The organism is Corynebacterium yonathiae, assembly GCF_027570195.1.
GTDB lineage: Bacteria > Actinomycetota > Actinomycetes > Mycobacteriales > Mycobacteriaceae > Corynebacterium > Corynebacterium yonathiae.
This window is the reverse complement of sequence record NZ_JAKMUZ010000019.1, coordinates 1-51,311: the sequence shown is the minus strand read 5'-3', so window position 1 is coordinate 51,311 and position 51,311 is coordinate 1. Positions and strand designations below refer to the sequence as shown.

At 59.5% G+C, this 51,311-nt stretch carries 53 protein-coding genes and 1 tRNA gene; 26 read left to right on the top strand and 28 right to left on the bottom strand.

Annotated features, from left to right (window positions below; translation table 11 throughout):
• The first annotated feature begins 68 nt into the window (after positions 1-68).
• The gene (locus tag L8V22_RS09885; RefSeq protein ID WP_269966488.1) at positions 69-845 is read left to right on the top strand and encodes a hypothetical protein; all 777 of its coding nucleotides are present in this window, start codon (positions 69-71) and stop codon (positions 843-845) included.
• On the opposite strand, the gene L8V22_RS09880 is transcribed toward L8V22_RS09885, so the two are convergent.
• The 3 genes from L8V22_RS09880 to L8V22_RS09870 are packed head-to-tail and all read right to left on the bottom strand — an operon-like array spanning position 842 to position 5,099.
• Positions 842-1,465 carry a DUF3239 domain-containing protein gene (locus L8V22_RS09880; protein WP_238801947.1) on the bottom strand — a complete coding sequence of 208 codons (624 nt, stop codon included), beginning with the start codon at positions 1,463-1,465 and terminating at the stop codon, positions 842-844. The two genes, L8V22_RS09885 and L8V22_RS09880, sit on opposite strands and share 4 nt — an antisense overlap.
• Positions 1,462-3,087, bottom strand: a complete 1,626-nt coding sequence (locus L8V22_RS09875) for a DNA repair helicase XPB (RefSeq protein ID WP_238801948.1) — start codon at positions 3,085-3,087, stop codon at positions 1,462-1,464. Before L8V22_RS09875 ends, L8V22_RS09880 begins: the two co-directional genes overlap by 4 nt.
• Positions 3,084-5,099: a helicase-associated domain-containing protein gene (locus tag L8V22_RS09870; RefSeq protein WP_238801949.1), complete on the bottom strand. Its 2,016-nt coding sequence runs from the start codon at positions 5,097-5,099 to the stop codon at positions 3,084-3,086. The genes L8V22_RS09875 and L8V22_RS09870 overlap by 4 nt, the downstream gene beginning before the upstream one ends.
• A 66-nt stretch (positions 5,100-5,165) precedes the next feature.
• On the opposite strand from L8V22_RS09870, the gene L8V22_RS09865 reads away from it, so the two are divergent.
• Positions 5,166-5,351, top strand: coding sequence for a hypothetical protein (locus tag L8V22_RS09865; protein ID WP_023022020.1), 186 nt, complete (start codon positions 5,166-5,168; stop codon positions 5,349-5,351).
• An 85-nt stretch (positions 5,352-5,436) separates the two neighbouring features.
• On the opposite strand, the gene L8V22_RS09860 is transcribed toward L8V22_RS09865, so the two are convergent.
• Complete coding sequence (locus tag L8V22_RS09860; protein WP_269966487.1) at positions 5,437-6,045, bottom strand: resuscitation-promoting factor Rpf1 domain-containing protein; 609 nt, start codon at positions 6,043-6,045, stop codon at positions 5,437-5,439.
• A 321-nt stretch (positions 6,046-6,366) separates the two neighbouring features.
• Here L8V22_RS09860 and L8V22_RS09855 point away from each other — a divergent pair, with 321 nt between their 5' ends.
• A complete protein-coding gene (locus tag L8V22_RS09855) occupies positions 6,367-6,747 on the top strand; it encodes a cold-shock protein (protein WP_005323875.1) in 381 nt (126 codons plus the stop codon).
• Here the strand turns inward: L8V22_RS09855 and L8V22_RS09850 are convergent.
• Positions 6,744-7,322: a DUF2771 domain-containing protein gene (locus L8V22_RS09850; RefSeq protein WP_238801950.1), complete on the bottom strand. Its 579-nt coding sequence runs from the start codon at positions 7,320-7,322 to the stop codon at positions 6,744-6,746. The genes L8V22_RS09855 and L8V22_RS09850 overlap by 4 nt on opposite strands.
• Before the next feature lie 6 nt (positions 7,323-7,328).
• Positions 7,329-8,093, bottom strand: a complete 765-nt coding sequence (locus tag L8V22_RS09845; protein WP_238801951.1) for a glutaminyl-peptide cyclotransferase — start codon at positions 8,091-8,093, stop codon at positions 7,329-7,331.
• Positions 8,094-8,131: 38 nt separating this feature from the next.
• Between L8V22_RS09845 and L8V22_RS09840 the strand changes: the two genes are divergently transcribed.
• From L8V22_RS09840 to L8V22_RS09830, 3 genes are read left to right on the top strand one after another with little or no spacing between them, the layout of a single operon-like run.
• Complete coding sequence (locus L8V22_RS09840) at positions 8,132-8,800, top strand: DUF3027 domain-containing protein (protein WP_238801952.1); 669 nt, start codon at positions 8,132-8,134, stop codon at positions 8,798-8,800.
• Between the two features lie 49 nt (positions 8,801-8,849).
• Positions 8,850-10,253 carry an NCS2 family permease gene (locus L8V22_RS09835; protein ID WP_238801953.1) on the top strand — a complete coding sequence of 468 codons (1,404 nt, stop codon included), beginning with the start codon at positions 8,850-8,852 and terminating at the stop codon, positions 10,251-10,253.
• A 9-nt stretch (positions 10,254-10,262) separates the two neighbouring features.
• Positions 10,263-11,069: a TrmH family RNA methyltransferase gene (locus tag L8V22_RS09830; RefSeq protein WP_238801954.1), complete on the top strand. Its 807-nt coding sequence runs from the start codon at positions 10,263-10,265 to the stop codon at positions 11,067-11,069.
• On the opposite strand, the gene L8V22_RS09825 is transcribed toward L8V22_RS09830, so the two are convergent.
• The 3 genes from L8V22_RS09825 to serC form a co-directional block, all read right to left on the bottom strand.
• Entirely contained in the window at positions 11,030-11,860 is an 831-nt protein-coding gene (locus L8V22_RS09825; protein ID WP_238801955.1) for a DUF6928 family protein, read from the bottom strand. The genes L8V22_RS09830 and L8V22_RS09825 overlap by 40 nt on opposite strands.
• A 2-nt stretch (positions 11,861-11,862) precedes the next feature.
• A complete protein-coding gene (sepH, locus tag L8V22_RS09820; RefSeq protein ID WP_238801956.1) occupies positions 11,863-12,738 on the bottom strand; it encodes a septation protein SepH in 876 nt (291 codons plus the stop codon).
• A 112-nt stretch (positions 12,739-12,850) separates the two neighbouring features.
• Positions 12,851-13,969, bottom strand: a complete 1,119-nt coding sequence (gene serC / locus L8V22_RS09815; RefSeq protein ID WP_238801957.1) for a phosphoserine transaminase — start codon at positions 13,967-13,969, stop codon at positions 12,851-12,853.
• A 160-nt stretch (positions 13,970-14,129) separates the two neighbouring features.
• Here serC and L8V22_RS09810 point away from each other — a divergent pair, with 160 nt between their 5' ends.
• The 6 genes from L8V22_RS09810 (at position 14,130) to L8V22_RS09785 (ending at position 20,205) form a co-directional block, all read left to right on the top strand.
• Entirely contained in the window at positions 14,130-15,422 is a 1,293-nt protein-coding gene (locus L8V22_RS09810; RefSeq protein ID WP_238801958.1) for a citrate synthase, read from the top strand.
• A 123-nt stretch (positions 15,423-15,545) separates the two neighbouring features.
• Positions 15,546-15,905, top strand: a complete 360-nt coding sequence (locus L8V22_RS09805) for an FKBP-type peptidyl-prolyl cis-trans isomerase (RefSeq protein ID WP_005323855.1) — start codon at positions 15,546-15,548, stop codon at positions 15,903-15,905.
• Positions 15,906-15,974: 69 nt separating this feature from the next.
• Positions 15,975-16,838 (top strand): aldo/keto reductase, encoded by an 864-nt coding sequence (locus L8V22_RS09800; RefSeq protein WP_238801959.1) that lies wholly within the window; start codon positions 15,975-15,977, stop codon positions 16,836-16,838.
• Between the two features lie 290 nt (positions 16,839-17,128).
• Positions 17,129-17,476, top strand: coding sequence for a DUF485 domain-containing protein (locus L8V22_RS09795; protein ID WP_238801960.1), 348 nt, complete (start codon positions 17,129-17,131; stop codon positions 17,474-17,476).
• Entirely contained in the window at positions 17,476-19,119 is a 1,644-nt protein-coding gene (locus tag L8V22_RS09790; RefSeq protein WP_238801961.1) for a solute symporter family protein, read from the top strand. Before L8V22_RS09795 ends, L8V22_RS09790 begins: the two co-directional genes overlap by 1 nt.
• A gap of 93 nt (positions 19,120-19,212) precedes the next feature.
• On the top strand, positions 19,213-20,205 hold the full coding sequence (locus tag L8V22_RS09785; protein WP_255711893.1) for a hypothetical protein: 993 nt from the start codon (positions 19,213-19,215) through the stop codon (positions 20,203-20,205).
• A 2-nt stretch (positions 20,206-20,207) separates the two neighbouring features.
• On the opposite strand, the gene L8V22_RS09780 is transcribed toward L8V22_RS09785, so the two are convergent.
• Together L8V22_RS09780 and L8V22_RS09775 are read right to left on the bottom strand one after the other, a co-directional pair.
• Positions 20,208-21,200 carry a DUF1906 domain-containing protein gene (locus tag L8V22_RS09780; protein WP_238801963.1) on the bottom strand — a complete coding sequence of 331 codons (993 nt, stop codon included), beginning with the start codon at positions 21,198-21,200 and terminating at the stop codon, positions 20,208-20,210.
• Between the two features lie 113 nt (positions 21,201-21,313).
• Entirely contained in the window at positions 21,314-21,742 is a 429-nt protein-coding gene (locus L8V22_RS09775; RefSeq protein ID WP_238801964.1) for an OsmC family protein, read from the bottom strand.
• A gap of 76 nt (positions 21,743-21,818) precedes the next feature.
• Here L8V22_RS09775 and L8V22_RS09770 point away from each other — a divergent pair, with 76 nt between their 5' ends.
• The 3 genes from L8V22_RS09770 (at position 21,819) to L8V22_RS09760 (ending at position 23,809) form a co-directional block, all read left to right on the top strand.
• Positions 21,819-22,448, top strand: coding sequence for a DJ-1/PfpI family protein (locus L8V22_RS09770; RefSeq protein ID WP_238801965.1), 630 nt, complete (start codon positions 21,819-21,821; stop codon positions 22,446-22,448).
• 253 nt (positions 22,449-22,701) lie between these two features.
• Positions 22,702-23,148, top strand: a complete 447-nt coding sequence (locus tag L8V22_RS09765; RefSeq protein ID WP_238801966.1) for a DUF2871 domain-containing protein — start codon at positions 22,702-22,704, stop codon at positions 23,146-23,148.
• 187 nt (positions 23,149-23,335) lie between these two features.
• Positions 23,336-23,809, top strand: coding sequence for a hypothetical protein (locus L8V22_RS09760; RefSeq protein ID WP_238801967.1), 474 nt, complete (start codon positions 23,336-23,338; stop codon positions 23,807-23,809).
• Positions 23,810-23,854: 45 nt separating this feature from the next.
• Here L8V22_RS09760 and L8V22_RS09755 read toward each other — a convergent pair whose 3' ends face one another.
• From L8V22_RS09755 to L8V22_RS09730, 6 genes are all read right to left on the bottom strand, one after another.
• Positions 23,855-24,448 carry a Type 1 glutamine amidotransferase-like domain-containing protein gene (locus L8V22_RS09755; protein ID WP_238801968.1) on the bottom strand — a complete coding sequence of 198 codons (594 nt, stop codon included), beginning with the start codon at positions 24,446-24,448 and terminating at the stop codon, positions 23,855-23,857.
• A gap of 109 nt (positions 24,449-24,557) precedes the next feature.
• Positions 24,558-24,633 (bottom strand) — tRNA-Arg (locus L8V22_RS09750).
• Positions 24,634-24,703: 70 nt separating this feature from the next.
• Positions 24,704-24,985, bottom strand: a complete 282-nt coding sequence (locus L8V22_RS09745) for a glutaredoxin domain-containing protein (RefSeq protein WP_023021997.1) — start codon at positions 24,983-24,985, stop codon at positions 24,704-24,706.
• Entirely contained in the window at positions 24,985-25,515 is a 531-nt protein-coding gene (locus L8V22_RS09740; protein ID WP_238801969.1) for a dihydrofolate reductase, read from the bottom strand. The genes L8V22_RS09745 and L8V22_RS09740 overlap by 1 nt, the downstream gene beginning before the upstream one ends.
• A complete protein-coding gene (locus L8V22_RS09735) occupies positions 25,515-26,318 on the bottom strand; it encodes a thymidylate synthase (RefSeq protein ID WP_238801970.1) in 804 nt (267 codons plus the stop codon). The genes L8V22_RS09740 and L8V22_RS09735 overlap by 1 nt, the downstream gene beginning before the upstream one ends.
• Positions 26,319-26,322: 4 nt before the next feature.
• The gene (locus L8V22_RS09730; RefSeq protein WP_238801971.1) at positions 26,323-27,081 is read right to left on the bottom strand and encodes a 3'(2'),5'-bisphosphate nucleotidase CysQ; all 759 of its coding nucleotides are present in this window, start codon (positions 27,079-27,081) and stop codon (positions 26,323-26,325) included.
• Between the two features lie 35 nt (positions 27,082-27,116).
• Between L8V22_RS09730 and L8V22_RS09725 the strand changes: the two genes are divergently transcribed.
• Genes L8V22_RS09725 through L8V22_RS09715 form a run of 3 tightly spaced genes read left to right on the top strand, consistent with a single transcriptional unit; the run spans position 27,117 to position 33,191 of the window.
• Entirely contained in the window at positions 27,117-31,916 is a 4,800-nt protein-coding gene (locus L8V22_RS09725) for an ATP-dependent helicase (RefSeq protein ID WP_238801972.1), read from the top strand.
• Positions 31,917-31,934: 18 nt separating this feature from the next.
• Positions 31,935-32,753, top strand: coding sequence for a DNA-formamidopyrimidine glycosylase family protein (locus L8V22_RS09720; protein ID WP_238801973.1), 819 nt, complete (start codon positions 31,935-31,937; stop codon positions 32,751-32,753).
• A gap of 24 nt (positions 32,754-32,777) precedes the next feature.
• Complete coding sequence (locus tag L8V22_RS09715; RefSeq protein WP_023021991.1) at positions 32,778-33,191, top strand: YccF domain-containing protein; 414 nt, start codon at positions 32,778-32,780, stop codon at positions 33,189-33,191.
• A gap of 163 nt (positions 33,192-33,354) precedes the next feature.
• On the opposite strand, the gene pgi is transcribed toward L8V22_RS09715, so the two are convergent.
• The 3 genes from pgi to L8V22_RS09700 all read right to left on the bottom strand — a co-directional run bounded on the left by pgi (position 33,355) and on the right by L8V22_RS09700 (position 36,797).
• Positions 33,355-34,992: a glucose-6-phosphate isomerase gene (pgi, locus tag L8V22_RS09710; protein ID WP_238801974.1), complete on the bottom strand. Its 1,638-nt coding sequence runs from the start codon at positions 34,990-34,992 to the stop codon at positions 33,355-33,357.
• 87 nt (positions 34,993-35,079) lie between these two features.
• The gene (locus L8V22_RS09705) at positions 35,080-36,426 is read right to left on the bottom strand and encodes a Na+/H+ antiporter family protein (RefSeq protein WP_238801975.1); all 1,347 of its coding nucleotides are present in this window, start codon (positions 36,424-36,426) and stop codon (positions 35,080-35,082) included.
• A 47-nt stretch (positions 36,427-36,473) separates the two neighbouring features.
• Positions 36,474-36,797: a chorismate mutase gene (locus L8V22_RS09700; protein WP_086588683.1), complete on the bottom strand. Its 324-nt coding sequence runs from the start codon at positions 36,795-36,797 to the stop codon at positions 36,474-36,476.
• A gap of 97 nt (positions 36,798-36,894) precedes the next feature.
• Here L8V22_RS09700 and pcrA point away from each other — a divergent pair, with 97 nt between their 5' ends.
• Positions 36,895-39,408, top strand: a complete 2,514-nt coding sequence (gene pcrA / locus L8V22_RS09695) for a DNA helicase PcrA (protein ID WP_238801976.1) — start codon at positions 36,895-36,897, stop codon at positions 39,406-39,408.
• On the opposite strand, the gene L8V22_RS09690 is transcribed toward pcrA, so the two are convergent.
• Together L8V22_RS09690 and L8V22_RS09685 are read right to left on the bottom strand one after the other, a co-directional pair.
• A complete protein-coding gene (locus L8V22_RS09690; RefSeq protein WP_238801977.1) occupies positions 39,405-40,163 on the bottom strand; it encodes a M23 family metallopeptidase in 759 nt (252 codons plus the stop codon). The genes pcrA and L8V22_RS09690 overlap by 4 nt on opposite strands.
• Positions 40,164-40,798: 635 nt before the next feature.
• A complete protein-coding gene (locus L8V22_RS09685) occupies positions 40,799-41,548 on the bottom strand; it encodes a M23 family metallopeptidase (protein WP_238801980.1) in 750 nt (249 codons plus the stop codon).
• Positions 41,549-42,046: 498 nt separating this feature from the next.
• Here L8V22_RS09685 and L8V22_RS09680 point away from each other — a divergent pair, with 498 nt between their 5' ends.
• From L8V22_RS09680 to L8V22_RS09660, 5 genes are read left to right on the top strand one after another with little or no spacing between them, the layout of a single operon-like run.
• Entirely contained in the window at positions 42,047-43,651 is a 1,605-nt protein-coding gene (locus L8V22_RS09680) for a cell division protein PerM (RefSeq protein WP_269966486.1), read from the top strand.
• A 22-nt stretch (positions 43,652-43,673) separates the two neighbouring features.
• Entirely contained in the window at positions 43,674-44,282 is a 609-nt protein-coding gene (gene purN / locus L8V22_RS09675) for a phosphoribosylglycinamide formyltransferase (RefSeq protein WP_238802240.1), read from the top strand.
• A gap of 27 nt (positions 44,283-44,309) precedes the next feature.
• Complete coding sequence (purH, locus tag L8V22_RS09670) at positions 44,310-45,842, top strand: bifunctional phosphoribosylaminoimidazolecarboxamide formyltransferase/IMP cyclohydrolase (protein WP_238802234.1); 1,533 nt, start codon at positions 44,310-44,312, stop codon at positions 45,840-45,842.
• Between the two features lie 15 nt (positions 45,843-45,857).
• Complete coding sequence (locus tag L8V22_RS09665) at positions 45,858-46,802, top strand: hypothetical protein (protein ID WP_238802235.1); 945 nt, start codon at positions 45,858-45,860, stop codon at positions 46,800-46,802.
• A gap of 25 nt (positions 46,803-46,827) precedes the next feature.
• Positions 46,828-47,457 (top strand): hypothetical protein, encoded by a 630-nt coding sequence (locus L8V22_RS09660; RefSeq protein ID WP_238802236.1) that lies wholly within the window; start codon positions 46,828-46,830, stop codon positions 47,455-47,457.
• A 7-nt stretch (positions 47,458-47,464) separates the two neighbouring features.
• Here L8V22_RS09660 and L8V22_RS09655 read toward each other — a convergent pair whose 3' ends face one another.
• The 6 genes from L8V22_RS09655 to rpmB all read right to left on the bottom strand — a co-directional run bounded on the left by L8V22_RS09655 (position 47,465) and on the right by rpmB (position 50,287).
• On the bottom strand, positions 47,465-48,181 hold the full coding sequence (locus L8V22_RS09655; protein ID WP_238802237.1) for a TetR/AcrR family transcriptional regulator: 717 nt from the start codon (positions 48,179-48,181) through the stop codon (positions 47,465-47,467).
• Positions 48,182-48,283: 102 nt separating this feature from the next.
• Positions 48,284-49,063: a putative nucleotidyltransferase substrate binding domain-containing protein gene (locus L8V22_RS09650; RefSeq protein WP_238802238.1), complete on the bottom strand. Its 780-nt coding sequence runs from the start codon at positions 49,061-49,063 to the stop codon at positions 48,284-48,286.
• A gap of 241 nt (positions 49,064-49,304) precedes the next feature.
• Entirely contained in the window at positions 49,305-49,559 is a 255-nt protein-coding gene (gene rpsR, locus L8V22_RS09645) for a 30S ribosomal protein S18 (protein WP_005279904.1), read from the bottom strand.
• Between the two features lie 15 nt (positions 49,560-49,574).
• The gene (gene rpsN, locus L8V22_RS09640) at positions 49,575-49,880 is read right to left on the bottom strand and encodes a 30S ribosomal protein S14 (RefSeq protein WP_005279906.1); all 306 of its coding nucleotides are present in this window, start codon (positions 49,878-49,880) and stop codon (positions 49,575-49,577) included.
• Between the two features lie 3 nt (positions 49,881-49,883).
• A complete protein-coding gene (rpmG, locus tag L8V22_RS09635; RefSeq protein WP_005279910.1) occupies positions 49,884-50,048 on the bottom strand; it encodes a 50S ribosomal protein L33 in 165 nt (54 codons plus the stop codon).
• A 2-nt stretch (positions 50,049-50,050) separates the two neighbouring features.
• Positions 50,051-50,287, bottom strand: a complete 237-nt coding sequence (gene rpmB / locus L8V22_RS09630) for a 50S ribosomal protein L28 (protein ID WP_005279911.1) — start codon at positions 50,285-50,287, stop codon at positions 50,051-50,053.
• Positions 50,288-50,762: 475 nt separating this feature from the next.
• On the opposite strand from rpmB, the gene L8V22_RS09625 reads away from it, so the two are divergent.
• Positions 50,763-51,032: a type B 50S ribosomal protein L31 gene (locus L8V22_RS09625; protein WP_005323793.1), complete on the top strand. Its 270-nt coding sequence runs from the start codon at positions 50,763-50,765 to the stop codon at positions 51,030-51,032.
• Positions 51,033-51,047: 15 nt separating this feature from the next.
• On the top strand, positions 51,048-51,221 hold the full coding sequence (gene rpmF / locus L8V22_RS09620) for a 50S ribosomal protein L32 (protein ID WP_238802239.1): 174 nt from the start codon (positions 51,048-51,050) through the stop codon (positions 51,219-51,221).
• Positions 51,222-51,311 lie beyond the last annotated feature (90 nt).

Below are 51,311 nucleotides of genomic sequence, written 5' to 3'. Positions count from 1 at the left end.
AAGAAGAGTGCCGGAGGGCAGAGAGTCTCGTTAAAGTGGACTAATAGCGTAGCGAGGAGGCTGCACACATGAGCTCATTGGCTGATATCGTCTTGCCATCTTTTCGGAGTCGGACCCGATCCTTTCTCGATGAGGATCGGGCAGCTAGGCGCGCGCTGAAGATGCAAGATGGAATTTGCGTGCTCGATTTTGCCGTAGAGGACTCATCGGAGGACTCAGCCGAAGTATTCTCGATTGTGCAAGAGGCGCTGGAGATTGCCGTCGGTGTGATCGCTAACGCGGATGACTCACTTGGCATGCTGAGTGAGGTGGTTGAAGAGCTCATTGAGCTGCACGCTAAGAGCGCACAGCGAGCGAAGCCTGATCCGCTCGTGCTGGCGGAATGGTTTATCGCTTTCCATGAGACCACTGAGGTTGATTATTTCGAGCTCGACCCCGTTGCTTATTCAAAGGTCCTCGGAGAAGATGGACTGGCTCGTGTCCGAGCTTGGGCGGAAAACGCAGATGCTTTCCGACGCAAGTATATGGAGAAGCGTTTTGCGGTTTTAGATCAGAACGTCGAAGTAATCGTCCGTACACACTTGGCTGAGGACGGCTACGTGGTCTTTTTCGAAGGGTTAGCTAGAGCCTTGGAAGAAATCGGTGAGTATGATGCCGCGTGGGAGTACGCGAAGCGTGGAACCGAATCTGGTTCAGACTGGCAAGCGCGGTCCTGCGGACAATACTGGGTGGATTTAGCGAGGAAATGGTATCCCGAGCGCGAGGAGGACGTCGCAAAGCAGGTGCTTAGTACGTGGCCATTCCTTGAAGCAGTGCTGTATCCAGAAAGGCTTATGCAGCTCTAGAGAACCAGCAGGTCGAACTTAGTAGCCTTGACGTCGGAAAGGCGCTTGCGGGCGCGCTCGAGGCGCTGCCATTCCTCTTGGGGGATGGATTTGCGGGCGATAGTGACGGTCTCGGCGTCAGGAGTGCCCCAGGCGATGGGCATCGGGGTGATTTGCTGCCAGTGGTTATTGTCTGCGCGGCCGGACACAGCCGCAACGGGAACCTTGGTGCCTACGGTCCGTTGGGCGCCGGGGATGGCGGTCACAGTGCGCAGGCACGCAGCCCAGCGGGGAGGCAAGGAGGGATCCACGTTGGTATTAACCAATGCGAGCAAGACCATATCGCGCTCATTTACTTCGGCGATGACGGCCGGAGCAAGGGGATAGGAGTCATAGAGTTGCTGGGCGGTGCCAACTTTACGAGCGGCGGCAAAGCCGACGATGGCCACCATGATTCCGAATAGAATCAAGCCCAGGCCGATAGTGATGCCCCAGGAAAATCCCCACCAGATGGCCGCGCCGCCGATAATGAGCAGGATGCCCAGTACGAGGCCGGAGAGGCGAAGGCGGTTGGAATCGCGCAAGAGCTCGTTATTGGCCTTGGCAAAGGGCTCGTCTACGTCGAACTTGAAGATTTTCATTGTTCTAAGTCTAGTGCGTCGATAAGCCGGTAGGCATATCCTTGCTCGGCGAGGAAACGCTGGCGGTGCACGGCGTAGTCCGCATCGAGGCTATCGCGGGTGACCAGCGAGTAAAAGAGAGCCTCCTCTTCCTTGGGGCGGAGTAGTCGGCCGAGGCGCTGGGCCTCTTCTTGGCGGGAACCGAAGGTGCCGGAGACCTGGATGGCGAGGGCGGCCTCGGGAAGATCGATGGAGAAATTGGCGACCTTGGACACTACGAGTACTGAGAGCGAGCCGTCCCGGAATTGTTGAAAGAGACGCTCGCGCTTAGCAGTGGAAGTGGAGCCATCGATGACGGGGGCGTCGAGATGCGCGCCGAGCTCGTTGAGCTGGTTCACGTAGCCGCCGATGATGAGAGCCTGCTGTGGGTGGCGGGCGAGTATCTTGTCCACCGCCCAGAGCTTGGCGGCAGCCTGGGCGGCGATGCGGTAGCGGTCGCGAGGCTGGGCGGTGGCATAGAGCATGCGTTCCTCGGCGTCCATGTCCACGCGGACTTCGATGCACTCGGCGGTGGCGATATATCCGGCCATCTCGAGTTCTTTCCACGGGGCGTCGTAGCGTTTAGGTCCGATGAGAGAGAAGACGTCGCCCTCGCGGCCATCCTCGCGCACGAGGGTGGCGGTGAGCCCTAGCCGACGCCGCGATTGAAGGTCCGAAGTCATGCGAAATACCGGCGCGGGAAGCAGGTGGACTTCGTCGTAGATGATGAGGCCCCAATCGCGGGAATCGAAGAGCTCGAGGGCGCGGTATTCGCCTTTGGTTTTACGCGTGACCACCTGGTAGGTGGCAATGGTAATCGGCTTGATTTCCTTCTTTTCGCCAGAGTATTCGCCGATTTCGTTCTCGGTCAGGGTGGTGCGGCGCAGGAGCTCGTCGCGCCATTGGCGGCCGGCGACGGTATTGGTGACCAAGATGAGCGTGGTGGATTCTGCCTTGGCCATGGCTGCCGCACCGACGATGGTTTTGCCCGCACCACACGGAAGTACTACGACGCCAGAGCCGCCGGACCAAAAGGCCTCGGTGGCGTACTGCTGATAATCGCGCAGCTGCCATCCATCATGATTGAGGGCGATGGGGTGGGACTCGCCATCGACGTAGCCGGCGAGATCCTCTGCCGGCCAGCCTGCTTTGAGGAGGGCCTGCTTGAGGCGGCCGCGCTCGGAGGGCGGGACGGCGATGGAATGCTCGTCGATGCGAGCGCCAAGGAGCTTTCCGGTTGCGCCACGGGAGAGTTCTTCCAGGATAGGCGGCTCTTCGGACTCGAGAATGAGGCCGTGCGCCGGGTGGGCGTGGAGGCGGACGCGGCCGTAGCGGGACATGGTTTCGGCGACGTCGATAAGCAGGGCTTGGGGGACCGGAAAGCGGGAGTAGTTTTCGAGGACGTCGACGACCTGCTCGGCGTCGTGTCCGGCCGCGCGGGCATTCCACAGCGCGAGCGGAGTGATGCGGTAGGTGTGCACGTGCTCGGGGGCGCGCTCCAGCTCCGCAAAGGGAGCGAGCGCGGCGCGGGCCTCGGCAGCCTGGGCGTGATCCACCTCGAGCAGGACGGTCTTATCCGACTGCACAATCAATGGTCCATTCATGGCTCCAGCGTAACGGAGGTGATCCGGTGCAAGGGAAATCGGATAGTGGAGCCGTCGGATGCGCGGGCGTCGATTTGCCCACCCGCGACCGTCAGCGGGGTAACGGTGCGCTTCTTTTCGTTGCCGTTTTTATCCGCATAGCCAATCGTGATCGGCCGGGCAGTGCGCGCAGCGGCGTGGACTATATCGAGGCTGGGAGTGGAAGGCGCGGAGTCATCGCGCAGATTGCGCATAGCCTTCGCGATGTCAGGGGAAGCGGTGGCCCGACGGGCGGTGGGGGTAGGCAAGGTGGCTGGTTCGGGCGCAAGCGTCAGGCTGGCGCCATTGTGGTCCTCGGCCGCGGGAGAAAGACCGTGAGCGCGCAGCTGCTCAAGCAGGTCGTGTACCGGCAATTGAGACACCGCTACGGTCGGGGCAAGCAGGCGCAAAGGCGCAGCCTTGAGCGCAATCTGGAGGAGGGCCGGGTCCTCGCTGCGCAGGTAGGATAGTGCTGGGCCGGAGCGCAGGGTGCCATGGCGCTTGGCGACGTCCCCGATATGAAACTCCAGCGTCTGTGGCACCTCTCCATGGGCTGCGAAAAAGGCGTGGATTTCCTCCCCGGTCATCCCGCGATCAAGGCCGCGGCGCAAAGAAGCGTCCGAGATGCGGTAGACGCTGGCCAAGCCGGGGGACTCGAGGTCCGCGACGGATTCGAGCCGTTGGTGGGTCTCTGGATCAAGCGGGCCGGGAACCAGTACCGTCATATCTGCCTGGATTAAGAAATAGTCAACCGTGTCTGGGGTCAGGCGGGCGGCGGCCTCGGGGCCCTCGATCAGCACGCTGGTGGGGCGATCAAGGGCGATTGCCCCGATCCACTCGGCTTCCGCACGGAGCTCGGCGATAGTCTCGTCCGAAGTGTGCGTGGCAAAGAGCGGAAAGTGGAAGCGTAGGGACTCCCCGAAGGTAGGTTTCGCGCCGCGCAGGTAGACCTGCAGGACCTTATCCCTGAAGCCAGGAAGTCGGTCATTGGTGTGCGCTAGCGTGCGGCCTTCCTTTGTCCATGGGGAGGCAGTCCACGCCTCGAGCAGGACCTGCCATTTTTCTGCGAGGTTTGCATCGAGCCAGTCCTGAGAAAGCTCCGTGGGGGCGAGGAAATTGCCCTCCATGTTTTTCGGTTCGCCGCGGCTGAGCAGACGGGCGCTCATGCCGAGCTCAATGAGGCGACGCAGCTCTCCTTCATCGATGGTGAGGGTTTTGCTCAGGTTGGTGAGCTGACGAACGCCCACGGTCTTGTCCTTGAGCAGTTCTATCGGTCGCGCGCCTAGAGCGTCAATGACGCGCTGCATGCCGCGCACGGCGGAAAGCCCGGCCGCGGTGCCGGCATCATCGGCCTTGGAATCCGGGGCGGGGGATTCGGTGATTCCCTCTACTGGGATTGGGGCGGTGGGCTTACCGTTGAGCGCAAGGTGCACGGCGCGCGGCAGGCGGACGGTGGTGGCGTCAACGCGTTGGAGCAGCTGCTTGGCGATGAGCCGCGGAATCGGCCGGGCCGGATCCGCATCGATGGCTGCATCTCGCGTGGTGCCGAGGCCATTCGAGCGCGATAAGGTCTCGAGGACCTTCCGTTCTTCGTCCGGCAGCTCGGCGATGTCCTCCGGGCTGACCTGGACCTGGTCGAGGAGGGACCAGCCCGTGGGAAGGGCGGGCATGACCTCGGGAGGGATGAGGACGTTGCCGTAGGCTAGGCCGCGTTCCTTGAGCAGGCGGGTGATATCCGGATTAAGGTCTTCTACTTCTTCGAGTTCCCCTCCGCGGCGCGCGATACCTTCGATTTCCGCAAGCTGCCGTGCAGTGCAGTTCATGAGCGCCTGCGCGATAGACGTGCGCAATAGCAGGCGGGTAGCCAGCGCGGCGATGCTCGGGGGTAGCGGATTGAGTACATCCGGCCGGTTGCGGAGGATGGTGGCGAGCTCTTCTTCCTCAAGGGAGGCGAGCCACGTGCGGAAATGCGGGAGGTGGGAAGACTGAGTCATGATGTCACCCCAGTTTAGTTATCGTTTGAGTTACGTTTTTGCGCAAGGTTTGAAATAATAAGAGCTATGTCGAATGAGAAGAAGGGTCACGTTTCCCCGGCTTGGCCGAAGAACGAAAATCGCGAGCACGCAATCACCGAAATCTCTGCGCCTTTTGCTGGTGCATCCAGTCCCTACGGCGATGATCTGATCTTGCCGATGCCGGCAGAGAAGCTGAACTACGTTCACCCTTATACTCGCATCAATCGCTAGAGTATTTCCCCGCCTTGGCGCGGGGATTTTTCTTTCATACAAAAAGGGCCCCTTGCTACTGCAAAGGGCCCTTTATCGCTATGTCTTAGCGGGTGATGTTCTCAATCATCTGCGCAATCGGGTCGATGACGTTGCGAGTGGCAGAGTAGAAGTTGTTGAAGTCGTGGCGGTGAGCCTTGTACAGCTCAGTGAACTGCGGTGGCAGAGCCAGGCCGTAGGAGTTAGCGGCATTCTTGATGGTGTTGTACAGAGCATCAACAGCCAGTTCGTCGGACTTCTGAGCGGCAGCCTGCTTGACCGGAGCCGGTGCTTGAGCCGGAGCGGTGCGCTGGGTCGGAGCGGAGTTCAGGCCGAGGGAAGCCGAGCAAGCCGGCCATGCGCCCCAGCCCTGGGAAGCAAGCACGCGCTCAGCGACGACAATCTGCTGCTCGCGGGTAGCCTGGTCAGCGGTAGCAGCGAACTGGCCGCCACCATTGGCCTGCCAGGTCTGCGGGTTGAACTGCAGTCCGCCGTGGTAGCCGTTGCCGGTGTTGATGTGCCAGTTGCCGCCGGACTCACACTGTGCCAGGCGGTCCCAGTCGGAATCTGGGGCAGCGGATGCGGTCGGTGCCATGATGGCAGCGGCGGCGCCCAAGGCGACGGTGCCGGCGGTGAACTTAGCGGCCATACGGTTCTTAGCGGAGTGGCGTCCCATGTAGTTAGTCCTCTCTGTGTGCCCGCATTAAGTGCAAAGAATATGTACCAAAAAGAAAGGGCGGGCGAGGGCAGCTTTCTTAACGGCTCTTGAATGTCTGGGGGACAGCGTAGCGGTTTATAACGAAAGTGTCACGTTATGGGCACTAAATGGGAAAGAAATGGGGCAAATGTGGTGAGTGGGGAGGTGTTTCTGCAGGTGAGTGACAAACTGTGATCTGTGTCATGTAACGAAGGTGTGTCGCCCTAGTGTGCGTAACTTCTGTTGTTTTGACCAGGCGGCTAAAATAAGGATTTTCCCCTAGAGAAGAGGTGGGTACCTATGCCTATTGGCAAAGTGAAGTGGTATGACGCCGAGAAAGGTTTCGGTTTCGTCAGCAACCCGGGCGATGAAGACGTCTACGTCGGTCGCAACGTGCTGCCCAAAGGAGTAGAGGAACTGTTCCCAGGCCAGCGCATCGATTTCGATTTCGCGGCTGGCCGCCGTGGTCCGCAGGCGCTGCGCGTCAAGGTATTGGATAAGCCGCGTCGCCGCACGCCGGCCCGCAAGCCAGAGGAACTCGGCAGCATGGTCTCTGATGTGATGACTTTGCTGGAGTCGCAGATTCAGCCGGTGCTCAATTCCGGCCGCTACCCGGAGCGCAAGACTGGCCGCCAGGTAGCAGAAATCCTTCGCGCAATCGCGAAGGATTTGGATAGCTAATCAGAAGCCTTCGTGGATTCTTCCGCGGAGGCTTCTCGTTCTTTATCGGTCATCGTGGTAAGCGACCACACGGTGGCCAAGGGGGTTTCGTCACCGTTGTCATCGGTGCCGATCATCATGGAGGAAATCTCTACCACTTTCAGGCGGGGGCGCTTGCCGGTGGAGGCCTTGATGGGCTCTACGGAGCCGGGGATTGATACCTCAGAAGTTTCGTTCGCGCCGTGTGCGGTTTCATCATTGGCGGCGGGGTCATCGTAAATGGAGAGAATCTTCCACTCGTGATCAGAAATCTCTTCGGGGATATCCAACTTGAGAGTGTCGTCTTCTCCCACGGTGAGGTTCGGGACCTCGCCCTCCGGGCAATCGGTGCCGGGTTCGCACGCGATGTACGGGGCGACGTCGATGGAATTATCGCCTACGGCGGCAGTTATTTTGATTTCGCGCGGATCGGGACCCGGGCGTTGGTTCCACCAGTTCTGGAAGATCACTACGGCGGCGACTATGACTGCCACGACCACGATGAGGGCTAAGATCTGCAGCAGCGACTTTTTCCTTGCTTCCTTACGGGTTGCCATGGGCCTTTACCTTACTCGAACGTGGAAGAGTTCCTCCCACCGCTTGCCGGTAAGCCAGAACTCATCGTCTTTGATGTGGGCGATGCCGTTGAGGACATCATCAGGATCGGTATAGCGGGATTTATCTATGGCATCGGTAGAAATCACGGCGGTCACGCGGCCGGAGGAGGGATCGATGCGGTAGATATTGTCATCCATCCACACATTGGCATAGACGGAATCGCCCACGCACTCCAGCTCATTGATGTCCTCTAGGGGCTTTCCTTCTAGGGCGACGTCAGTAGTTGAGCGCTCCGCAAAAGTCTCCGGATCCATGTGCCGCAGGGTAGCGGAGCCATCGGACATGAGAAGATCCTCGCCGTTATTACACAGTCCCCATCCTTCACCGGTGTAGGTGGCGGTATCGACCTGGCGCAGGTCCTGGTCGTATTTCAGGGCCTGGCCGGACTTCCAGGTCAACTGCCAGATGGAATCTCCGGCCTGGGTGATGCCCTCGCCAAAGTAGCGGTTATCCAGGTGCGTTTCGGCCAAGGTTTCGCCGGTTTCGGGGGAGAAGCGCTCCAAGCGGGATTCGCCCCATTGGCCGGTACCAAGCAGCAGGTTGCCGTCCGGATCCGTTTCAAGGCCTTGGGTAAAGGAATCAGTTGGCAGGGAAGCGGTGCCTAAGACCTCGACGGAGAGATGCTCTACTTCGGGTTCTGCAGGGGTAGAGGAACAGGCAACGAGGGTGCAGGGCAAGAGAATGCAGGCGGCGCGGGAAAGAAACGACATGCACCATATGTACCACCGGGTGCGTCCCATAATGAATAATGAGGGGCGTGAGTAAGCGAAAAGCAAATCCGTTGATCGATTCCCGCGCCGTGCGCATTGCGCGCGAGGCGCTGGATGAGGTGGGGGAAGGGGGCGTCGGCAAGCATATCGGCGTCGCCGGGATGGGCCGAAACGTTGCTACCCACCGATTTGAAGCAGAAATGCCTGGCTACCCCGGCTGGGAATGGCAGGCGGTGCTCGCATGTGCGGAGGGCTCGCGCTACGTTACCGTCAATGAGGTAGCGCTGGTGCCGGGCGGGGAGGCTCTGCAGCCGCCGGAATGGGTGCCCTATGAGGATCGCGTACGCCCAGGCGATCTCGGGCCTGGTGATTTGATGCCTCCGGCCGTGGATGATTCCCGGCTAGACGGCGACAAACTTTCCAAGTCCGGCTTGGAAGACGCCAAGAAGCGCTGGCGCACCGAATTTGGCCCCAATACGGATATGGCGGCCAAGGCGCGCCTGCAATGCCGTACCTGCGCGTTCTATGTGGAGCTGATGGAAAACTACGGCGTCTGCGCCAATGAGTACTCGGCGGATGGCCGGGTAGTGCACTCGCGCTATGGCTGCGGAGCGCATTCGCAAACCCGGGTGCGGGAAGAAAAGAGCCCGGAAGTCGCCTTCGATGATGAAAAGCCCATCTTCCAGGATTTTGATTTCGAGGATTAAGGCAGCACACTTATGGCGTAAGACTCGCTGTACGTGAAAGGCGCAGGCGTTGAAAGCCACTCTCGATCGCTACTTCCATATCTCTGAACGTGGTTCCTCCATTGGAACCGAGCTACGGGCGGGAACGGTCTCGTTCTTCGCCATGGCCTATATCATTCTCTTGAACCCACTTATCCTCGGCACCACCGAGGATGCAGAGGGCTACGCGCTGGGCGTGCCGCAGGTTGCCGCCGCCACCGCGCTGGTCGCGGGCGTAATGTCTATCCTCTTCGGCGCGGTTGCCAAATACCCCTTCGCCATGGCCGCCGGCCTGGGCATGAATACCTTCGTGGGCGTGAGCATGGTCGCCACCAGCGGGCTGACCTGGCAGGAATCGATGGGCCTAGTGGTTATCGAGGGCATCATCATCGTTCTGCTGGCCATTTCCGGTTTCCGCACCGCCGTCTTTGACGCCATCCCGCAGTCTATGAAGGCGGCGATGGGCGTAGGCATCGGCATGTTCATCGCCATGATCGGCCTTGTGGACGGTGGTTTTGTCACCCGCGTGCCGGATGCTGCGCATACCACCGTGCCGGTGGGGCTCGGCATTAATGGATCGATTTCCACCTGGCCGGCTCTGGTCTTTGTCATCGGCCTTATTATCTGTTCCTTCATGGTTATCCGGAACGTGCCGGGTGGGCTTTTTCTCGCCATCGTGCTCACCACCATCATCGCTTTTATCGTGCAGGCGTTTACCGGCTCTGAGGACTGGGGCATGGCCGCGCCCGTCAAACCAGAGGCGCTGGGTGGGATTCCGGACCTGTCCATTGTGGGCGATGTGAACCTGGTAGGCGCATTCACGAAAATCGGCGTGGTTTCCACCGTCTTGCTCATTTTCACGCTATTGCTTACCAACTTCTTTGATGCGATGGGCACCATGACCGGCTTGGGCAAGCAAGGCAAGCTTGTCGACGCCGACGGCAACCTCCCTGATATGAAAAAGGCCCTCGTAGTAGAAGGCTTTGGCGCAGTGGCCGGTGGCCTGGGCTCTGCTTCTTCCAATACCGTTTTCGCGGATTCGTCTGCCGGCATTGCCGATGGTGCCCGCACTGGCTTGGCCAACCTTATGACCGGTGTATTATTCCTTGCCGCGATGTTCCTGACGCCGCTCTATGAGATCGTGCCCATTGAGGCCGCCTCCCCGGTGCTAGTCATCGTCGGTGTAATGATGGCCGCGCAGCTGACCGAGATCCGCTGGACCAAGATGGAAATCGCCATTCCGGCCTTCTTGACCATTGTGACCATGCCCTTTACCTATTCCATTGCCAATGGCATCGGCGTAGGCTTCATCTCCTTCGCGCTCATGTCCACCTTCGCCGGTAAGGCCAAGGAGGTGCATTGGATCATGTGGCTCTTGGCCGGGCTTTTCGTGATTTTCTTTGGCATGGATCCGATTTCCAATGCCATCGGCTAGCCTAAAGGCATGCTGATTACTGACCCCGCAGACCCTCGCCTGGACGATATTCGGAACCTCAACAAATCCGATAAATCCGGCGAGGGTCTCGTCATTGCAGAGGGCCCGCTGGTGGTCTCCCGGCTGGCCGAATCCCGGTTCCCTATGCGTTGCTTGGTGGGCTTTCCTAAGAAGCTGGAAGCATACGTTTCCGAGTATGGTGAGCCGGAATGCCCCGTCTACGAGGCCTCCCGCGAGACCCTCGCAGAGGTAGCGGGCTTTGATATGCACCGTGGGCTCGTCGCCGCTGCGGACCGCGCCCCAGAGCCCGCGGTGGGCGAAATCCTAGAGACCGCGAAAACCGTCGCCGTGCTCGAAGGTGTGGGCGATCACGAGAATATTGGTGCGATTTTCCGCCACGCCGCCGGCATGGGTGTGGACGCGGTGCTATTGGGATCAGGGGCGGCGGATCCGCTCTATCGGCGCTCAGTGCGCGTATCCATGGGGCACGTGCTGCGCTTGCCCTTTGCCCATTTGGAAGGCGGGTTTACTACCTGGCAGCGCTCCTTGCAAGCGCTTGCCGACGCCTCCTTTACCCTCATTTCCTTAACCCCCAACCCCCACGCGGTGCATTTGGCAGAGGCCCTGCATGGCCTAGATAAGGTGGCCATGTTGGTCGGTGCGGAGGGCCCCGGTCTTACCGAACACGCAATGAAGGCCACCGATGTGCGCGCACGCATACCGATGGCCCCTGGTACCGATTCTCTCAATGTGGCGACGGCCGCCGCCATTTCCTTTTATGAACGCCAGCGATCCTTGAGCGACTTAAACGTCTGAGCGCTCCAGTTGGCAATCAGCGAGCCCAAGTGCTTGGCGGTGGAGATGATCTCCTCGCCAGTGGATTCCGGCTCGGCGCTGTGGTCCTCGTAATCATCATAATCGTTCAGGCCCAGCTTATTGGCCGACTGCGCGGCTAGCTCGCCTACGGTCCGCTTCGGTTTCGGTGGGTCAATCTTCGGCTCTGGGCGGCCATCAACCGCGTAGCCTACGACGTCCAGATCAGGGCCATCGTGGCCGACCTCGATGCCGAGCCAATATTCCTGGGCGGCCTCCATGATGCCTTGGGGCTCGAAGGGCAGGGAGATGCCGCCGAGCGGCTCGTACTTTTCCCCTGCCCAAAAGGGTGCCTCGAAGGGCTCAGGCAGGCCGGTGTCCTCGTAGAGGTGCTCGCGGGTAGCGCACAGGCAGCGCTTGAGCTGGCCGCCCTCCCACAGCGCGAAGCCGGCATAGCCTTCCTCTTCGTTGCTCACTAGCGCAATGACGCGCTGGGCTGGGACCGCATTAAGCAGGGTTTCCGGCAGCTGGGAAAGAAGAACAGAATCCCCCTCGCATACCGATTGCACGACGGTGATGCCAGGGTAGCCGCCGATGTAGTACTCATTCGGGTCCGCCTGGGCGGATCGGTTGAGCGGGAATTGCCCGATCGGCGTGACCGGGAAGGTTGGGTCTAGCTGGGCGAGGAACTTCCGCCCAAAGCCGCGATCCGCCTTGGGCTCGGTCTTTAACACCTCTTCCGCATTGGGCTTGGAGATGTACCAGAGAGTAAGTATTGCGTGAGAGATATCCACAATTAGTCCCTAGGGCGCTTGGTATTGGAGCGAACGCCGAGCAGCACGTCCTCCCAATGCGGGGTGACGGCCTTGCGGCGACGCTTGGTGGGCTTTTCTTCCGGGGAGGGGTTCTGTAGGAACTCCTCTTCCTCTGGCTCTTCCGGCGGGGTGGTAGGCACAGTGAGATCAGTGACGTTGCTGGGCTGGTCTCCATCGATAGCCTCGTCATAGCGGCCGCTGCCCAGAGAGGTCAGCGAGCGCACCGGCTGCACAAAGTCCGGATCCGTCAGGTCCGCAGCTACTGAGTTGCGAGCCTCCACCGTGGCTGGCGAGGACATGGATTGCTTGAAGTACCACTCTGCTTCGTTCTCGGATAGGCCGGCCTTCCACGACACTCGCACGATCCAGGCCTCGCCCTGGTGGCGGTAGGCATCCCAGGAAGACTCGGACAGTGAATGACCACGGGCAGCAAAAGCGGTGGCCAGAACCTCCCACAGGGTCAGCTTGGCCGGTCCATCCTCGCGGACCGGGTGGGCTTGCTTGGCAATTTCCGCGATGCGGTTGCGCTCCAGCATGACCGGGTAGGCAAAGGGCTCGATGCGAGATTCGGTCACACCCATCTCTTCTGCCAGTTCCGCTGCGGAGGCGCCGGCGCGGATGCGGTTTTGGATCTCCGCTGGGCGAATCTTTGCTTCTTCCTCTGGTTCCGGCTTGGTGGGCTTGGCAAGGCTGATGGCAGGAGCCGCCGGCTCTTCTTCGGGGGTTTCCTCTCGCTCGCCCTGCAGGGCCTCGCGCAGCTCATCGGTGATGGAGAGGAAAAACTCTTCGCCGTCTTCGGTGCGCAGCACCAAAGAGGTTTCGGTCGACTCGCTGTCAACTGGGAACAGCTCGCGCATAATAGGGCGCTCCTTTTGCCTATCGACGGCGGACAAATCTGTGATGCATTCAACTATAACGTGAAAATGCCCCGCGGCCTGCGAGGCGGCGGGGCATGTTGGGGGTGATGCGCTAATTCGCATCCAAGACGTAGTCAATGCACTGGGTGAGCTTAGCGATATCGCCCGGATCGATGGCGGGGAACATACCGATGCGCAACTGGTTGCGGCCCAGCTTGCGGTACGGCTCGACGTCCAGAATACCGTTGGCGCGCAGGGTGGCGGCGAGCGCTGCGGCATCTACGGAGTCTGCAAAGTCGATGGTGCCTACCACCAGCGAACGGGACGCAGGCTCTGCCACAAACGGAGTAGCCTCTGGACGGGACTCGGCCCAGTTATACAGTGTGGTGGCGGACTCTGTGGTGCGCTTTACCATGCCATCCAGGCCCCCGTTCGCATTCATCCACTGGATTTGGTTATCCAGCATGAGCAGGGTGGCAATCGCTGGGGTGTTATAGGTCTGGTTCTTGCGCGAGTTATCCACTGCTGTCTGGAGGCTGAGGAAATTAGGGATATAGCGCTCAGAGGCGTTGATCCTTTCAATCCGCTCCAATGCGGCGGGGGACATGGCGGCTAGCCACAGGCCGCCGTCAGAGGCAAAGCATTTCTGTGGCGAGAAGTAGTAGACGTCCGTGTCGGCGATATTTACGGGTAGGCCGCCTGCGCCAGAGGTGGCGTCTACGACCACAAGCTGCTGATCGTTGCGCGGGTGTGGGCGGGTGATTTCCGCCATCGCACCGGTGGAGGTCTCGTTATGTGCCCAAGCGATGACGTCGGCCTCCGCGGAGAGTTCGCGGGGATCGGGTGCGGTGCCCACCGGAGCCTCCACGATAGAGGGAGCGTCGAGCCAGGGGGCACCCGCGGCGGCCTTGGCAAACTTGGTGGAAAACTCGCCAAAGGTAAGGTGAGCGGAGTGGCGCTCAATGAGCCCGAAGGTGGCCGCATCCCAGAAAGCGGTGGCGCCACCCAGAGACAAGACGATCTCGTAGCCGTCCGGTAGGGAGAAGAGGGAACTTAGGCCTTCTCGCACCGAACCCACGAGGTTCTTTACCGCAGGCTTGCGGTGAGAGGTGCCCATGATCGCAGGGTCGATGGCCGCAAGCTGGGCTGGGCGAACCTTGGAGGGGCCGCAGCCAAAGCGGCCGTCGGCAGGCAGGAGATCGGTAGGCAGCGTAAGTTCTGGAGTGCTCATGCGTGCCAGTGTAGAACAGTTCCGGTCGAACGGCAGTTATTTTAGTCGTCTGGAACTTGTAGGCGGCGTCACAAAGTTTGCTAAAGTGTGAAGAGGTATCTAGCTAGCTTTCCTAAGTTAGTGTTTAATAATGACTCTTCATGTAGAGAAAGGAACTTCTGTGGCTTCTGAAGACAACAAGGTAGTGCTCCAGTACCCAGGCGGCGAGTACGAGATGGACATCAAGCAGTCCACCGAGGGTGACTCCGGCTTTGACATCTCCAAGCTCCGCAACGAGACCGGACTCGTTACCTTTGACCCTGGTTACACCTCCACCGGTTCCACCGAGTCCAAGATCACCTTCATTAATGGTGAAGAGGGCATCCTCCGCCACCGTGGCTACGACATTGCAGACCTTGCAGAAAACGCAACCTTCAACGAGGTTTCTTATCTGCTGATTAAGGGTCATCTGCCTAACGAGGAAGAGCTCAGCCACTTCAACCGCGAAATCCGCCACCACACCCTGTTGGATGAGGACTTCAAGGCCGCCTTCAACATCTTCCCGCGCAACGCACACCCGATGGCAGTGCTGGCCTCCTCCCTTAATATTCTTTCCGCCTACTACCAGGACCAGCTCAACCCGCTGGATCCTGAGCAGCTCGACAAGGCGACTGTTCGTTTGCTGGCCAAGGTGCCAATGCTGGCTGCCTATGCTTACCGCGCTTCCCAGGGCAAGCCTTATATGTACCCGGATAATAGCCTGAACGCTCGCGAGAACTTCCTGCGCATGATGTTCGGCTACCCAACCGAAGAATACGAGGTTGACCCGGTTGTAGCTAAGGCCCTGGATAAGCTGCTTATTTTGCACGCTGATCACGAGCAGAACTGCTCCACTTCCACCGTGCGCATGATTGGTTCTGCCCAGGCCAATATGTTCGTCTCCATTGCCGGTGGCATTAACGCCCTGTCCGGCCCGCTGCACGGCGGTGCTAACCAGGCTGTTTTGGAGATGCTGGAAGACATCCAGAACAACCACGGTGGTGACGCTACTGACTTCATGAACCGCGTGAAGAACAAGGAAAAGGGCGTTCGCCTCATGGGCTTTGGCCACCGCGTGTACAAGAACTACGACCCACGCGCGGCCATCGTCAAGGAAACGGCCCACGAGATCATCGATCACTTGGGTGGCGACCCGATGCTGGATCTCGCCATGAAGCTGGAAGAGATTGCACTGAATGATGACTACTTTGTCTCCCGCAAGCTCTACCCGAACGTGGACTTCTACACCGGCCTGATCTACCGCGCCATGGGCTTCCCGACGGACTTCTTCACCGTCCTCTTCGCTATCGGCCGCCTGCCGGGCTGGATTGCTCAGTACCGCGAGCAGCTGGAGATCAACACCAAGATCAACCGTCCGCGCCAGATTTACACCGGCGAGTCCCTGCGTAAGGTTACCCCACGTAACGAGCGCTAAAGCGCCTCGCGGATCCACTTAATTAAGCCGAATCGGGTGGTAGCACCTATAATAGGTGCAGCTCGGTTCGGTTTTTAATGCGACCGCACGAACAAACTAGATTTCCCAAGGAGAATAATCCCCATGGATAAGCCTGTTATTGAAGCCCAGTCTGGCCCAGCGCCGACGGACCTTGTCGTAGAAGACATCGTCGTCGGCGACGGTGCTGAGGCGCAGCCTGGTGCCGTAGTGGAGGTCCACTACGTCGGCGCTGAATACGAGACCAACCAAGAATTCGATTCCTCGTGGGACCGTGGCCAGTCCATCGAGTTCCCATTGACCGGTCTCATTGCCGGCTGGCAGGAAGGCATTCCGGGAATGAAGGTGGGCGGCCGCCGCAAGCTCATCATTCCGCCGGAAAAGGCCTATGGTCCTGCCGGCGGTGCGCACCCGCTATCGGGCCGCACCTTGGTCTTCATCATTGACCTCATCCGCGCGGACTAAAAGCGCTCCACCCCAGGGTTCGCCCTGGGGTGTCGTCGTTTTCAGCGCGATGGGAAAAACTGCGGCACAATGGAGAACATGACTGTGCCAACCGTAACTTTCAATGATGACCGCGAAATGCCCCAGCTGGGCCTAGGTACGTACAAGCTCTATGACGAGGAATGCATCCGCGTTATCCGTGAAGCCATCGATTTAGGCTACCGCCACTTCGATACCGCTACGCTGTACAAAAACGAAGAGGCGGTAGGCACCGCCCTCAAGCAGGCAATGGATGCTGGCGATGTCACCCGTGATGAGCTCTTTGTCACGTCCAAGGTCTGGCACTCCCACCACGGTGCACACAAGGCAGAAGAGGCATTCCAGCAGTCGCTAAAGGATCTGCAGCTGGACTACCTTGACCTGTATCTCATCCACTGGCCGTGGCCGCAGGGTGGACTGTACAACGAGACCTTTGAGGCTATTGCCCGCCTGCAGGGCATGGGCCAGATTGCGTCTATCGGCGTGGCTAATTTCTATGAGGATGTGCTCAAGGATCTGATTTCCACTACCGGCATCTCTCCGGTGCTCAACCAAGTCGAAATTCACCCTGGCTTTACCCAGTCCAGCCTGCGTGCCTTCCACCACGATAATGACATTATTACCGAGGCATGGGCCCCGCTGGCGCGCGGCGTAGTGCTCAATAATCCCGTGATCGAACAGGCTGCTGCTGATCACGAGGCTACCGAGGGGCAGGTGGTGCTGTCCTATCTCATGTCCAAGGGCATGTCCGTGATTCCGAAGTCCGCGCGCACCGAGCGGCTAAAGGAAAACCTGGCCGCCACCGAGCTGGAGCTTACGGCGGAGGAGGTATCCGCCATCGATGCCCTGGAAGGCCAGGAGGGCTTCGGGCGTATGTTTAATGACCCGCGCGAGTTCCCTGGCGACGAGGAATAGTCTTACCCGCAGTTTAAGCCCCCTTACTGGGGGCTTTTCTTTTGTCAAGCAACTGTTAACAATCTTTACAGGAGGTGATATTTTCCTTCACCGGGGGTAGTTAGCTAATGATGTTATTCCAGTTCAGTCACACCTATAGGGTTGAAAGGGTGGGGGAGTGGAACGTTTTCTTGGCAGAATTTACAACCTTGCAGAAAATGTTCTGTAACTTACAGGGCAACGTGGATAGTGATAAATAGCACACTATCTCGTGTGACCTAAGACCCTCTCATCCAAGGAGACGATGCTCTATGAGTAACGTAGCTGCAACTCCTGTTTCGCGCCGCGAACCTACCGGTAGCGAGTTCATCGCGATGCGTGACTCCGCCAAATTCGGCGAGCTGCGCCGCACCTACCGGAGTTTCACCTTCCCTATGACCGTGGCCTTCTTCGTGTGGTACGTGGTCTACGTCCTGGCTGCCGTGTTCGCCCCTGACTTTATGGCCACCGAGCTCGGCGGCGGCTGGAATATTGGCCTAGTGATCGGCCTGGCCCAGTTCCTTACCACTTTCATCATCACGTGGATCTACGTGAAGTACGCCAATAAAAATATCGAGCCTAAGTCGTCCGCCATCCGTGAAGAGCTGGAGGGTATGTAATGATCACCACCACCCTCGCCGCCGAATCTTCCGCTGGCAATCCCATCTTGAATATCTCCATTTTCGGCATCTTCCTTTTCATCACCATGGCGGTGGTGCTGCGCGCCGGAAAGACCACGAAGAAAGCCTCGGACTTCTACACCGGCGGTGGCACCTTCTCCGGCCGACAAAACGGCCTAGCCATCTCTGGGGACTACCTCTCCGCCGCCTCCTTCCTGGGCATCGTTGGCGCTGTCGCGCTTAACGGTTATGACGGCTTCTTGTACTCGGTGGGCTTCTTCGTCGCCTGGTTGGTAGCACTCATGCTCGTTGCTGAGCCGATGCGTAACGTCGGCCGCTTCACTATGGCCGACGTCCTCTCCTTCCGTTTGAAGCAGAAGCCTGTACGTGTGGCGGCGTCCATCGCCACCCTTTTTGTCACGCTCTTCTATCTCATCGCGCAGATGGCCGGCGCCGGCTCCTTGGTGGCCGTGCTACTGGATATCCACGATTTCAAGTGGCAAGCGCTCGTGGTGGGCGTCGTGGGTGTGCTCATGATTGTCTATGTACTGGTAGGCGGCATGAAAGGCACCACCTACGTGCAGATGATTAAGGCCGTGCTCCTGGTGGCCGGCGTGGTGATCATGTGCATCTTGGTCTTTATCGCCCTGCGCGGCGGATTTAGCACTCTGTTTAATAACGCCATCGACATGCACGCCGCCTCCGAACAGATTAAGGAAAAGGGCTATGAAGCTAAAGACATCATGGCCCCAGGCCTGAAGTACGGTGCCACCACTGCCACCAAGCTGGACTTTATCTCCCTGGGCATTTCCCTCGTGCTGGGCGTGGGTGGCTTGCCGCACGTGCTGATGCGCTTTTATACCGTGCCAACCGCCACCGAGGCTCGCCGCTCCGTTACCTGGGCGATTGTTATCATCGGTGCCTTCTACCTCATGACCCTGGTCCTGGGGTACGGCGCCGCCGCCCTGGTTGGTCCGGATCGCATCCTCGCCGCGCCGGGCGGCGCCAATGCCGCAGCACCGCTGCTCGCGCTGGAGATTGGCGGCTCTATCTTCATGGCGATTATTTCCGCCGTCGCCTTTGCCACCGTGCTCGCCGTCGTTGCTGGCCTGGCCATTACCGCCTCTGCTTCGATTGCACACGATATCTACCATGCGGTTATACGCAATGGTGAGTCCACCGAGGCCGAGCAGGTTCGAGTTTCTCAGGCCACCGTGGTGGTCCTTGGCATCGTCTCCATCGTCCTGGGCATCCTGGCCATGACCCAGAACGTGGCCTTCCTGGTTTCCTTGGCCTTTGCGGTTGCGGCTTCTGCCAACCTGCCGACGATCCTATACTCCCTGTACTGGCGCCGATTTAATACCGCGGGCGCAGTGGCCTCCATGTACACCGGCGTGGTGTCTTGCCTGGTGCTCATCTTCTTCTCCCCAGCAGTCTCCGGTTCTGAGACCTCCATGTTCCCCGGTGCGGACTGGGCTATCTTCCCGCTTTCCTCGCCGGGATTGGTATCCATTCCGCTGTCCTTCTTTGTTGGTTGGTTGGTCTCCATCATGACTAAGCCAGACAACCTTGAGGAACTTTCTGCAGAAATGGAAGTCCGCTCGCTTACCGGCGTGGGCGTGGAGGCACCCGTGCAGCATTAATTGCTTGGATAGTGCACTCAACCGGTAACATGTATCGACGTGTTTAAAACGTCGTTGACTCGCAAGGCGGCATCAGTGAAAGCTGGTGCCGCCTTGGCGGTATGTATGCTCGCCCTGACCACTACTGCGTGCAGCAACGATGAGCGTGAAAGCGACGCGCTTGCCGACGCCCCCTCGGGATCTACAGACACCAACCGCGACGTCCCATCGGACATCAATGAGTTCCTAGAAGGCGATGAAGGGCGCTCGGTTACCTATATTCGCCTGCATGATGGCATGCACATGGGCTCTGCCTCAGAGCACGAGGCTCGCCCGGCGCTTAGCCTCATCAAGCTCTATATCGCCACCTACGTTATAGAAAAGGGCGAGTACGAAGATAAGTATGAGGCGCTGGATATGATTGCTAGCTCCTCCGATAAGTCCGCCGAGGATCTCTTTGAAAAGTACCCGGATTCCATCGACGCCATTGCCGATGAATTCAATCTCGAATCCACCAAAGCCGGCGAGAAGTGGGGCTACTCGCAGACCTCTACGTATGACGTTGCCAGCTTCATTTCGCAGCTCATCGAGCGCGATGAAACCCACCCAGTGCTCGTAGCTATGGCGCATGCCGATCCCATCTCTGAGGATGGCTACCGCCAGGACTATGGCACCGCCAAGCTATCCAATGTGGTGGGCAGTAAGTGGGGCTGGTCCAACGATAAGTCCATTAACTCTTCGGTTTCCTTTGGCGAGAACTTCGTTGCCGCCGCCTCAATCAATGGCTCCTCCGATGAGCTTACTGATTACGTAAAAGATGAGGTCACCGGAAAGAGCCTGGGCAAGGCTACCGAGCGTTTCCTCAAGTACAAAGACGGCGAGGATGTCCCACCGATTGAGACCACTACCTCGGAGACCTCCACGACGTCGTCTAGCAAGAAGGATAAGGGCGAAAAATCCGGCAAGAGCAAGAAGGATAAATCTTCGTCGAAGGAACCTACGAGCGAGTCCACTACTTCCAAAAAGATGGATAAAGGCAGCTCCGATAAGAAGTCCGCAAATAAAAAGAAGGGCTCAGAGAAAACCTCCGAGCCTTCTAAAAAGTAGTACTACCGCGCCTTAGCAACCGTTTCGGCAACGATCTTCGCTAGTTGGCGAATCTGGTCGTTGCTCAACGTTTTGCCATTGAAAGTTACGCCATCCGCAGTTACCTGCGGGAGCTCTGGCAGCTCTGGGTGCTTGCTCTGTAGCTGCGAGCTCAGCTGATTTACCAGGTCGGACGAGCCATTGCTCGGGGCTGTGTTCTGCGGTTGTGGCTTTGGCTGTGGTTTCTTGGTGGTGGGCTTTTTCGCCGGTGCAGGTGCCGCGGATTTGCCTGGTGTCCACTGGCCCCAGTCATCGGCGTAGACCTCGTTAACGTCTACGATGACGCCACCAATGGTCTGCTGCTTGCCGTGCGGCAACTGGTGGATTGTGGTGCGTGGGTGAATCTTGCCGTTAGAACCCCAGTCATGCATCCAGAAGTACTTGCCGATGCCATCTTGGATCGCCCACTCAATGGTGTTGTAGTTGCCGTAGACACCTGTCTGGTAGCCGGCCAGCTCCAGCGTCTTGGAAAACGCCTGCAGGTATGGGCGGATTTGGCGGGTGTACTGCTCGCGGGTGGGGTTATCGTCGATAGCGATGTAGATAGGGCGGTTGGTTGGGCCGCCTGCCTTCTTGTGTAGTGCAATCGCCTTCGGTGCGTGAATTGCAGCACCTGCTGCGCCCTGCTTCCAATCCGCGGTTTCTGCGCGGCCAAATTGGTAAACGGATGCGGTGGGCAGGCCTGCTGCCGCATTGGCCTTGGTCTCTTTCAGGGTTACCGGCTTGCCGGCCATCCACGCTGCATCGGGGCGTTTGTCGGAAACATACCGAATCGCACCCATATGGCCGGCCTTCTTAATCGCCTGTGGGGAAGGGACACCGGCAGAATAATCGATGATGGTGCCGCGCACCGGTCCGAGCGCCGCCGCATGGGGGGCGGCAGCACCGATGGCGCCTGCTGCCAGGGCGAGAGCGCCGACCTTAAAGAGGCCGCGACGGGAGAAAGATGGTGACATGTTGAGCTCCTGCAGTAATCACATTTGTCACAGTAGTTAACAATTGCACCATAGCAGGAGGTCTAGCGCCCCAGCCGGAACGCAACCGCATGTCGCGCTTTTACTTAGTAGCGCTATTTCGAGTCGTTGCTAAACAACACTCGTGTGGGATTCTCAACCGTGCGCGATACCGTGCAGTCCTTCTCATGGGAGATGCGGATCAAGTTGTCCACCAGCTTGCGCGCTTGGTTGCCCTCGGGCGTATCAGGGAAAGAAAGATCAAACCCCACGCGAACCTCCGACAGGCGCGACGCTCCGTCCTCATTTACGCGGTCGCCTTCCACATGCACATCAAAAGACTCCGGCTCAGCGCGCCGGGACGTCACCACGTCCACGTCTACGGCGGAGCACCCCGCGACGGCAGCGAGTAAAAGTTCGACGGGGGAGAGGAGTCCCTCACCACTGCCAAACTCAATGCTCGCTCCCACAGAATTGGTAGCGCGGTATACGGCGGTATCGAGGCGGGTGAGGTCTACGGCGTATTGCTTCGTTTCTTCAGACATGAGGCTAGTTTAAGGCGAAGAAGCAGGTCGTTCGAGTTTCTAATATTTATTGGAAATCCTGCGTACTGTGAGTTCCATGAAGATCATTGCTATTTACGCAACGGAAACTATGTCTGATTGGGAGTATGCCTACCTCACAACGCAGGTAGCTGAAGCTGAGGCCCAAGTGCCGGGCCGCTTTAAGGTTTTGTTTGTTGGCGAATCGCTAGAAGCCGTTCGCTCCAAGGGTGGAATCGAGGTGGTTCCACTCCTGACCTTGCAGGACATCCAGAATCGGACTGATATTGCGGCGTTCGTGGTACCGGGAGCAGATACATACTTTGACGGGCACGAACAGCTATTGGAGACGGTTAATGTCTTGAAAGAGAATGAAGTGCTCTTGGCAGCGATCTGTGGTGGAACTTTGGCCCTTGCTCGTGCTGGGGTGCTTGACCACTGCAAACACACTTCAAACGCGCATGGCTTCCTTGCCTCAGTGAGCTACGCCAACACTCAGGGCTATAAAGAAGACGATGCGGTTTTTGATGGTGGAGTGATTACAGCTTCAGGCTTGGCTCCAGTGCCATTCACCGCGGCGGTATTGCGCGCGGCGGGTGTTTACCCCGACGATGTCGTGGACGCCTGGATTCAATTGCATGAGCAAAGAACAGAAGCGGCCTTCGTTGAACATATGAATAAGGTTCAGGCGTGGGCCTGTTCAAACTAGCTGGAGTTATCCAAAACCACTTCAACGATTTGGATCCTTGCTGAAACAAAAGAGCCCTGGCATTCAGCGCTTTTATTTCTTGGGGCAGGCCTATGAATTTTTAGGTACCGAGCCTAACAGTCAACCGACTGGTTGATTGCAGTTTCAACCAGCCCTGCGATTCAAAGCCGGAACAGATGTAGAAAGATGAGTCCTTGGAGTATTTGATTCATCGCTAGTCCGGCCGTAGCAGCGGTTGGGAAGGAGAATGACCATGAAAGCTTTGTATTGGGCATCCATTTTCTACCTTGTCTTGGGATTGGGAGCCGGGGTCTTCTACCGCGAATTCACGCGTGCCAATGATTTCCCCGAGGGTGAGTTCACTCAGCTGAGCGTGGCGCATACTCACTTGCTGGCGCTCGGTTTCATGATGAGCCTTATCTTCTTGGTATTGGAGAAAGTCTTTGGTCTGTCACGCAGTCGTGGTCAGTTCAATGCGTTCTTTTGGCTGTATAACGTCGGCGTGGTCGTCACCGTCGGCGTCATGATCTGGCACGGATGCCTGACCGTAATGGGGGAGGAGTCCACTGCAATGATCTCTGGTATCGCTGGTCTTGGTCATATCCTCATTACGATTGGCCTGATTGCATTCATTGCAGCACTCGGCAATGCCATCAGCGAGGCTCAAGAGGTTAAGGCCCAACCCGTAGCAGGTGACTAACGATAAGCGAGATGGCTACTGAATAGGCACAGTGCCTCCACGGCGAGACTGAATCTAACTCATGCGCACTGGGATTATAGTTTGTATGCGGTCCTGTAGACAGCGCTGTTATAGGCCAAAGGAATGATTGCCGATAGCTGGGGTCGCAAGCGTTCATTTCTGGCGTGGCTGCGGTTGGATCATTGCTTTGCCATTGACGCTCTACGGCTTGGGCTTTGTGCCTGTGCAGTTGATAGGCACACTGCTCAGCGAGATTTCGGTGAATAGCTTCGGTCAGGCCTCGGCTACCCAGAGTACGGTCCGCCAGGTTGGCTCCGCGCTGGACACCGCGGTTTCTGAGTCGGTATTTTCCATGGCACTTGGGCTAACGCCGCCGAAGACGCTGGAGGCGGCCGGCATCATGGGGCCGGGTGCCGATGGCATAGCAGAAGCAACGCGCCAATCAGCCGGTTCCGCCATTGCAGGACTGCGCGCTCAAGGTGGGCATAGTCCCTTTGGCGAGCAGACCAGTGTTGTGGTGCAGGCGCTTAGCGACGGCAGGACCGACGCCGCCCGCTACTCCCTTCTTGCTGCAACGGCATTCCTGGCGCTGAGCTATATTAGTGCGATGCGGGTTCGCCATGCCGCGAACGAAGACGAGGCCATGGAGCAATCGAACTGATTTATTGCCAGAAAGTCAGTGTAGGGCAGTTGTTTCCTGGGTGGATTAGATGAGCATGGTAGTTTCACCTTCAACTAAGAGGGCTTGCTCATCCCTCAGCAGTAGGAGATTCCAATCTCGTCCGTACTGCGCAACAGTTTCACTGATGACTTTTATAGAATAAGGACCAGTTGTTCCTTGAGCGTGGGGAACAATGACATATGGGGTGAGACTGAGTCCTGTGTGGTCGGTGAGCTGCGGTGCCGTCTGTGGATTGTCCATGATTGATGCCGGTTCGATTGAAGGTCCTGTAACCATTGCGCCGGCAGAACTTCCAGCGTAAAACGTGCCGTTCTGGACCGCTTCAACTAGCAGGTGGTCGGTGCCAGTGAGTCTGAGCGCATCAAGGAGACGGAATACCTCGCCGCTCGCAACATAGATGCAGTCGGCTAAGTTGATTTCATTGCGTATGTCGCTTGGTTGCGCCTGCGCCACGGTTAAGGGGATTAGTTCCTCTGCCGCATCGCGAATGGTTGACAACTCTGTTTGGGCGAACTGGGCTTGGCTCATTCCCGTGGCAGCATCATCGATGTACAGCACTCGACCCGAAATATATTTGCTGATTTCTGGGTGTAGGAATGAGGCGAGGAGTAAGTGCATAGGCTTAGTCTACGTCAGCGCCTTATATGCTTTGGGCAGCAAGATCGGAGTATTGAATAATCGGAAAAATCTCGAGACACCGACCGGAACGATGTCTCGAGACTTCACATGGTGCCCCAGAGTGGATTCGAACCACCGACACCGGCTTTAGGAGAGCCGTGCTCTATCCCCTGAGCTACTGGGGCGGGGTTGCGTGTGCAACTTGGCTAATCATAGCAGTGGGGCAGGGGTGCCCCGAAATGGCTGGGGCTTGGCCTAGCTCTCGGCCAATTCCTTTTGCTTATTGCGCACGGAGGAAGCTGGAGGGTTGGTTTCGTGGGTGCCATCGGAGTAGAGGACGGTGGGGATGATGCGGTTGCCGTCGTTGACGGATTCGATCCAGGCGTTGATGTCTTCGGTGTTGTCGGCCTCGACGTCGACAAGCTCGTACGGGGTTTCGGTGCGGTCAAGGTTTTTAATCAGCTTGGCGCAGAAGGGGCACCAGTCGGCGTAGAAGATGGTGACGTCAGAGTTGGTTTCTGGGGTAGTAACAGACATTAGGCTGCATCCTTTCGGTCGTAGGTTAAAAAGCGGTATTTCATGGGGAGATCGCTGGCCTCTTGGTCCGGGAGCTCCAGGTGGCCCTTGGCGGAGGTGAGCCAGTCGGTGCTGTGGGCGAGGCCGAATTCCTCTGGGATTTCGGGGGCATAGATGGATTTATCGCCGTAGGTGCTTCCGATATTGACGCCCATGAGGGTGACCTCAATGCGGTCAACCTGGTCCAAGGTGGCGGAGTAGATTTGGCCGCCGCCGATGACCCAGGCGTCGGAAAGCGGGGGCATAGCGGTGATGACCTGCGCGCCGGCGGACCACTGGCCGGGCGTGCGGGAGGAGAGCACGAAATTCTCCCTGCTGGGAAGGGGGCGGAATTTAGGATTGAGCGACTCCCAGGTTTTCCGCCCCATGATGACCGGCGCACCCATGGTCACGTCCTTAAAATGCTTGAGGTCTTCCGGCACGTGCCAGGGCATTTGCTCGCCATCGCCAATGATTCCGTCCAGGGACTGTGCCCAGATTGCGCCCAACATTAGACGGATACCTGCGCCTTGATGGTGGGGTGGGGGTCGTAGCCCTCAACCTCAAAGTCGGCGAAGTCATAGGAGAACATATCCTCCGCCTTGTGCAGGTTGAGCTGCGGGTACGGGCGGGGTTCGCGGGAAAGCTGCTCTTTGACCTGCTCCACGTGGTCGTTATAAATATGGCAATCGCCGCCGGTCCAGATGAGCTCGCCCACCTTGAGCCCGGCCTGCTGGGCAAACATGTGGGTCAGTGCCGCATAGGAAGCGATATTGAACGGAACACCCAAGAACATATCGGCCGAGCGCTGGTAGACCTGCATGGACAAGGTGCCATCGGCCACGTAGAGCTGGAAGAGCAAGTGGCAGGGCATCAGCGCCATCTTGTCTAGCTCCGCAACGTTCCATGCAGAGACCAAGTTGCGGCGCGAGTCTGGATTAGTCTTCAGAGTATCGAGCGCCTGCTGAATCTGGTCAATGTGCTGGCCATCCGGGGTGGGCCAGGAGCGCCACTGCACGCCGTAGACCGGCCCTAGCTCGCCATTGTCATCCGCCCACTCATTCCAGATGCGGACCTTATTGTCCTGCAGGAATTTGATATTGGATTCGCCTTTGAGGAACCACAAAAGCTCGCCCAATACCGCGTGGAAATAGACCTTCTTGGTGGTCAGCAGCGGGAAAGACTCGGCCAGGTTATAACGCAGCTGCGCACCAAAAATAGAGCGCGTGCCGGTACCGGTGCGATCGCCTTTGGGCGTGCCGGTCTCTAGGACCTTGTGCAACAGATCCTCGTACGGGGTCTCAATCATGGGCATTAGTTTAGAAGCCGCCGTTCTCCTCGGCAAAGGCCTGGGCGTGCTTCAAGATCTCATCCTTGAGCTCGGGGCGGCAGATGAGGATGTCTGGGATGAAGGTGTCCTCATTATTGAAGCGGATTTCGGAGCCATCGAGGCGGCAGCAGTGTAGACCGGAGGCTTGGGCGACGCCCACCGGCGCGGCCTGATCCCACTCGTACTGGCCACCGGCGTGGATATAACCGTCATAATCGCCGAGCAGCACGTGCATGGCCTTGGCACCCGCGGAGCCGACGCCCACGACTTCATAGCCCATTTTCTCCGCAATATAGTCGGCTACCTTGGGCGGGCGATTGCGGGAGACGACGAACTTCTTAGACAACGGGCCGGTGACCGCCCGAACGTCCGAGGACTTAAAGGTAACGCCGAGATCCGGCAGGCCCACTGCTGCGTGGATAGGAATACCATTTTCTACCAAGGCGATGTGCACGGCCCAGTCCTGGCGGCCGGTGGCAAATTCTTTGGTGCCGTCGAGCGGATCCACGATCCACACGCGGTCCTTCTTCAAACGGGCCAGGTCATCGGAGGCTTCCTCAGAGAGCATGCCGTCCTGGGGACGGTGCTGCTCGAGGACGCGGGCGATCCATTCTTGGGCGGCTTCATCGCCGGCGTCGCCAAGCGAAAGGCCCCGTAGCAGGCCCCCGTTGCGCACGCCTTTCAGGATCTCACCGCAGCCCTGGGCGAGGGAATTGGTCAGGCGGGAATCAGAAATCTCGACGGTCATGGTGCCCACATTACAACGCGGACTAGAGTGTGGGCATGCCAGAAAACATCCTCGACCGCTTCCGGCCTCAAGTAGCGCAGTGGTTTCGGGATGTATTTGCTGCCCCCACCGCCGTGCAGGCGCAGGCCTGGGAAAAGATTTCCCGCGGTGAGCACGCCCTTGTGGTAGCTCCTACCGGTTCCGGTAAGACGCTCGCCGCGTTCTTGTGGGCGCTGAATAGTTTGGTCGAGCGCGAAGGCCAGCTGGCGCTGCCGGTGGGCTCAGGCGCCTCGGGATCCGCTGCTGGGGTTAAAGTCCTCTATATTTCCCCGCTGAAGGCACTAGGCGTGGACGTGGAAAATAACTTGCGCGCCCCGCTGACCGGGATTGCCCGCACTGCGGAGAACTTAGGACTGGATGTTCCGGATATTTCGGTGGGCGTGCGCTCGGGGGATACGCCCTCGGGGGAGCGTGCGCGGCAGGTGCGCAAGCCGCCGGATATTTTGATTACCACCCCGGAGTCAGCCTATTTGATGCTTACCTCTAAGGCGGCGGGGATTTTGAAGACGGTGGATACCGTCATTATCGATGAGATTCATGCCCTGGCTGGCACCAAGCGCGGCGTGCACCTGGCGCTGACCTTGGAGCGCCTACAGCAGGTGGCAGGGGACTTCCAGCGCATTGGGCTTTCTGCCACCGTGCGGCCACTGTCCGCGGTATCGAATTTCTTAGGCGGCAACCGCCCGGTAGAAATTGTGGCGCCGGCCGCGGAGAAGAAGTGGCAGCTGGACGTGCACGTGCCGGTAGAGGATATGTCCGATCTGCCGACGCCGGAGCAAGGCTCCACCATCGGAGAGATGACGGTGGATGATGCGATTGGCATCAGCTCTCCTTCCGTGGATGAGTCCGCGCTGCCCACGGCCAAGTCCATCTGGCCGTTTATTGAGGATGACCTCTATGCGGAAATCATGGCGCATCGCTCCACGCTGGTATTTGTCAACTCCCGCCGCACGGCCGAGCGGCTGACCAGCCGGCTCAATGAGCTCTATGCGCAAGAGCACGATCCGGATTCGCTGTCGCCCGAGACCCGCCGGGACCCAGCCCAGCTGATGAAGCAGGTCGACGTCGCCGGCAAGGCCCCGGCGGTTATCGCCCGCGCCCACCACGGCTCGGTGTCTAAGGATGAACGCGCGATGACTGAAACCATGCTGAAAGAAGGAACGCTCAAGGCCGTGGTGGCCACAAGCTCGCTAGAGCTGGGCATCGATATGGGTGCAGTGGAGCTAGTCGTGCAGGTGGAATCGCCGCCTTCGGTGGCCTCCGGCCTGCAGCGCGTGGGCCGCGCCGGGCACTTTGTGGGCGCGGTCTCGCACGGGTCCTTCTATCCCAAGCACCGCGCGGATCTGGTGCAGTCCACACTGACGGTATCGCGCATGCGCGCCGGGCTTATTGAAGAACTGCATACCCCGCGCAACCCGTTGGATGTGCTAGCGCAGCAAACGGTGGCGGCGGTGGCTGCGGCTGGCGAGGACGGGCTCGATGCCGATGAGTGGTATGAGATGGTCCGCCGGGCCTGGCCCTACCGCGATCTGGCGCGGGAGGTTTATGACTCCGTGCTGGACCTGGTAAGCGGCGTCTATCCGTCTACGGACTTTGCTGAACTTAAACCCCGCGTGGTCTATGACCGAGTGGCGGGAGTGATGACCGCCCGGCCTGGTGCCCAGCGGGTGGCCGTCACCAGTGGCGGCACGATTCCGGATAGGGGCATGTTTGGCGTATTCCTCTATACCGGCTCGGGTGAGGGCTCCGGGGGTGCTCCGCGCCGGGTGGGCGAACTGGATGAAGAGATGGTTTATGAGTCCCGGGTGGGCGATGTATTTACCTTGGGCGCTACCAGTTGGCGCATCGAAGACATCACCCGTGACCAGGTGTTGGTCACGCCCGCGCCGGGGCACACCGGGCGCTTGCCGTTTTGGAATGGCGATGGCGCGGGCCGCCCCTATGAGTTGGGTAAGGCGCTAGGTGAGTATCGCCGCGAGGTCTTTTCCTCGCCGGAGATCATTGCGGATGCCGATGATAATGCGCGCTCCAATATCGTGGCCTATCTGCAGGAGCAAAATGAAGCCACTGGTGTCATCCCGGATGAAAAGACGCTGGTGCTCGAGCGCTTCCGCGATGAGCTAGGCGATTGGCGCGTGGTGCTACATACCCCGTTTGGCCGGCCGGTCAACTCCGCATGGGCGCTAGCGGTAGGCGCCCGGGTAGGCGAACGCACCGGCATGGATCCGCAGGCGGTAGCCGGCGATGATGGCATCGTGCTGCGCCTGCCGGAAGCAGAATCCGAGCCCGATGGGTCCATCTTCGCCTTCGACGCCGATGAGATAGCGGATATCGTGGCCGAGCAGGTGGGCAACTCCGCGCTCTTTGCCTCCCGCTTCCGCGAGTGTGCGGCGCGTGCGCTGCTCTTACCTCGGCGCAATCCCGGCAAGCGCGCGCCGTTGTGGCAGCAGCGCCAGCGCGCCGAGCAGCTTTTGGACGTTGCCCGTAAGTACCCGTCCTTTCCCATCATCTTGGAGACGGTGCGCGAGTGCGTCCAAGACGTCTACGATGTCCCAGCTCTTACGGAGGTCATGCGGGAGCTGGGGCACCGCCGCCTCCGCATTGCAGAGGTCACCACCGAACAGCCCTCGCCTTTTGCCTCTTCGCTGCTGTTTAACTACACCGGCGCGTTCATGTACGAGGGCGATTCCCCGTTAGCAGAAAAGCGCGCGGCCGCCCTGGCCCTTGACCCGGCGCTTTTGGCCAAATTGCTCGGCACGGTGGAGCTGCGCGAGCTGCTCGATCCGGAGATTATCGCCGAGGTCCACGCCCAGCTCCAACGCACCGACCCCTCGCGCCGGGCCCGCACCACCGAAGAGGTAGCGGACCTGCTGCGCGTGCTCGGGCCGATTCCCGTAGACGAGCTGGGCGAGCACACCGACGTGCCGCTTTCCGCCCTGGACCAGCTGGGCACGCGGATTATGCGCGTGCGGATCGGCGGACGGGAGCACCTGGCTCAAGCCCAGGATGCACCCCTGCTTCGCGACGCCCTAGGCATCCCCATTCCTCCCGGCATCCCCGCCCAAGTGGCAACCATTTCTGATGCCTTGCCGCAGCTGGTCTCGCGCTGGGCGCGCACCCGCGGGCCCTTCGTATTGCGCGACCTTACCGAGGCCTTCGGCATTTCCGTCTCTGCCGCGCATACCGTTCTCGGCGCGCTTGATGGGGTAGTAGAAGGCCGCTACCGCCAGGGCATCGACGAGCAGGAATACTGCGCCGCAGTGGTGCTCAAGACCATCCGCTCTCGCTCGCTCGCCGCTGCGCGTGCCGCTACCGAGCCGGTTTCGGGTGCCACTTTTGCCCGCTTTTTGCCGGAGTGGCATAGCATCGCACCGGCTGGAAAGCGCCCGGCCCTGCGCGGGGCCGATGGTGTCTTTTCCGTCATCGAGCAGCTAGCCGGGGTGCGCCTGCCAGCCTCCGCGTGGGAATCGCTCATCCTGCCCGCGCGGGTGGGAGATTATTCGCCCACCATGCTCGATGAACTTACCTCCAATGGTGAGGTGCTCATCCTCGGCGCCGGCAAGGCCGGCGCGGCAGACCCCTGGATCATGCTGCTGCCCTCGGATTACGCGGCCCAGCTAGCCCCGGAAACCGATGCCGAGGGCGTGAGCATGCTGCAGCGCGCCATCCTCGATGTTCTGGGCCGCGGCGGCGGTTTCCTCTTTGCCGATATCGCCGCCGAGGTCCCCGGCACCACCGAGGAGACCCGCGAGGCCCTCTGGGGCTTGGTGGAGATGGGCTTGGTAAGCCCCGATTCCTTCGCACCGTTGCGTACCCGGTTGTCTTCCGGCGGCTCGCGCTCCGGCCGCACCGCGCATCGCTCGAAGCGGCGGCCCACCCGCTCCCGCCTGCGCATGGGGCGCACCTCCTTTGCCCAAGCTCAGAACGCTGCGGGCGCGCAGACCCCGCCCGATGTGATGGGCCGATGGTCGCTTGCCGTGCCCGCCGCCACCGATGCCACCTCCCGCTCCGTGGCACACGGCGAGGCCTGGCTCGACCGGTATGGCGTGCTCACCCGCGGCTCCGTCGTGGCCGAAGACGTGCTCGGTGGCTTTGCGCTGGCCTATAAGGTGCTCTCCGGCTTCGAAGAATCCGGCAAGGCCATGCGCGGCTATGTCATCGATGGGCTGGGCGCCGCCCAATTTTCTACCCCCGCCATCATCGACCGCCTGCGCGGCCTGGCCGATTCCCCGGATGTCACCGGCTGGCCGTCTGGCTCTACCGAGCCCGATACCTTTGTCCTCGCCGCCTGCGACCCGGCCAATCCCTACGGTGCGGCCCTGCCCTGGCCACAGCGCGACGACGCCGATGGCAAAGCCACCGGGGGCCCCACCCGCTCGGCCGGCGCACTGGTGGTGCTTATCGACGGCCTTCCCATCGCCCACCTCACCCGCGGCGGGAAAACCCTCACCACCTTCCTGGAATCGCTGCCGGGTGGCATCGACCCGGCGGAGGTATATCCCCGCCTGGTAAGCGCGCTTACAGACATGGTGGCAAGGGGAGTGGTGTCCCCGTTGGTTATCGAAAAGTGCAATGGCAGTCCCATTCATAAGACCGATGCCGCCGCCCACCTGCGCGAAGCCGGTGCCGGAATTACTCCTAAGGGCGTGCGCATCTCCGCACGCGCCGCTGCTCCGCGCACCCCACGTGCAGGACGCCGCGCCAGCGAGGCCATCGAAGAACTCAGCTTTGATGATCCGCCGCCTGCACCGCGCAATAATGGTGGCTTCCGCCCGCGCGGCGGGTACCGTCGCTAAAGATCCACTGGAGGTGTTATGCCCGAAGGCGATTCCGTCCTGCAGCTATCCAACCGCCTGCAGTTCATGGCCGGACGCGAGGTCACCGGCTGTTCCGTGCGTGTACCGCGCTACGCCACCGTGCATCTAGACGGCATGGTGTGCGAGCGCGTCTGGCCCTATGGCAAGCACCTCTTCATGCAATTCGACCAGACCATCGTGCACACTCACCTCAAGATGGAAGGTACCTGGGCCATCCATTACGCAGGCGACCGCTGGCGCAAACCCGGACATACCGCGCGCATCGTCCTGCAGCTAGCCAACTCCCCGCGCGATATTGAGGTTGTAGGTCACCAGCTAGGCTTCGTGGATATCTATCCCGCCGACCAATACCATCAGCGCATCGCCCACCTTGGACCGGATATTCTCGACCCCGACTGGGATCGCGAAGAAGCCCTGCGGCGGCTAAATAACCGTCCCCAACGCGCCATCGGCGCGGCGCTGCTCGACCAAAAGGTCGTCGCCGGCATCGGCAATGAATACCGCGCCGAGGCCTGTTTCCTAGCGGGGGTGCACCCGGCCACACCAGTATCTGCGGTGGATACCGCCCGCATCCTCGACATTTCTCGGCGCATCATGTGGGCTAATCGCACCTCCCCGGTGCGCGTGACCACCGGCGTGCGCCGCGCCGGGGAGACGACCTATGTCTTCGGCCGCAATCGCAAGCGCTGCCGCCGCTGCGGCACCTTCATTACCAAGGGCGCACTCGGCGGTGTGGATGCCGGCGGCGATGAAGGCGAACTCGAGCGCATCATCTGGTGGTGCCCGCATTGCCAGCCGCTCCACCCCGCGAAATAAGATTCCCGCGCTAGTGTGGGGGACATGCGTACCTTTCTTAACATCGTTTGGTTTATCACCGGCGGGTTCCTCCTAGCCCTTGCCTATTTCCTCTTTGGCATCATTGCCTGCATCTTCATCGTTACTATCCCCGCGGGCGTGGCGTCGTTCCGCATGGCCAATTTCGCCCTGTGGCCATTTGGCCGCTCGGTAGTGCAGCCAGTCAAAGGCAGCGGCTCCATGTCCACCTTCTCCAATGTCGTGTGGTTCGTCGTCGCCGGCCTGTGGCTGGCCATTGGGCACGTAACCACCGCGGCGGCACAGGTAGTGACCATCGTGGGAATTCCGGCCGCGCTGGCCAACCTGAAGATGATCCCGGTGACTTGTTTCCCGTTTGGCCGCCGAATTGTGAACTCGGAGGAGATCCCCTTCGGCTGGGAGCCGATGGTCAAACTTTAAGCGCCGGACCGCAGACAAAACAAGCACGTTCTGCCCAATTTCGTGCTGATTATGGGCAGAACGTGCTTGTTTTATAATGCCTTGGGGAGAAAGACCATAAAGCAGCCGCGCTATCCGCCCGCGGAAGGTTCGAAAGCGGGTTAACGCGGCTAAAAGTGGGCGTTTAGCGGTTGGAGCGGTACCAACCGATGAGCTCGTCGGTGGATTGGTCGCCGGATGCGGCTTCCTCCTTGCCGGAGACTGCCGGCGCCAGGTCATTAGCCTGCTGCTTGCCCAGCTCCACGCCCCACTGGTCGAAGGAGTTGATATCCCAGATAACGCCCTGGGTGAACACGATGTGTTCGTAGAGTGCGATGAGAGCGCCGAGGGTCTGCGGGGTGAGCTCCTCAGCCAGGATGGTGGTGGTCGGACGGTTGCCCGGCATCACCTTGTGCGGCACGACGGTCGCGTCCACGCCCTCCGCCGCGATTTCCTCTGCGGTCTTGCCGAAGGCCAGGACCTTGGTCTGGGCAAAGAAGTTGCCCATGAGCAGATCATGCATGGACCCAGAGCCATCGGCGGTGGGGAAGTCCTGCTTCGGGCGGGCAAACCCAATAAAGTCCGCCGGGATGAGGCGGGTGCCTTGGTGCATGAGCTGGAAGAAGGCGTGCTGGCCATTGGTGCCCGGCTCGCCCCAGTAGATTTCGCCGGTGGACGGGACGGTAACCGCGGTGCCGTCGCGGCGTACGGACTTGCCATTAGATTCCATGGTCAGCTGTTGCAGGTAGGCCGGGAAGCGGCCGAGGTCCTGCGAATAGGGCAGAACGGCGTGAGCCTGGGCGCCGAAGAAATTGGTGTACCAGACGCCAAGGAGGCCCATGAGCGCGGGGACGTTTTCTTCCAGCGGTGCGGTGCGGAAGTGCTCGTCCATGGCGTGGAAACCCTCGAGGAAGCGCATGAAGTCCATCGGTCCAATGGTGCACATAAGGGACAAGCCGATGGCGCAATCCACGGAGTAGCGGCCGCCGACCCAATTCCAAAACGGGAACATATTCTCGGTATCGATGCCGAACTCGGCTACCTTTTCCGCATTGGTAGACACAGCGACGAAGTGCTTGGCCACAGCGGATTCATCGCCATCGAATTGCTCGATGAGCCAGCGGCGCGCGGCGTGCGCGTTGGTCAGCGTCTCTTGGGTAGTAAAGGTCTTGGAGGCGATAATGAAGAGGGTGGATTCTGCATCCAGGCCATCGAGGGTGGCGGCCATATCGGCCGGGTCCACGTTGGAAACAAACTCTGCGGAGATGCCAGCGACCTCGTAGGAGCGCAATGCCTTGGCCGCCATGGCCGGGCCGAGGTCGGAGCCACCGATGCCGATATTGACCACCTTTTTGATGGTGTGGCCGGTGTGCCCCAGCCAGGAGCCGGAGCGCAGCGCGGTGGCGAAGTCACGCATGCGGCCTAAGACCTCGTGGACATCGGCGGCGACGTCTTGGCCATCTACGCTTAAGTCATCTTCGACCGGGATACGCAGCGCGGTATGCAGCACGGCGCGGTCCTCAGTGTTATTGATGTGCTCGCCGGCGAACATGGCATCGCGGCGGGACTCTAGGTCGGCGGCCTTGGCTACCTTTACCAGCTGCTTGACGATGTCCCCGTCGATCAGATTCTTCGACAGATCAACGTGCAATCCGGCGGCGTCGAAAGTGAAGTTGCGGGCGCGGTCTGCATCGGCGGCAAAAAGCTCGCGGAGGTTGAGGTTCTTTTTATCCTCATATACTTTCGCGAGCTCGCTCCACTGGGCAGATGCGGTGATATCCATGATGGTTGGCCTTTCTGGCAACTAGCGCATTGGCAACATTTACCTCTCCCACCGTAGTCCAGAAAGGGCAACCGCGTTGGGCCCTATTCAGAGGATGAGTGCGCCTGCCCAGCCGGCGATGAGCAGCGGAATATTGAAATGGATAAAGGTGGGAATGACCGAGTCGCGGATGTGATCGTGCTGGCCGTCCGCGCCGAGACCGGCGGTGGGGCCGAGGGTGGAATCGGAGGCGGGAGAGCCGGCGTCGCCAAGCGCGCCTGCAGTGCCAATGAGCGCAACGGTGGCCGCGGGGCTAAAACCCAGCGACATGCACAGCGGCACGTAGATGACGGAAATGATGGGCAGGGTGGAAAAAGACGAGCCGATGCCCATGGTGACTACCAAGCCCACCACCAGCATGGCACCGGCGGAAAGGACCTTATTGGTGCCAAAGAGGTTAGCGGTGGCATCCACCAGCGGGCCGACCTCGTCGGTGGCCGTCATGACCGAGGCAAAACCCTGGGCGGTGATCATGATGAAGCCGATGAGCGCCATCATCTTCATGCCATCGGTAAAAACGTCATCGGCGTGCTTCCAATTCACCGCGCCGGTAAGCAGCAAAATACCCAGGCCGGTCAGCGCGCCGACCATGAGACCATCGGATTCGAAATCGAGCGCCTGCATGACAATCTGCACCGCAAAGGTGGCAATGATGGCCACGACGGAAACCCAGATCTTATAGGTAGAAGGGGTCTCTTGGTGCTCCGCAGCGGCGATGGGTAGGTCCTGATAGTCACGCGGCTTGCGGTAGCTAAAAAAGATGGCGATGAGCAGGCCTGCGAGCATGCCGAGCGCCGGCACGCCCATAACCTGCATGATATTGATATCTGAGGTATCCAACCCTGCCTGCTGGATATTAAATAACAGGATGTCGTTTAAGTAGATGGAGCCAAAGCCCACCGGAATAAACATGTAGGTGGTAATAAGGCCAAATGTCAGGCAGGTGGTAATGAGCCGGCGGTCTAGGCGCAGCTTATTCATCACCTTAAGCAGCGGCGGAACAATTAGTGGAATGAAAGCAATGTGAACCGGGATGAGGTTTTGGCTCATCACGGACATGGCGATGAGCCCGAGGATGAGCATCCATTTAGTGGCCAAAGCCGCCTTGGGATCCGCTTCGCCGCTGCCGCCGAGCTTGCGGATGAGGAAATTAGCCAGGACCTGGGGCAGCCCAGCCGAGGCCACGCCCATCGCAAAAGCTCCCAAAAGGGCATAGCTCAGCGCAATCTTGGCGCCGCCGCCCAAGCCATCCTGGAAGGCAACCATGGTGGCATCAAGGCCCATGCCGGACATGAGTCCACCCACAATGGCACCCAAGAAGAGAGCCACCACCACATGCACGCGCAAAAGGGCGAGCACGAGCATGACTATGACGGCGATGAGAACTGCATTCATGCTTAGCCAGGATACTGCATAGTATCGGCTGGCCAGTAATTATTCGGTTAGCCCAACCGCCCGCGGCCCATGCGCAGCAGCGCAGAGGCGATGGTGGGGCCTTCTTCGCCGAGTTCATCGCGGAACTGATTCAAAATTGCGATCTCGCGTGTGTGAACGAGGCGAGTACCGCCGGAGCTCATGCGGGTGCGGCCGATTGCTTGGGAGACTTCCGTGCGGCGCTTGGCAGCATCCAAGATGATGCGATCCATGCGGTTGATTTCTTCGCGATACTGTTGGATCTCCGCATCAGATAGGGGATCATCCGTGCCCGAAGGCGTGCGGATGTCCAAGCCATTATTGACGATGTCCTTCTTATCTTCTGCGGTCATAAAACCATATTGTGCCACCCGCCTGAGAAAAAGGAAATAGCAGCTCGCACGGCGGATACGGGGCGTGTCCAGTAGGGCTAGTAGGTTGGAAGGCATTATGAACGAAAACTCTCCTTTTAGTCCTTCCCCGTCTACCGGCGGTGCACCCGCCCCACACCCCTTGGGCGGCTTCGGCGCACCGCGCTCGGCGGACCCGCAACTCGAATCCACTGAACCTTTGACCGAGGGTCTCAACCCACAGCAGCTCGAGGCCGTTACTCATTCCGGTAGCCCGCTGCTCATTGTCGCCGGCGCCGGTTCCGGTAAGACCGCGGTGCTTACCCGGCGTATTGCGTATCTCATGCGCCACCGCGGGGTGAATCCGTGGGAGATCCTCGCCATTACCTTTACTAATAAGGCCGCCGCGGAAATGAAGGAGCGCGTGGGCGGGCTAGTGGGCCCTGTGGCCGAGCGCATGTGGGTGTCTACCTTCCACTCGATTTGTGTGCGCATCCTGCGCCAAAACGCCCAGCTTGTGCCGGGCCTTAATACCAACTTCACCATCTACGATGGTGATGATGCCCGCCGGCTATTGTCCATGATTGCCAAGGACATGCAGCTAGATCTGAAAAAGTACACCCCGCGCGTGCTGGCCAATCAGATTTCCAACCACAAAAACGAACTCATTGGTCCTGAATCTGCGCTGGAGAAGGCGCAGCAGACCAAGAACCCGTTTGAAACTACCGTGGCCCAGGTCTATGCCGAATATCAGCGCCGCTTGCGCGCAGCCAATGCGGTGGACTTTGATGACCTCATCGGTGAGGTGGTGCGGATCTTCACCCAGCACCAGCAGGTGGTGGATTTTTATCGGCGGCGCTTTAAGCACGTGCTTATCGACGAGTACCAGGACACCAACCACGCCCAGTATGCGCTGGTTGCTGCGCTCGTGGGCAGGGGAGAGCTCGGCCCTGACGCGCCTGAACTGTGTGTGGTGGGCGATTCCGACCAGTCCATTTATGCCTTCCGTGGCGCGACCATCCGCAATATCCAGGAATTCGAGCGCGACTACCCGCAAGCACATACCATCTTGCTGGAGCAGAACTATCGCTCCACCCAGACCATTCTCAATGCGGCCAACGCCGTTATTGCTAAAAATGAGAACCGACGCGAGAAGAACCTGTGGACCGCCCATGGGGAAGGCGAGCAGATCGTAGGCTACGTTGCCGATAACGAGCACGATGAGGCGCGGTTCATCGCCTCCGAGATTGATTCCTTGGCGGATAAGGGCCGCAGCTATTCCGATATTGCGGTCATGTACCGCACCAATAATGCCTCTCGTGCGCTGGAAGATATCTTCATCCGCTCCGGAATTCCCTACAAGGTGGTCGGTGGAACGCGCTTTTATGAGCGGCGCGAAATCCGCGATATGGTGGCCTACCTGCGCATCCTGGATAACCCGGACGATACAGTGAGCCTGCGCCGCATTATCAATGTGCCCAAGCGTGCCATTGGTGATAAGGCGCAGGGGCATATCGCCCTGCACGCAGAAAACCACGGCATTAGCTTCGGCAAGGCGCTTGCCGATGTCCCCCGTGGCGAAGTTCCTGGCCTAGCCACCCGGGCCATTAACGCCGTCACCAAATTCAACGAGATGATGGAGGGGATCCGCAATCAGATCCCGTCCATGCGCGATGAGGTTACTGGCCAGCCGGATTTGGGTGACCTGCTTTCCGCCATTTTGGATGCCACGGGGTACAAGGCGGAATTGGAAAACTCGAACGATCCGCAAGATGGCGCGCGCCTAGATAACTTAAACGAGTTGGTATCGGTGGCACGCGAATTTACTTCAGAGGCCGCGAATCAGCTGGCTGCATCTGGTGCAGATGTAGTGGATCCTTCCGAGTTAGTGGAGGAGGGTGAGGCTGCGCCGGGCTCGTTGCAGGCCTTCTTGGAAAAGGTGTCGCTGGTGGCTGATGCTGATCAGATTCCTGACTCGGAGACCGGCGTGGTCACCATGATGACTCTGCACACCGCAAAGGGCCTTGAGTTTCCCGTGGTCTTTTTAACCGGCTGGGAGGATGGTCAATTCCCGCATATGCGCTCACTCGGTGACCCGAAGGAATTGAGCGAAGAGCGCCGCCTAGCCTATGTGGGCATTACTCGTGCCCGCGAACAGTTGTACCTCACCCGTGCCATCTTGCGTTCGGCGTGGGGTAATCCAGTGACCAATCCCGCCAGCCGCTTCCTCGGCGAGGTCCCTGCAGACCTCATCAACTGGCAGCGCGAAGACTCCGATAGTTCCCTCACCGGTGCGTGGGGCGAGGATGATTACCAATATGGTCGTTCCTACGGTCGCGATTGGTCCGGGTGGGGCAGAGGCGGGTCCCGCGGTGGCCAGCGCGCTGCGTCTTCCCCATCGCAGCGCACGAGCAAGCCGGCGGCAACCTCAATGCCCAAGAACAATAACCTCAACCTTGCCGTGGGGGACCGTGTCAATCACGCTAAATACGGGCTCGGTACCGTCATTGAGACGTCGGGCTCCGGCAAGCGTGCCACGGTCACCGTGGACTTTGGTTCTTCCGGCAAGGTTCGGCTGATGCTCATCGGCGGAGTGCCGATGGAAAAGCTCTAGACCGAAATGCCGCGCTCGTTGAACCAGGAGACTGGGTCAACGGGTGCTCCACCACCTGGGTGAATCTCAAAGTGGAGGTGCGGGCCAGTGGAGTGGCCCTCGTTGCCAATGCCGGCGATCTCTTGACCCGCGGTCACGTGGTCGCCCACGTTGACCTTGAGCTGGTCTGCCGACATGTGGCCGTAGACGGAGATGGTGCCGTCATCGTGCTGGATGCGGATCCAGTTGCCAAAGCCCTGTGCTGGCCCGGAGTTGATTACGGTGCCGTCCATGACCGCCACAATCGGGGTGCCCACGGAGTTTGCTACGTCGATGCCGTTGTGCATCGTGCCCCAACGCTGGCCGAAGCCAGAAGTAAGGGTACCGGAGGTAGGAAAGACCACGGTATTGCCCGCGGAATCCGTGCCGCGCTTCGTGGTGAGTCCAGAGTGGTCGCCCTTCGGGGCGAATGCTTCTTTCAGCCCTGGTACAGAACCCGGATCGAGCACGATATTGATGCCGCCGGATTGGTTCCCGTCTACCTGCGGGGTGGTCTCGCCGTTCACTACGCCTACGGTGGTGGTGGCCAAGCCCACGAGGGCGTCGACCACGCCGGCGTTATCTACGTTCGTAGCGGTGGGCTCGGAAGAGCCGTCCGATACGTCCACGCTAGCCACTGGCTCTGCAGCAAAAGCGGTGGTGCCGGTAGCAAGTACGGTACCGAGCGTAACGATGCTCAGCGCCACGTTCTTGCGTGCGCGGTTCATGCGCTTCATATTTAAGTCCTTTTCATGGCTGTGCATGGTCTCGGGACGCCTGCACCGTGGGAGGGGCGGCGTCTTTCAACTGCCAACCGCGACACGCCGAAAGCCAAAATGCTTGCGCTCGTAATCGCTTGTGGCAACGAGTTAAAAGTTAGCCCTCTCTAATGGCCCGCGCAATCTTAAAAAACGCTGGTAGTGGCGGAAAAAATTCGAAATCATTCGAACATGCCAGCTTGTTGCGCGTGTTACTGATGGGGCTAAAGTGGTGTATGTAAAGTAGTGGTTTAGGGTCTGGGGGTGGACCTTGGGGGTGAAGGACGCGACTGTGGCTGATATGTGTGGGTTGCGGAAATAAGTGGATGAGAAAATGTCCGTCTACCTGCGGCAAGTCTGGGCCCTAGACTTGCCTGAATGTGTCTCTGGCGCCCTTGCGGGGTTCCAGTGTGGCCGCGTCTGTGTTCGTGTCCCGCTTTATGGCGAGCGGGTCACTCGGGCGGTGTTGGGGGACTGTGGGGCTTTCTGAGGGCAGTGTTGGCGAGAGGGGGTGCTCGGTTGGGCTGTCGGTGCTATAGGCGCTTCTGGATATGAAAAAGCACCGCAGGAGAAACCTTTGCGGCGCTTAACAAGAAGGTGTTGGGGTGGGGGCCTTAGAGGTCGATGCCTCGCTCAGCCAGCCAAGGCTGCGGATCGATTGCCTCGCCACCGTTCGGGTGAACTTCGAAGTGGAGGTGGGAGCCGGTGGAAAAGCCCATCGAGCCCATGCCGGCAATCTTCTGGCCAGCATGCACGTGCTCGCCAACGGCCACGTCAAGAGTTTGCATGTGACCATAAACGGTCATGGTGCCGTCGTCGTGCATGATGCGGATCCACTGGCCAAAGCCGGAAGCTGGACCGGAGTCGATGACCGTACCATCCATGACGGCAAGGATTGGGGTGCCGGGAGAGTTGGCGATGTCGACGCCCTTGTGGAAGGTGCCCCAGCGCATAGCGAATGGAGATGTGAATGCGCCTTCGGCAGGGCGGGCAATGGAAGGTGCGCGAGCAGCTTCATCGGCAGCGGCGCGCTCCTCGGAAGCCTGGATGGCCTTGTTGAGCTGATCAGTGAGATCTGCAACCGGCTTTGCCTCAGCTACGTTGAGGATTTGCGGGGTGGCGTCAACGGGAGCCTCGGCTGCGTCCTCAACTTGGGTGGAGTCAGAGGCGAGTTCGAAGTCAACGGACTGCGTTTTGGTGGTGGCCGCGTCATCGGACTGAATATTTGCGGCGGCTGCGCCACCAATGCCGGCAGTGGAAACGGCACCTGCCGCAACCGTCATTACGGCAATGCGGCCCTTCGCGGTCTGCGAGGTGACAATCTTGCGATGGCGGCCGGCGCCACGCTGAACTTTGCTTCGCATCAGGTCTTCTTTCGTCATTTTCACAATCTGCGTAATGGAGTGTTACATCCTCACCGAGTTAGTTACGAGATTGTGACCTTCTTGTTACCAACGAGATGTAACAGTAGCGTCTCAAAAAGATAACAGCAACCCAAATTAAGAATTTTTCAGGCGCCACTAGGCGGAATTGCCCATGAGCAGGCGACATGGGGTGGAGGGCATTTTGTTAATGCGATAAAGATCCCACGCAGGCTCCGCGTGCGTCACGCAAAAACTAACGACCTTTGACTCATAGTATTACAGCCAGAGTTAAGGGTGTGAAACAAGGGTAGATTTTATACTCCTTATATATCTGTATAGTGCAGGTGCGCAGGTTATCCCCGGTGATTTTGCGGGTGCCTCGTCGCGTCACTCCGATTTTGGCTCCGGAAGGTGGCAAAGTGGACGCCGATGAACAAAAATACCAGCCCCCAATCTCGGTCAACGCCCCGCCCGCGTAGGCAGGCGCGCGGTCGGAGTGTGCGCACGGAGCGTACCTCGCGTGCTCCCCATCCCAACGGGGTGCGCCAGTCCTCTGGATCTGCCCGGCGCGTCGCTCGGAAAGCCGGTTCCAAGGCCAAGGCTCGTCGCGCTCCCGCGCCTCTGACTAAGGCCGGCCGCATCCGCCGCATGCTTATCACGGCGGCAGTGCCCAATGTGGTCATTGTCCTTATCATTATGGCCATCGCTCTCGGCGGTCTTATGCTGGCAGGCTCTCCCTTGGCGTGGTGGTACACCATCGTGGCGGAGTCATGGATGGTCTTTAACCTTGCGCCAGTCTCGGCGGCCGATGTGCACATCTCTTTCTTGCCCGCCTTACCCGCGCTCATCTTGGCGGCGGTGGTGGCGGTTCGCGTGCGCAACGCGGTAAAGCACAAGGTTAGCGTCAAGGACCTGCTCATCCTTCTTAGCTGCGTGCTTGGCGTGCCAGTGGTATTTACCATCATCGCATGGCTGATGCTGTGGGACGCGGGCAAGGTCTATGACGTCTCCCCGCCAAGCCTGGCACAAGCCCTGCTGCGGGTTATTGTTCTGCATCTTGCCGCCATGGCCGCCGGTATGGGCACGCGCTTGTGGCGGGCATTGGCCAAGCGTTACGGGGTGCCGCGCCAGATTATCGACGCCGCCCAGATCGCCCTTCGCTACCTCGGCTACCTGGCCATTGGCGCAGCCATAGTCTTTGCAGTGGTTTTTGTCCTCAATATTTCTCGCCAGGGCGAGATGATGGATGAATATCCCACGGTATCCGGGCTCGGCGTTGCCGGTCTCGTGCTAATGAGCCTGCTGTATATTCCCAATGCCATCGTCAGCACCGCGGCGGTATTGGTGGGCGCAGAGTTTTCTGTCGGCGAAGGCTCGGTCAGCCTCTTTAGTGCCCACCTCGTACCGCTGCCGCCACTGCCGATTACCGGCGGTATCCCAGCATCAATGCCCGGCTGGGCGGTAGCGCTTATGATCGTCCCCCTCGGCGCTGCAATCTACTCGGTATATAAAAAGCGTCCGAACTTTCAAGACGCACTGGTAGCTACGGTAGCCTCCGCTGTAGTTATGTTGATCGCCTGCTATCTCGTCAGCGGTGAGCTTGGCTACTACGGCGTCACCGGCCCGAAGCTGTGGACCGCTGCGGGACTAACCGCTTTGTGGATGGCCGTTGTGGGCAGTGCAGTGGCCGCAGGTTTCGCCTTCGTTGCGTGGCGCACAGCCCGCACAGAAACTGGTGCTTCCCTGGAAGATGCACACGCGGATGCCCCCGCTGTCGATGCTGCGGCTGCCGATGCCACCGAGGATTCCGCCGAGCCGGAGCGCGAGCCCATCACGGATCCGGAAGTCGTTGACGCCGAGGTCGTAGAGGACCAGGTTGTCGAAGACCAGGAAGCAGAGGAGGAAGGCGCTGCAATGAAGACCGCCACGGAGGAAGACACCCCGGCTGAGGATGCGGCGAAGCAGCAAGAGGAATCAGAGGAAGCTGAGAGGGAGAAAAGGGGCGTCGCCAAGCCGGTTAGCCAACAGTTGAAGGACCAAATGGGGGAGAAAGAGCAGGATTCTCCGAACGAGAATTCCCCCGAGGAGGGGGAGAGGGGCTAGGCTATAGCGCGTGACTTCACCGATGCCTCCGCGCTATACCGCTGACCCTAAACGCCTCCGAGTGGTGGTGCTCGTTTCTGGAACGGGTTCCCTGCTACAAGCCATCGTGGATGCCCAGGCCGGGCACTACCAGGTAGTTAAAGTAGTGGCGGATAAGGAATGCCACGGTATTTCCCGCGCCCAGGACCACGGGATCGATACCGAGGTCGTGGCGCTGGGTGCGGATCGCGCCGAATGGAATCAACGTCTGGTTGGCGCAGTAGATGCTGCGCAGCCAGACGTTGTTGTTTCTGCGGGCTTTATGAAGATTTTGGGCCAGGGATTCCTGGACCGCTTTGAAGGCCGCACTATCAATACCCACCCGGCACTGCTGCCTGCCTTCAAGGGAGCGCACGCGGTGCGCGACGCCCTGGACTATGGCGTGAAGATCACCGGCTCTACCGTTCACTTTGTGGACGCGGGCGTGGATACCGGCTCCATCATTGCGCAGCGGCCCGTGGCCATCAATGCGGACGATGACGAGTCCAGCCTCCACGAGCGCATCAAACAGGTAGAGCGCGATCTCATCGTGGAGGTGCTGCGCGCAGCGGCGATCCACGACGAAGAACTTACTATTCAACTCGCAGACTAAGACTTTTCGAAAGGCTTAATCCTCCTCATGAGCGAAGACCGCAAGCAGGTAAAGCGCGCCCTTATCAGCGTGTACGACAAAACCGGGCTGGAGGATCTAGCCCGCGCCCTCGATAAGGCAGGGGTGGAAATCGTCTCCACCGGCTCCACCGCGAAGAAGATCGCGGACCTAGGCATCGAGGTCACTCCGGTAGAAAAGCTCACCGGCTTCCCGGAGTGCTTGGAAGGCCGCGTCAAGACGCTGCACCCGCGCGTTCACGCCGGCATCCTGGCTGATACCCGCAAGGAAGATCACCTCAACCAGCTCTCCGAGCTCGAGGTGGAGCCTTTCCAGCTCGTCGTAGTTAACCTGTACCCCTTCCGCGAGACCGTCGCTTCCGGCGCGGACTTCGATGGCTGCGTGGAGCAGATCGATATCGGCGGTCCATCCATGGTGCGTGCGGCCGCCAAGAACCACCCCTCCGTTGCCGTAGTCGTGGATCCTTCCCGTTATGACGAGGCCGTGGAGGCCATCAACAACGGAGGCTTCACCCTGGAGCAGCGCCGTGGCCTGGCCCGCGACGCGTTCCTGCATACCGCGGACTATGATGCGGCTGTCTCCGCTTGGTTCGTGGACCAGCTCAGCGAGGAGGGGCAAACCACCCCGCTGCGCTACGGTGAGAACTCGCACCAAACAGCCACTGTCACCCGCATCGGTTCCAAGGGGCTTGCTAATGCCACCCAGTTCAATGGCAAAGAGATGAGCTACAACAACTACCAGGATGCGGATGCTGCCTGGCGCGCCGCGTGGGATCATGAGCGTCCCTGCGTGGCGATTATCAAGCACACCAATCCTTGTGGCATTGCCGTTTCTGAAGAGTCCATCGCCGCTGCCCACCGCGCAGCGCATGCATGCGACCCGATGTCCGCTTTCGGCGGCGTCATTGCCGTCAACCGCGAGGTCACCGTAGAGATGGCCGAGCAGGTCAAGGAAATCTTTACCGAGGTTATCGTCGCTCCTTCCTACGAGGACGGTGCCATCGAGGTGCTCAAGGCCAAGAAGAACCTGCGCGTGCTCCAGGCGGAGCACGAGGACCAGCACGAAGAGCGCAAGTACATCTCTGGCGGTGTGCTCACCCAGGAGCCAGATACCTACCAGGCCGAGGGCGATAACCCGGCCAACTGGACCCTGGCGGCAGGCGAGGCTCTCAACGAGTCCGATATGGCCGAGCTCGAGTTCGCGTGGCGCGCCGTGCGCGCGGTGAAGTCCAATGCGATCTTGTTAGCCAAGGACAATGCGACCGTGGGCGTGGGCATGGGGCAGGTCAACCGCGTTGACTCTGCCAAGCTCGCCGTCGAGCGCGCCAATACCCTGGCCGATGGTGCCAACCGCACCGAGGGGTCCTTCGCCGCTTCCGATGCCTTCTTCCCATTCGCCGATGGTTTGCAGGTGCTTCTCGACGCCGGCGTGAAGGCCGTTGTTCAGCCCGGCGGCTCCATCCGCGATGAAGAAGTCATTGCAGCGGCCAAGGCAGCCGGCGTCACCCTTTATCTGACCGGTACCCGCCACTTCGCGCACTAGCCTAAGCTAGGTTTCATGACGTTCCCTATCCGCCGGGCCTGGCACCCGGCAGCTGCGCTCATCGCATGCATGCTCGCACTGAGTGCCTGCGGCGATGAGAATGCGGCGGATAATTCCCCTACTTTTGTCAATACCGAGGCGCGCGGCACAGCCGATCCTCTCTATGGTGAGACCACGGATGCGCCGTCGGTGGCTTCATCTGCGGCGCCTGCTGCCGAGTCTGCCCCAGCCTCCTCCACTGAACCATCGGCTGCAGCCGCTGCCGGTGATGTCCAAGCCGTGCTGGACCGCATCGTGGCAGAACACGGAAATGTAGGCATCGCGGTCTCCGATGGTACTTCCACCGTAGAAGCTGGGCGCACCGCTCCCGAAGCCGCGTGGTCGACTTCCAAAGTTCCCGTGCTCATTGCGGCGAATCGTACCGGTGTGGCCGATAGCCAGCTGGTGTCCTCCGCGATTACTTACTCCGAAAACGAGGCCGCTAAAGCCGCGTGGGCGGCTTTAGGGGAGGGCACCGCCGCCGCCCAAACTGCGCAAAGCGTTCTTGCGGAGGCAGGCGATAGCGCCACCCAAGTCCAATCCCAGGTCACCCGACCGGAGTTTACGGCCTTCGGTCAAACCATGTGGAGCGTGGGCAACCAGGCTAAGTTTATGGCTGGGTTGCGCTGCGTGGAGGGAGCGCAGCCGATTATCGACGCCATGGGTGTCGCCGATCCGGCGCAAAGCTACGGTCTACGCACCTTGCCGGGCTCCTTCATGAAGGGCGGCTGGGGACCAAACCCCGCTGGTGCTTACGATGTGCGACAGATGGGTATGGTCCGGTTGGGTGGGCACGATGTCGCCGTAGCAATGATTGCCTCGTCCCCTGATGGCCAGTACGCCTCCGCCCAGGCGGTTCTTACATCCATTGCCGAAGAACTCGCTCAAGCCGATACGCAGTGGCCCAGCCCAGCCTGCTAAGTCCTAGCACCAGAAAGGAAAACTCATGACTTCTCGCTCTCGCCTCCGCACACTTGCCGCGGGCTTTGTCCCGCTCGTGGCTGCCAGCCTCGCGCTTAACGGCTGCAGCGACTCTCAGAATGAGGCTACCCCCAGCTTCAAAGGCCAGGGGAGTGGAATGACCACGGTCGACAACGCTGATAAAGAAGAGAAAAGTGGCGAGGAAACCGCGGCTGCGCAGGAGACCGTAACGAAAGAGGAGGATGCCCCTGAGGAGCCACCAGTAGTCACGGTCACGCAGACAGAAAAGCAGGAATCACCATCCTCTTCCGGCGGGGGACAAAAGAGTGGTGTGGGTAACTACATTTCCAACTTCAACGAGTACGGGTGGCTGGACGGCGGCTATGCCAACTGTCAGCGATTTGAGCGTGCCTTATTCGCCGGCTCTGGTCCCGACGGCAGGGTGATCATTTGTGAAACCGGCGGTGGAGCCAAGTTCTATCGCTCGTCGATGTTTGATGGGCAGTTCCAAACGGGCGACGTTACTCAAGACGGAAATAACTACTACGTCAATGCGGATCCCTCGATTATCGTGGTGACCCCGAGCGGCGTCAGCGTGCGCGAGGGAGGCGGATTGGCCGCCACGGGAGAGTTTACGGAGTCGTGGCAGCGCTAATGAGGGGTTAGCGCGACTTCTTCTTGCGGTCGGCCGCTGCGGCGGCGGCCGCGGAGATGGAGTCGTTGCGGTTTTTCAGTAGCTCGAGGGTGGTTTCCTCGGCGTTATCGGGGACGGAGGCGCCGAGAACGGCTAGGGCGGCGTCGGCAAGCATGGCTGCTGTCTCCGGTACCGACTGGGAAGCATCGAACGGAGGGGTGCCGTTATTGGGGCGCATCTCAATGACGGATAAAGCGATGTGGAACGGCAACTCCACCCGGGGATCATCTTTGCCCACGATGGCGGCGGCGGTGGAGCGGAAGTGATTCTGCAGGCGATCGCGCGAACTGTGATACTCGGAGAACTCCGAAGAATTAGCCACCGGCAGCTGATATAAGCGGCCCACGTTCCAGCCGCTGGTAAGCAACAGACGCGATTCCGCGGCGACCAAAGACCACAGGCGCTGAGCCGGATCCGCATCGGTGCCGGCCAGCTCATCGGCCAACTCCAAGGAAGGCTCGATGGTGGAATTTAGCAGCGTAAGGAAAATCTCCGTCTTGGACGGAAAGTGGTAGTACAAAGAGGCCTGACGGATACCAACCGCGTCTGCAATCTGGTGCGTGGACGTGGTAGCAAAACCCTGGGTAGTGAAAAGCTCGGAGGAGGCGTCCAATATCTCCTCACGGGCGCTATTGCCCCTGCGCCGCGGGCTGTGTTTACGCGGCCTACCGACATTGCCAGCCATGCGGTGGGACGCCTCCTTTCATAAAAGAGAAATCACTTTTATTAACCAACTGTACAATTTTATGCCCGACTAGGTACAGCTTCCGAATCCGCACCGTAGGGCCTATTTATATTCTTCTGCCCGCCGTGCAATGGATTCAAACGTAGCTGAGACGATGCGGCAGGCCGAGCCATAAGCTGTGCGGTCGAGCGGCGGCAGATCTCGCAGCGTAGTCGAGTGCTCGCTGACGCGTTCGTACCAACGGCGCAACTCTAGTGCATAGCCGGTACGCCACGCTAGGTCCAAAGATTCCGCGTCAGCGGCGCTGAGCAGATCGCGCTCCACGCCAATGGCCAAGCGATCCACCGTCGGGCGCGGCCCCGGCGCCGCCCAGCGAGCAATAGCTGCGATGGGCGAGAGCAGGGTGGCTTTGATATCTACGTCAGCATCCCGATCCGGCAAGCCGTCCACCATCTTTAGGGCAGGAGGGCGCTGAGCCAAGGCTTCCTCAAGAAGTGCTTGCTCGCTGCCGTTTCCGAGGGGTAGGCCGGCATCGACGCGTGCGGCGATAGAATCAGCTGATTCTTGAGCTCGGAGACCGACATCAGAGAAGACCTCTAGAAGATCTGCATCTTGGCCAATCCATTCCACCGGCATCGATGGCAGCTGGTCCCCACGGGCGGCAGCGCCGGTAAGGCGGACCGGGGAGTTGACCCCAGGGGAGCGAACAATATCCGTAATCAAGCGAGAATACCAGTGCGCCAATTCAATCTCATCGTCTTGGTGAGCGACAGCATTGCGCAGGATATCTTGGGCCTCTGCGAGTAGTCCGCGGGCGGTAGCGCGGGACTGGCAGTGCGGGGCAAGCTCGGAGAGGTCGAGTAGGGATTGGTGCAGGGCCATTGTTCACTGCCTTTCACTAGTGCGGGGCCGGTGCTTCCCCAAGTAGTTGCGGAGGCACGAATGCTTTCAATCTAACACCTGAACCTTTAGGGCTGGGCATATGGGTCTAGGGGAGGGGACAAGGGGGTAAAAACGACTTTCGCCGCCTGCCCTCGAGGAGGGAGGCGGCGAAAGTGAATGGTTCTTTTACCGTGTCACACTTGCCAGCGGCAAAAGTGCGCTGTTGATACCCAGCTACTGTTTAGCGGGTGGTGAACGGCAGGAGAGCCATTTCGCGTGCGTTCTTGACTGCAGTAGCAACCTGACGCTGCTGCTGCGGAGTCAGACCGGTGACGCGACGGGAACGGATCTTGTGGCGATCCGAGATGAATAGACGCAGAGTCTTGGTGTCCTTGTAGTCCACCTTCTCGATGCCCTCAGCCTTCAAAGGGTTCTTCTTTGGGCGACGGCTCTGCTCCATACGGAACTTCTTTTGGTTATTGCGCTTATTAGCCATTGTGCAATTACCCCTTTACCAGCTGGACTTGCGAACGCCCGGCAGCTCACCACGGTGAGCCATGCCGCGCATACGGACACGGGACAGGCCGAACTTGCGGAGGTAACCGCGTGGGCGGCCATCGGCAGCGTCACGGTTACGAACGCGGGCTGGGGAAGCATCACGAGGCTGGCGGTTCAGCTCGAACTGAGCCTCCAAGCGCTCCTCATCCGGGGTGTTCGGGTTCTTGATGATCTTCTTGAGCTCAGCGCGACGCTCCGCATAGCGGGCGACGATTTCCTTGCGCTGCTCGTTCTTAGCGATCTTGGACTTCTTAGCCATTGATTATCGCTCCTCGCGGAATTCGACGTGCTTGCGGGCAATCGGATCGAACTTCTTCAGGGTGATGCGATCCGGGTTGTTGCGCTTGTTCTTACGGGTCACGTAGGTGTAACCGGTGCCCGCAGTGGACTTCAGCTTAATGATTGGGCGGATATCGTTACGTGCCATACTTAAATCTTCTCCCCACGTGCGCGAATCTTAGCCACAACGGACTCGATGCCATCGCGGTCGATGATCTTCATGCCCTTGGTGGAAACATTCAGGGTGATGGTACGGCCCTCAGAGGGCAGGTAGTAGCGACGACGCTGCACGTTGGGGTTCCAACGGCGCGAAGTGCGGCGGTGCGAGTGCGAGACCTGCTTGCCGAATTCCGGCTTGCGGCCCGTTACCTGGCAAATAGCCGACATGGGTCTTCTTTCTCCTAGCCGCCCACATCATGGCTATAGACAATGAAGCGCCGACTGCCGTGTGAGGGTGGCAGTGCTCAAAAGTGAGGTGTGAGCGGGTGCGGCGCCATCGTCAAACACCAGTAGACGGGGCGTAAAACGTATATTTTGACAACAGCAAGGGAAAATCTTACAGCCTTGGGCGCGATTTACCTAATCGCTGCCTTCGTGCGGTAGCTGGTCCGTTTGCCGTGCTGGGGTGGTGTTTGTCTGTGTGGGCCTGTCGCGCGTAATGCAAGAAACGTGTGTGAACTGAGTGGTTGACGCCGGTTGGGGATTTCGTATCTGGGGTAGTTGACTGTAGGATAATCCAGGTTGTTGACCCGTGCCACGCGGTGCGCGGTTGACAGAGTGAAATTTGTACGTCCCAACTCGGGCACGATCTTCGCAGTAAACGCGTAGAACCGACCCGTAGTCCAACCCTGAGGGAATATATATGAAGAAAGATATTCACCCGGATTACCACCCGGTAGTCTTCCGTGATGCTGGTACCGGTCACTCCTTTTTGACCAAGTCCACCGCTTCCTCCGACCGCACTGTGGAGTGGGAAGACGGCAACGAGTACCCACTGATCGTCGTTGACGTTACCGCTGAGTCCCACCCATTCTGGACTGGTGCACAGCGCGTTATGGATACCGCCGGCCGCGTCGAGCGCTTCAACCAGCGCTTCGGTGGCATGGCTCGCCGCAAGAAGAAGAACGCGTAAGGAGGAGAGTAGAAAATGGCAACTCCTAAGTTTAAGAAGTCCCGTGCGAATACCCACGCACGTCGTTCCCAGTGGAAGGCTGACAACGTAGCCCTCCAGGAAGTCAACATCGATGGCCAGACCGTGCGTATCCCGCGCCGCCTGGTCAAGGCTGCCAAGCTGGGTCTGGTTGATGTAGAGCAGTTCTAAGCTCTTATTTTAATTTCCCCGTCGACTCTCTTTGGGTGAGTTGGGCGGGGATTTTTTAGCTTCAAAGTCTTCCTATAAGTATGTTCTCAC

Bases quoted from the DNA above. Each gene is read 5' to 3' on its own strand.
- L8V22_RS09885 (WP_269966488.1), top strand. From the start codon at position 69: ATGAGCTCATTGGCTGATATCGTCTTGCCATCTTTTCGGAGTCGGACC.
- L8V22_RS09880 (WP_238801947.1), bottom strand. From the start codon at position 1,465: ATGAAAATCTTCAAGTTCGACGTAGACGAGCCCTTTGCCAAGGCCAAT.
- L8V22_RS09875 (WP_238801948.1), bottom strand. From the start codon at position 3,087: ATGAATGGACCATTGATTGTGCAGTCGGATAAGACCGTCCTGCTCGAG.
- L8V22_RS09870 (WP_238801949.1), bottom strand. From the start codon at position 5,099: ATGACTCAGTCTTCCCACCTCCCGCATTTCCGCACGTGGCTCGCCTCC.
- L8V22_RS09865 (WP_023022020.1), top strand. From the start codon at position 5,166: ATGTCGAATGAGAAGAAGGGTCACGTTTCCCCGGCTTGGCCGAAGAAC.
- L8V22_RS09860 (WP_269966487.1), bottom strand. From the start codon at position 6,045: ATGGGACGCCACTCCGCTAAGAACCGTATGGCCGCTAAGTTCACCGCC.
- L8V22_RS09855 (WP_005323875.1), top strand. From the start codon at position 6,367: ATGCCTATTGGCAAAGTGAAGTGGTATGACGCCGAGAAAGGTTTCGGT.
- L8V22_RS09850 (WP_238801950.1), bottom strand. From the start codon at position 7,322: ATGGCAACCCGTAAGGAAGCAAGGAAAAAGTCGCTGCTGCAGATCTTA.
- L8V22_RS09845 (WP_238801951.1), bottom strand. From the start codon at position 8,093: ATGTCGTTTCTTTCCCGCGCCGCCTGCATTCTCTTGCCCTGCACCCTC.
- L8V22_RS09840 (WP_238801952.1), top strand. From the start codon at position 8,132: ATGAGGGGCGTGAGTAAGCGAAAAGCAAATCCGTTGATCGATTCCCGC.
- L8V22_RS09830 (WP_238801954.1), top strand. From the start codon at position 10,263: ATGCTGATTACTGACCCCGCAGACCCTCGCCTGGACGATATTCGGAAC.
- sepH (WP_238801956.1), bottom strand. From the start codon at position 12,738: ATGCGCGAGCTGTTCCCAGTTGACAGCGAGTCGACCGAAACCTCTTTG.
- serC (WP_238801957.1), bottom strand. From the start codon at position 13,969: ATGAGCACTCCAGAACTTACGCTGCCTACCGATCTCCTGCCTGCCGAC.
- L8V22_RS09805 (WP_005323855.1), top strand. From the start codon at position 15,546: ATGGATAAGCCTGTTATTGAAGCCCAGTCTGGCCCAGCGCCGACGGAC.
- L8V22_RS09800 (WP_238801959.1), top strand. From the start codon at position 15,975: ATGGAGAACATGACTGTGCCAACCGTAACTTTCAATGATGACCGCGAA.
- L8V22_RS09795 (WP_238801960.1), top strand. From the start codon at position 17,129: ATGAGTAACGTAGCTGCAACTCCTGTTTCGCGCCGCGAACCTACCGGT.
- L8V22_RS09790 (WP_238801961.1), top strand. From the start codon at position 17,476: ATGATCACCACCACCCTCGCCGCCGAATCTTCCGCTGGCAATCCCATC.
- L8V22_RS09780 (WP_238801963.1), bottom strand. From the start codon at position 21,200: ATGTCACCATCTTTCTCCCGTCGCGGCCTCTTTAAGGTCGGCGCTCTC.
- L8V22_RS09775 (WP_238801964.1), bottom strand. From the start codon at position 21,742: ATGTCTGAAGAAACGAAGCAATACGCCGTAGACCTCACCCGCCTCGAT.
- L8V22_RS09770 (WP_238801965.1), top strand. From the start codon at position 21,819: ATGAAGATCATTGCTATTTACGCAACGGAAACTATGTCTGATTGGGAG.
- L8V22_RS09765 (WP_238801966.1), top strand. From the start codon at position 22,702: ATGAAAGCTTTGTATTGGGCATCCATTTTCTACCTTGTCTTGGGATTG.
- L8V22_RS09755 (WP_238801968.1), bottom strand. From the start codon at position 24,448: ATGCACTTACTCCTCGCCTCATTCCTACACCCAGAAATCAGCAAATAT.
- L8V22_RS09745 (WP_023021997.1), bottom strand. From the start codon at position 24,985: ATGTCTGTTACTACCCCAGAAACCAACTCTGACGTCACCATCTTCTAC.
- L8V22_RS09740 (WP_238801969.1), bottom strand. From the start codon at position 25,515: ATGTTGGGCGCAATCTGGGCACAGTCCCTGGACGGAATCATTGGCGAT.
- L8V22_RS09735 (WP_238801970.1), bottom strand. From the start codon at position 26,318: ATGCCCATGATTGAGACCCCGTACGAGGATCTGTTGCACAAGGTCCTA.
- L8V22_RS09730 (WP_238801971.1), bottom strand. From the start codon at position 27,081: ATGACCGTCGAGATTTCTGATTCCCGCCTGACCAATTCCCTCGCCCAG.
- L8V22_RS09725 (WP_238801972.1), top strand. From the start codon at position 27,117: ATGCCAGAAAACATCCTCGACCGCTTCCGGCCTCAAGTAGCGCAGTGG.
- L8V22_RS09720 (WP_238801973.1), top strand. From the start codon at position 31,935: ATGCCCGAAGGCGATTCCGTCCTGCAGCTATCCAACCGCCTGCAGTTC.
- L8V22_RS09715 (WP_023021991.1), top strand. From the start codon at position 32,778: ATGCGTACCTTTCTTAACATCGTTTGGTTTATCACCGGCGGGTTCCTC.
- pgi (WP_238801974.1), bottom strand. From the start codon at position 34,992: ATGGATATCACCGCATCTGCCCAGTGGAGCGAGCTCGCGAAAGTATAT.
- L8V22_RS09705 (WP_238801975.1), bottom strand. From the start codon at position 36,426: ATGAATGCAGTTCTCATCGCCGTCATAGTCATGCTCGTGCTCGCCCTT.
- L8V22_RS09700 (WP_086588683.1), bottom strand. From the start codon at position 36,797: ATGACCGCAGAAGATAAGAAGGACATCGTCAATAATGGCTTGGACATC.
- pcrA (WP_238801976.1), top strand. From the start codon at position 36,895: ATGAACGAAAACTCTCCTTTTAGTCCTTCCCCGTCTACCGGCGGTGCA.
- L8V22_RS09690 (WP_238801977.1), bottom strand. From the start codon at position 40,163: ATGAAGCGCATGAACCGCGCACGCAAGAACGTGGCGCTGAGCATCGTT.
- L8V22_RS09685 (WP_238801980.1), bottom strand. From the start codon at position 41,548: ATGCGAAGCAAAGTTCAGCGTGGCGCCGGCCGCCATCGCAAGATTGTC.
- purN (WP_238802240.1), top strand. From the start codon at position 43,674: ATGCCTCCGCGCTATACCGCTGACCCTAAACGCCTCCGAGTGGTGGTG.
- purH (WP_238802234.1), top strand. From the start codon at position 44,310: ATGAGCGAAGACCGCAAGCAGGTAAAGCGCGCCCTTATCAGCGTGTAC.
- L8V22_RS09665 (WP_238802235.1), top strand. From the start codon at position 45,858: ATGACGTTCCCTATCCGCCGGGCCTGGCACCCGGCAGCTGCGCTCATC.
- L8V22_RS09660 (WP_238802236.1), top strand. From the start codon at position 46,828: ATGACTTCTCGCTCTCGCCTCCGCACACTTGCCGCGGGCTTTGTCCCG.
- L8V22_RS09655 (WP_238802237.1), bottom strand. From the start codon at position 48,181: ATGGCTGGCAATGTCGGTAGGCCGCGTAAACACAGCCCGCGGCGCAGG.
- L8V22_RS09650 (WP_238802238.1), bottom strand. From the start codon at position 49,063: ATGGCCCTGCACCAATCCCTACTCGACCTCTCCGAGCTTGCCCCGCAC.
- rpsR (WP_005279904.1), bottom strand. From the start codon at position 49,559: ATGGCTAATAAGCGCAATAACCAAAAGAAGTTCCGTATGGAGCAGAGC.
- rpsN (WP_005279906.1), bottom strand. From the start codon at position 49,880: ATGGCTAAGAAGTCCAAGATCGCTAAGAACGAGCAGCGCAAGGAAATC.
- rpmG (WP_005279910.1), bottom strand. From the start codon at position 50,048: ATGGCACGTAACGATATCCGCCCAATCATTAAGCTGAAGTCCACTGCG.
- rpmB (WP_005279911.1), bottom strand. From the start codon at position 50,287: ATGTCGGCTATTTGCCAGGTAACGGGCCGCAAGCCGGAATTCGGCAAG.
- L8V22_RS09625 (WP_005323793.1), top strand. From the start codon at position 50,763: ATGAAGAAAGATATTCACCCGGATTACCACCCGGTAGTCTTCCGTGAT.
- rpmF (WP_238802239.1), top strand. From the start codon at position 51,048: ATGGCAACTCCTAAGTTTAAGAAGTCCCGTGCGAATACCCACGCACGT.